Source organism: Nostoc sp. JL31 (assembly GCF_017114965.1).
Lineage (GTDB): Bacteria > Cyanobacteriota > Cyanobacteriia > Cyanobacteriales > Nostocaceae > Nostoc > Nostoc punctiforme_A.
Map to the genome: position 1 here is coordinate 1 of NZ_JABXKO010000051.1, position 57,671 is coordinate 57,671.

The 57,671-nt window shown below is 42.9% G+C and carries 54 protein-coding genes and 1 tRNA gene (1 of these 55 running past the window's edge); 28 read left to right on the forward strand and 27 right to left on the reverse strand.

The features are described from left to right. The first annotated feature begins 90 nt into the window (after positions 1-90). Entirely contained in the window at positions 91-660 is a 570-nt protein-coding gene (locus HWQ43_RS13015) for a Uma2 family endonuclease (protein WP_292733945.1), read from the forward strand. 601 nt (positions 661-1,261) lie between these two features. Beyond that, positions 1,262-2,851, forward strand: coding sequence for a glycoside hydrolase family 57 protein (locus HWQ43_RS13020; RefSeq protein WP_292733947.1), 1,590 nt, complete (start codon positions 1,262-1,264; stop codon positions 2,849-2,851). A gap of 60 nt (positions 2,852-2,911) precedes the next feature. Here the strand turns inward: HWQ43_RS13020 and HWQ43_RS13025 are convergent, their stop codons facing one another. From HWQ43_RS13025 to petC, 5 genes are all read right to left on the reverse strand, one after another. Next, on the reverse strand, positions 2,912-3,598 hold the full coding sequence (locus HWQ43_RS13025; RefSeq protein ID WP_292733950.1) for a Uma2 family endonuclease: 687 nt from the start codon (positions 3,596-3,598) through the stop codon (positions 2,912-2,914). Positions 3,599-3,614: 16 nt separating this feature from the next. After that, a complete protein-coding gene (locus HWQ43_RS13030; RefSeq protein WP_292733953.1) occupies positions 3,615-3,740 on the reverse strand; it encodes a hypothetical protein in 126 nt (41 codons plus the stop codon). A gap of 30 nt (positions 3,741-3,770) precedes the next feature. Further along, positions 3,771-4,838, reverse strand: a complete 1,068-nt coding sequence (locus HWQ43_RS13035; protein WP_292733956.1) for an SDR family oxidoreductase — start codon at positions 4,836-4,838, stop codon at positions 3,771-3,773. A 723-nt stretch (positions 4,839-5,561) separates the two neighbouring features. Continuing rightward, positions 5,562-6,563: a cytochrome f gene (petA, locus tag HWQ43_RS13040; protein WP_292734102.1), complete on the reverse strand. Its 1,002-nt coding sequence runs from the start codon at positions 6,561-6,563 to the stop codon at positions 5,562-5,564. 105 nt (positions 6,564-6,668) lie between these two features. Further along, positions 6,669-7,208 (reverse strand): cytochrome b6-f complex iron-sulfur subunit, encoded by a 540-nt coding sequence (gene petC / locus HWQ43_RS13045; protein WP_292733959.1) that lies wholly within the window; start codon positions 7,206-7,208, stop codon positions 6,669-6,671. 229 nt (positions 7,209-7,437) lie between these two features. Between petC and HWQ43_RS13050 the strand changes: the two genes are divergently transcribed. From HWQ43_RS13050 to HWQ43_RS13060, 3 genes are all read left to right on the forward strand, one after another. Then, positions 7,438-7,746, forward strand: a complete 309-nt coding sequence (locus HWQ43_RS13050) for a DUF3067 family protein (protein ID WP_099102870.1) — start codon at positions 7,438-7,440, stop codon at positions 7,744-7,746. A 136-nt stretch (positions 7,747-7,882) separates the two neighbouring features. Then, positions 7,883-8,449 carry a hypothetical protein gene (locus HWQ43_RS13055; RefSeq protein ID WP_292733963.1) on the forward strand — a complete coding sequence of 189 codons (567 nt, stop codon included), beginning with the start codon at positions 7,883-7,885 and terminating at the stop codon, positions 8,447-8,449. 373 nt (positions 8,450-8,822) lie between these two features. Further along, a complete protein-coding gene (locus tag HWQ43_RS13060; RefSeq protein ID WP_292733966.1) occupies positions 8,823-9,737 on the forward strand; it encodes a DUF1350 family protein in 915 nt (304 codons plus the stop codon). 3 nt (positions 9,738-9,740) lie between these two features. Here the strand turns inward: HWQ43_RS13060 and tatC are convergent, their stop codons facing one another. Continuing rightward, positions 9,741-10,535 carry a twin-arginine translocase subunit TatC gene (gene tatC, locus HWQ43_RS13065; protein ID WP_292733969.1) on the reverse strand — a complete coding sequence of 265 codons (795 nt, stop codon included), beginning with the start codon at positions 10,533-10,535 and terminating at the stop codon, positions 9,741-9,743. Positions 10,536-10,942: 407 nt separating this feature from the next. Between tatC and HWQ43_RS13070 the strand changes: the two genes are divergently transcribed. Both HWQ43_RS13070 and HWQ43_RS13075 read left to right on the forward strand, forming a co-directional pair. Continuing rightward, a complete protein-coding gene (locus tag HWQ43_RS13070) occupies positions 10,943-11,173 on the forward strand; it encodes a hypothetical protein (protein WP_180277597.1) in 231 nt (76 codons plus the stop codon). Positions 11,174-11,230: 57 nt separating this feature from the next. Next, the gene (locus tag HWQ43_RS13075) at positions 11,231-12,088 is read left to right on the forward strand and encodes an SDR family oxidoreductase (protein WP_292733975.1); all 858 of its coding nucleotides are present in this window, start codon (positions 11,231-11,233) and stop codon (positions 12,086-12,088) included. A gap of 19 nt (positions 12,089-12,107) precedes the next feature. On the opposite strand, the gene HWQ43_RS13080 is transcribed toward HWQ43_RS13075, so the two are convergent. Further along, positions 12,108-12,359: a hypothetical protein gene (locus tag HWQ43_RS13080; protein WP_292733979.1), complete on the reverse strand. Its 252-nt coding sequence runs from the start codon at positions 12,357-12,359 to the stop codon at positions 12,108-12,110. Between the two features lie 801 nt (positions 12,360-13,160). Here HWQ43_RS13080 and HWQ43_RS13085 point away from each other — a divergent pair. The 3 genes from HWQ43_RS13085 (at position 13,161) to HWQ43_RS13095 (ending at position 20,792) form a co-directional block, all read left to right on the forward strand. Continuing rightward, a complete protein-coding gene (locus tag HWQ43_RS13085; RefSeq protein WP_292733982.1) occupies positions 13,161-14,492 on the forward strand; it encodes a P-loop NTPase fold protein in 1,332 nt (443 codons plus the stop codon). Beyond that, positions 14,468-19,870: a hypothetical protein gene (locus tag HWQ43_RS13090; RefSeq protein WP_292733985.1), complete on the forward strand. Its 5,403-nt coding sequence runs from the start codon at positions 14,468-14,470 to the stop codon at positions 19,868-19,870. Before HWQ43_RS13085 ends, HWQ43_RS13090 begins: the two co-directional genes overlap by 25 nt. A 175-nt stretch (positions 19,871-20,045) precedes the next feature. Next, positions 20,046-20,792, forward strand: a complete 747-nt coding sequence (locus HWQ43_RS13095; RefSeq protein ID WP_292733988.1) for a Uma2 family endonuclease — start codon at positions 20,046-20,048, stop codon at positions 20,790-20,792. Positions 20,793-20,900: 108 nt separating this feature from the next. Here HWQ43_RS13095 and HWQ43_RS13100 read toward each other — a convergent pair whose 3' ends face one another. Together HWQ43_RS13100 and HWQ43_RS13105 are read right to left on the reverse strand one after the other, a co-directional pair. Beyond that, positions 20,901-21,101, reverse strand: a complete 201-nt coding sequence (locus tag HWQ43_RS13100) for a hypothetical protein (protein WP_292733990.1) — start codon at positions 21,099-21,101, stop codon at positions 20,901-20,903. Beyond that, a complete protein-coding gene (locus HWQ43_RS13105) occupies positions 21,095-21,430 on the reverse strand; it encodes a hypothetical protein (RefSeq protein WP_292733993.1) in 336 nt (111 codons plus the stop codon). The genes HWQ43_RS13100 and HWQ43_RS13105 overlap by 7 nt, the downstream gene beginning before the upstream one ends. Positions 21,431-21,609: 179 nt before the next feature. On the opposite strand from HWQ43_RS13105, the gene HWQ43_RS13110 reads away from it, so the two are divergent. Together HWQ43_RS13110 and HWQ43_RS13115 are read left to right on the forward strand one after the other, a co-directional pair. Beyond that, positions 21,610-22,542 (forward strand): hypothetical protein, encoded by a 933-nt coding sequence (locus tag HWQ43_RS13110; protein WP_292733996.1) that lies wholly within the window; start codon positions 21,610-21,612, stop codon positions 22,540-22,542. A gap of 72 nt (positions 22,543-22,614) precedes the next feature. Continuing rightward, complete coding sequence (locus tag HWQ43_RS13115; RefSeq protein WP_292733999.1) at positions 22,615-23,238, forward strand: Uma2 family endonuclease; 624 nt, start codon at positions 22,615-22,617, stop codon at positions 23,236-23,238. Here HWQ43_RS13115 and HWQ43_RS13120 read toward each other — a convergent pair. Further along, entirely contained in the window at positions 23,232-23,366 is a 135-nt protein-coding gene (locus tag HWQ43_RS13120) for a hypothetical protein (protein WP_292734002.1), read from the reverse strand. The genes HWQ43_RS13115 and HWQ43_RS13120 overlap by 7 nt on opposite strands. Positions 23,367-23,773: 407 nt before the next feature. Between HWQ43_RS13120 and HWQ43_RS13125 the strand changes: the two genes are divergently transcribed. The 4 genes from HWQ43_RS13125 to HWQ43_RS13140 all read left to right on the forward strand — a co-directional run bounded on the left by HWQ43_RS13125 (position 23,774) and on the right by HWQ43_RS13140 (position 27,208). Next, complete coding sequence (locus HWQ43_RS13125; protein ID WP_292734005.1) at positions 23,774-24,934, forward strand: KamA family radical SAM protein; 1,161 nt, start codon at positions 23,774-23,776, stop codon at positions 24,932-24,934. A 229-nt stretch (positions 24,935-25,163) separates the two neighbouring features. After that, a complete protein-coding gene (locus tag HWQ43_RS13130; RefSeq protein WP_292734008.1) occupies positions 25,164-25,550 on the forward strand; it encodes an SET domain-containing protein in 387 nt (128 codons plus the stop codon). A 186-nt stretch (positions 25,551-25,736) separates the two neighbouring features. Further along, entirely contained in the window at positions 25,737-26,777 is a 1,041-nt protein-coding gene (locus HWQ43_RS13135) for a D-alanine--D-alanine ligase (protein ID WP_292734011.1), read from the forward strand. A gap of 203 nt (positions 26,778-26,980) precedes the next feature. Then, positions 26,981-27,208 (forward strand): hypothetical protein, encoded by a 228-nt coding sequence (locus HWQ43_RS13140; protein WP_292734014.1) that lies wholly within the window; start codon positions 26,981-26,983, stop codon positions 27,206-27,208. 126 nt (positions 27,209-27,334) lie between these two features. On the opposite strand, the gene HWQ43_RS13145 is transcribed toward HWQ43_RS13140, so the two are convergent. Then, positions 27,335-27,775 carry a Crp/Fnr family transcriptional regulator gene (locus HWQ43_RS13145; protein ID WP_069074674.1) on the reverse strand — a complete coding sequence of 147 codons (441 nt, stop codon included), beginning with the start codon at positions 27,773-27,775 and terminating at the stop codon, positions 27,335-27,337. Between the two features lie 587 nt (positions 27,776-28,362). On the opposite strand from HWQ43_RS13145, the gene HWQ43_RS13150 reads away from it, so the two are divergent. Then, positions 28,363-29,037, forward strand: coding sequence for a cadmium resistance transporter (locus tag HWQ43_RS13150; RefSeq protein ID WP_292734020.1), 675 nt, complete (start codon positions 28,363-28,365; stop codon positions 29,035-29,037). Here the strand turns inward: HWQ43_RS13150 and HWQ43_RS13155 are convergent. Next, the gene (locus HWQ43_RS13155; RefSeq protein WP_292734023.1) at positions 29,012-29,158 is read right to left on the reverse strand and encodes a hypothetical protein; all 147 of its coding nucleotides are present in this window, start codon (positions 29,156-29,158) and stop codon (positions 29,012-29,014) included. The genes HWQ43_RS13150 and HWQ43_RS13155 overlap by 26 nt on opposite strands. Before the next feature lie 120 nt (positions 29,159-29,278). On the opposite strand from HWQ43_RS13155, the gene HWQ43_RS13160 reads away from it, so the two are divergent. Beyond that, complete coding sequence (locus HWQ43_RS13160) at positions 29,279-29,917, forward strand: pentapeptide repeat-containing protein (protein ID WP_292734026.1); 639 nt, start codon at positions 29,279-29,281, stop codon at positions 29,915-29,917. A 190-nt stretch (positions 29,918-30,107) separates the two neighbouring features. Here the strand turns inward: HWQ43_RS13160 and HWQ43_RS13165 are convergent, their stop codons facing one another. Beyond that, a complete protein-coding gene (locus HWQ43_RS13165; protein ID WP_292734028.1) occupies positions 30,108-31,793 on the reverse strand; it encodes a SulP family inorganic anion transporter in 1,686 nt (561 codons plus the stop codon). Between the two features lie 17 nt (positions 31,794-31,810). Continuing rightward, positions 31,811-32,068 carry a hypothetical protein gene (locus tag HWQ43_RS13170; RefSeq protein WP_292734031.1) on the reverse strand — a complete coding sequence of 86 codons (258 nt, stop codon included), beginning with the start codon at positions 32,066-32,068 and terminating at the stop codon, positions 31,811-31,813. Positions 32,069-32,972: 904 nt separating this feature from the next. On the opposite strand from HWQ43_RS13170, the gene HWQ43_RS13175 reads away from it, so the two are divergent. The 3 genes from HWQ43_RS13175 to HWQ43_RS13185 all read left to right on the forward strand — a co-directional run bounded on the left by HWQ43_RS13175 (position 32,973) and on the right by HWQ43_RS13185 (position 36,544). Further along, positions 32,973-34,424, forward strand: coding sequence for a glycoside hydrolase 100 family protein (locus HWQ43_RS13175; RefSeq protein WP_292734105.1), 1,452 nt, complete (start codon positions 32,973-32,975; stop codon positions 34,422-34,424). A gap of 140 nt (positions 34,425-34,564) precedes the next feature. Further along, the gene (gene rsmB / locus HWQ43_RS13180; RefSeq protein WP_292734034.1) at positions 34,565-36,064 is read left to right on the forward strand and encodes a 16S rRNA (cytosine(967)-C(5))-methyltransferase RsmB; all 1,500 of its coding nucleotides are present in this window, start codon (positions 34,565-34,567) and stop codon (positions 36,062-36,064) included. Positions 36,065-36,121: 57 nt separating this feature from the next. Further along, a complete protein-coding gene (locus tag HWQ43_RS13185; RefSeq protein ID WP_292734037.1) occupies positions 36,122-36,544 on the forward strand; it encodes a TerB family tellurite resistance protein in 423 nt (140 codons plus the stop codon). A gap of 157 nt (positions 36,545-36,701) precedes the next feature. Here HWQ43_RS13185 and HWQ43_RS13190 read toward each other — a convergent pair whose 3' ends face one another. Beyond that, positions 36,702-38,111 carry a cobyrinate a,c-diamide synthase gene (locus HWQ43_RS13190; protein WP_292734040.1) on the reverse strand — a complete coding sequence of 470 codons (1,410 nt, stop codon included), beginning with the start codon at positions 38,109-38,111 and terminating at the stop codon, positions 36,702-36,704. A 235-nt stretch (positions 38,112-38,346) separates the two neighbouring features. Between HWQ43_RS13190 and HWQ43_RS13195 the strand changes: the two genes are divergently transcribed. Further along, complete coding sequence (locus HWQ43_RS13195) at positions 38,347-38,982, forward strand: glutathione S-transferase (protein ID WP_292734043.1); 636 nt, start codon at positions 38,347-38,349, stop codon at positions 38,980-38,982. Between the two features lie 459 nt (positions 38,983-39,441). Here HWQ43_RS13195 and opcA read toward each other — a convergent pair whose 3' ends face one another. The 6 genes from opcA to HWQ43_RS13225 all read right to left on the reverse strand — a co-directional run bounded on the left by opcA (position 39,442) and on the right by HWQ43_RS13225 (position 45,884). Next, a complete protein-coding gene (gene opcA, locus HWQ43_RS13200; protein ID WP_292734046.1) occupies positions 39,442-40,818 on the reverse strand; it encodes a glucose-6-phosphate dehydrogenase assembly protein OpcA in 1,377 nt (458 codons plus the stop codon). A 169-nt stretch (positions 40,819-40,987) separates the two neighbouring features. Then, a complete protein-coding gene (zwf, locus tag HWQ43_RS13205; protein WP_292734107.1) occupies positions 40,988-42,517 on the reverse strand; it encodes a glucose-6-phosphate dehydrogenase in 1,530 nt (509 codons plus the stop codon). A 170-nt stretch (positions 42,518-42,687) separates the two neighbouring features. After that, on the reverse strand, positions 42,688-43,833 hold the full coding sequence (gene tal, locus HWQ43_RS13210) for a transaldolase (protein ID WP_292734048.1): 1,146 nt from the start codon (positions 43,831-43,833) through the stop codon (positions 42,688-42,690). A gap of 285 nt (positions 43,834-44,118) precedes the next feature. Beyond that, positions 44,119-45,168, reverse strand: coding sequence for a class 1 fructose-bisphosphatase (fbp, locus tag HWQ43_RS13215; protein WP_094347243.1), 1,050 nt, complete (start codon positions 45,166-45,168; stop codon positions 44,119-44,121). Between the two features lie 324 nt (positions 45,169-45,492). Then, positions 45,493-45,756, reverse strand: coding sequence for a hypothetical protein (locus HWQ43_RS13220; RefSeq protein ID WP_099102250.1), 264 nt, complete (start codon positions 45,754-45,756; stop codon positions 45,493-45,495). Then, on the reverse strand, positions 45,753-45,884 hold the full coding sequence (locus HWQ43_RS13225) for a hypothetical protein (RefSeq protein WP_292734055.1): 132 nt from the start codon (positions 45,882-45,884) through the stop codon (positions 45,753-45,755). The genes HWQ43_RS13220 and HWQ43_RS13225 overlap by 4 nt, the downstream gene beginning before the upstream one ends. 196 nt (positions 45,885-46,080) lie before the next feature. Here HWQ43_RS13225 and HWQ43_RS13230 point away from each other — a divergent pair, with 196 nt between their 5' ends. Together HWQ43_RS13230 and HWQ43_RS13240 are read left to right on the forward strand one after the other, a co-directional pair. Further along, complete coding sequence (locus HWQ43_RS13230; protein ID WP_292734058.1) at positions 46,081-46,566, forward strand: DUF1499 domain-containing protein; 486 nt, start codon at positions 46,081-46,083, stop codon at positions 46,564-46,566. Positions 46,567-46,905: 339 nt separating this feature from the next. Further along, a tRNA-Val gene (locus tag HWQ43_RS13240) sits at positions 46,906-46,977 on the forward strand. A gap of 41 nt (positions 46,978-47,018) precedes the next feature. On the opposite strand, the gene HWQ43_RS13245 is transcribed toward HWQ43_RS13240, so the two are convergent. Further along, positions 47,019-47,783, reverse strand: a complete 765-nt coding sequence (locus HWQ43_RS13245) for a methyltransferase domain-containing protein (protein WP_292734061.1) — start codon at positions 47,781-47,783, stop codon at positions 47,019-47,021. A gap of 108 nt (positions 47,784-47,891) precedes the next feature. Here HWQ43_RS13245 and hisC point away from each other — a divergent pair, with 108 nt between their 5' ends. After that, positions 47,892-48,941, forward strand: a complete 1,050-nt coding sequence (gene hisC, locus HWQ43_RS13250) for a histidinol-phosphate transaminase (RefSeq protein ID WP_292734063.1) — start codon at positions 47,892-47,894, stop codon at positions 48,939-48,941. A 14-nt stretch (positions 48,942-48,955) separates the two neighbouring features. Here hisC and HWQ43_RS13255 read toward each other — a convergent pair whose 3' ends face one another. Both HWQ43_RS13255 and sat read right to left on the reverse strand, forming a co-directional pair. After that, positions 48,956-51,124 (reverse strand): caspase family protein, encoded by a 2,169-nt coding sequence (locus HWQ43_RS13255; protein ID WP_292734066.1) that lies wholly within the window; start codon positions 51,122-51,124, stop codon positions 48,956-48,958. 189 nt (positions 51,125-51,313) lie between these two features. Continuing rightward, positions 51,314-52,492 (reverse strand): sulfate adenylyltransferase, encoded by a 1,179-nt coding sequence (gene sat, locus HWQ43_RS13260; RefSeq protein ID WP_292734069.1) that lies wholly within the window; start codon positions 52,490-52,492, stop codon positions 51,314-51,316. A gap of 217 nt (positions 52,493-52,709) precedes the next feature. On the opposite strand from sat, the gene HWQ43_RS13265 reads away from it, so the two are divergent. Then, a complete protein-coding gene (locus HWQ43_RS13265) occupies positions 52,710-53,495 on the forward strand; it encodes a tetratricopeptide repeat protein (protein ID WP_292734072.1) in 786 nt (261 codons plus the stop codon). A gap of 32 nt (positions 53,496-53,527) precedes the next feature. Here HWQ43_RS13265 and HWQ43_RS13270 read toward each other — a convergent pair whose 3' ends face one another. From HWQ43_RS13270 to mnmA, 3 genes are all read right to left on the reverse strand, one after another. Further along, complete coding sequence (locus HWQ43_RS13270; protein ID WP_366932820.1) at positions 53,528-53,929, reverse strand: hypothetical protein; 402 nt, start codon at positions 53,927-53,929, stop codon at positions 53,528-53,530. Continuing rightward, positions 53,919-54,263: a hypothetical protein gene (locus HWQ43_RS13275; protein ID WP_292734075.1), complete on the reverse strand. Its 345-nt coding sequence runs from the start codon at positions 54,261-54,263 to the stop codon at positions 53,919-53,921. The genes HWQ43_RS13270 and HWQ43_RS13275 overlap by 11 nt, the downstream gene beginning before the upstream one ends. A gap of 86 nt (positions 54,264-54,349) precedes the next feature. After that, positions 54,350-55,414, reverse strand: a complete 1,065-nt coding sequence (mnmA, locus tag HWQ43_RS13280) for a tRNA 2-thiouridine(34) synthase MnmA (RefSeq protein ID WP_292734077.1) — start codon at positions 55,412-55,414, stop codon at positions 54,350-54,352. 355 nt (positions 55,415-55,769) lie between these two features. Here mnmA and HWQ43_RS13285 point away from each other — a divergent pair, with 355 nt between their 5' ends. Both HWQ43_RS13285 and HWQ43_RS13290 read left to right on the forward strand, forming a co-directional pair. Beyond that, a complete protein-coding gene (locus HWQ43_RS13285) occupies positions 55,770-56,729 on the forward strand; it encodes a hypothetical protein (RefSeq protein WP_292734080.1) in 960 nt (319 codons plus the stop codon). A 148-nt stretch (positions 56,730-56,877) separates the two neighbouring features. After that, positions 56,878-57,671, forward strand: partial view of a cysteine synthase A gene (locus tag HWQ43_RS13290; protein ID WP_292734083.1) — the 5' portion only. The gene runs 181 nt beyond the window's last position; 794 of the gene's 975 nt are visible here — the first part of the coding sequence; it begins with the start codon at positions 56,878-56,880; its stop codon lies off the right edge, out of view.

Here is a 57,671-nt window from a genome sequence, read left to right on the forward strand (position 1 = left end):
GTGCCCCTTGTCGAAAATATTATCTTCTTTTTTAACACGCCCTGCGGAATGTGGGTTTTATCTCTAAACTAGGCATAGAAAAATAGTGCTATGAACCAAACAATATCTGATAAAGTCCGTTGGACAACCTCAGACTTAGAATTACTTGCAACTGACGAATGGAAGCGCTATGAGATTATTGACGGAGAGCTATTTGTGACTAGAGCGCCTCACTGGAAACATCAAGGCACTGCGGGCAATATATGCTTAGAATTACAAATTTGGTCTCGCTCTAGTGGGCTAGGGGAAACCCGTCAAACTCCCGGCATAATTTTTACAGATGCCGATAATGTCATACCCGATCTAGTTTGGATTAGTCATGAGCGTTTAGCACAACTGCTAGATGACGAAGGGCATTTGAGAGGAGCGCCAGAACTCATTGTGGAAGTGCTTTCTCCTGGGACAACTAACGAACGTCGAGATCGAGAAGCCAAGCTAAAACTATACTCATCCACAGGAGTCCAAGAATATTGGATTGCAAATTGGCAATTACAGCAGCTAGAAGTATATCGCCGAGAAGCTGCCCAATTAAAACTGATTGCAACCTTGTTGGCTGATGACGAAATCACATCACCATTGTTACCAGGTTTCGGCGTTCCAGTTCAGCGTTTTTTTGTATAATTCTGGCGTAGGCGTAGCCCGCTGTAGGCATCGCTCATCAAACTCAGCTGCACCAACAAACTAGGCAAAAGGCAGAGCCAGTACGAACCCAAGTTAGAAAGTAAAAAATACTGCCAGATTTCTCAGAACACTCAGTTATAAATGACGTTTTTTTAAACCAAAGTGAGTCTCCCACAGAAACGCACGTTAACCCAGAATATTGCCGGGAGAAGAAGCAAACCCGCAATTGAGTAAGTCGGCGATCAAAATTCAATGTATGTGAAGAAATATAAACTTGAAGTAGGGTGTGTTACGCCGTAGGCTAATGCACCTTGAATTGTTGAGGTTCGTTAGGTGAAAAATTAACAGAACGCATACAAGCCAAAGGTCTTGAACCGGAGTAAATATTTTCAGTGTAGGATTATACAATAAACAAATAGGCAGATTTTACAACTAGTTAACAACAAAAGGCGATGGAGGCACAACAATTGTTGTGTCCTCACAAGTACTGTAATTAACTCAATTGAAAACTATTCTTACGATCCCCATAAAGTCTTAAAATATTGTTAATTTCAGGCAAACCTCTCGACCTTCAACTTACAAGTATCACCCCAAAATCACTATGGCTATCGGCTACGTCGCGCTTGTACTCCACGCACATCTGCCCTTCGTTCGTCACCCAGAAAGTGACTACGTGCTGGAGGAAGAATGGCTCTATGAAGCCATCACAGAAACCTACATCCCCTTATTGAAAGTATTTGAAGGCTTAAAGCGAGACGGTATCGACTTTAAAATCACGATGAGTATGACACCCCCTTTAGTGTCGATGCTTCGCGATCCTCTGCTTCAAGAACGCTACGAAGCACACTTAGCTCAACTAGAAGAACTTATAGCACTAGAAGCAGAACATAATGTTAACAACGGGCATCTTCGTTATTTAGCCGAACATTACGCGACTGAATTTAGCGAAGCGCGTCAGCTATGGGAACGCTACGGCGGGGACTTGGTGACAGCTTTTAAGAAGTTCCAAGACAGTAACAACCTGGAAATCATCACTTGCGGCGCTACACACGGCTATTTACCGTTGATGAAAATGTATCCGCAAGCAGTGTGGGCGCAAATTCAGGTAGCCTGCGAACATTATGAGCAAACCTTTGGACAAGCACCCAGAGGCATTTGGTTGCCGGAATGTGCCTACTATGAAGGTTTAGACCGGATGCTAGCCGATGCTGGGTTACGCTATTTCCTCACTGATGGACATGGCATTCTTTACGCCCGTCCCCGGCCGCGTTTTGGCACTTATGCGCCAATTTATACAGAAACTGGTGTTGCTGTCTTTGGTCGAGATCATGAATCTTCCCAACAGGTATGGTCTTCTGAGGTGGGCTATCCTGGGGCGGCGGAATATCGAGAATTTTACAAAGATTTGGGCTGGGAAGCAGAATATGAGTACATCAAGCCCTACATTATGCCCAATGGTCAGCGGAAAAATACGGGCATTAAGTATCACAAAATTACGGGTCGTGGCTTAGGTTTATCAGATAAGGCGCTCTACGATCCTTATTGGGCTAAAGAAAAGGCAGCAGAACACGCTGATAACTTTATGTATAACAGAGAGCGGCAATCTGAGCATCTCTATGGTATAATGCAACGCCCACCAATTATCGTTTCGCCTTATGATGCAGAGTTATTTGGACATTGGTGGTATGAAGGTCCTTGGTTCATCGATTACCTATTCCGCAAATCGTGGTATGACCAAAAAACATATCAAATGACCCATTTAGCAGACTATTTGCGAGATCAGCCAACTCAGCAAGTGTGTCGTCCTTCGCAGTCTAGTTGGGGTTTCAAGGGTTTCCACGAATATTGGTTGAATGAAACAAATGCGTGGATTTATCCACATTTGCACAAAGCTGCTGAACGGATGATTGAAATTTCGCACTTAGAACCAGAGGATGAGTTGGGGGAAAAAGCATTAAACCAAGCAGCGCGGGAATTGTTATTAGCACAATCTTCCGACTGGGCATTTATTATGCGGACGGGAACGATGGTACCCTATGCAGTTAGACGGACGCGATCGCACCTAATGCGGTTTAATAAGCTCTATGAAGACATTAAAGTTGGCAAAATTGATAGTGGTTGGCTGGAAAAAGTCGAGTTAATGGATAATATCTTCCCCGAAATCAACTATCGCGTCTACCGTCCGCTATAGTCTCACACAAATTAATCAACAGCAGTAGTAAGGTGGGCAATGCCCACCTTATATTATTAGCTAAAGGCTATCTGGATCAATATTTAATTCTCGGAGTTTAGCAGCTAATCTTTGCGCTTTCTCTTCTGCGGCTTGTCGTGCAGTTGCTTCCTCTTCATGAGTTAGCAGTGTTTGGCCCGTAGCTGGATTGTAAAAGCGCAGTTTTCCCGCCTCTAAACGCAATTCTAGCCCCAAAACTTCACTGGATAGGGATACTGTACCACCTGGCAAGATATTGGTTGCCACTGGGAAATAATTTCCATCAACCAACTGTAAACCCTGAAGTTGGGGATTGAGATAATCGCCTGTGGGGTCATATTGAAAATATTCACGCACTCCCAGAAAGGCGTAAATTCCTTTCTTTGCACCTTGGTCTTTGCTGCGGGTGGTTTTTGAGGTAATCTCTAGAACAAAATTTGGGATTTGATTATTTTCTTCCCAGGTTTTGTAAGAGCGTCTGTCACGGTTTTCCACTCCAAACACCACAAATACATCTGGAGCGACAACCGATTCTGGATAACCTTTTTCGTAATAAATAAATAGATTACCAGCGACGTATACATCTGGGTGATTTTGAAAATAAATTTCCAGCACAGTGGTAGCGTATACGAGACATTTACGCTGTAAATCACCTTCAGCCATCGGCTTACCGTCCTCATCTGGGTACTCAATCGGGGTAACGGGGATGTACTCTACTGAGGCTGTCATGGTCAGATACCTCAACTCAACTAGGGCTAGATTCAATAATATCGCTCAAAATTCTATCGCCATGACTGGGAGGCTGAGAAATCACGAGAAATTCGAGATTGCGATCGCTGCTTAGTCCGAGTTCCTGTCGTTCGGCACCCATAAAACGCTACCAGTGCCATCCACCGAGGTTCTACGGAATCAACCGATCTGCGCGTAGTTGCTCGAACAGGTCAAAAAACGACTCGTCCGTTTTTTGGTATATGGAGAAGCCGAGTTTGCGACTCTTCGACATATCGGTCATAACCTCAATGGGACGCCCAAGATCGAGATCGGTGTGCCATGCAGACGATAGACGGCTCAGATCCGCCTCGGCGAGGTCATGCTGCTTTGCGATCTCGCGCCAGACAGCACCTTCATTCACCATTTCGGCTTCGAGCGGGTGGATTGTGCCGTCGAAGCCGATGGGATCGATGCCGAACCAGTCAGCCAGCCGCCCCCATAACCATATCCAGCGGAAGATGTCGCCATTGACGACGTTAAACGCCTCGTTATGGGCCACTTCGGTCTTCGCCGCCCAGACTAGGTGCTTCGCCAGCACCCGCGCGTCGGTCATGTCGGAGATGCCCTTCCACTGCGCTTCAGAACCTGGCCAACGGAACGGGCGCCCGGTTTCCTTGCAGATCGCGGCATACACGGCCAGTGTCGTGCCGAGGTTCATCAAATTGCCGACCGCCTTTCCAATGACAGTGTGAGGGCGATGAATGCTCCAGGTGAAACCGTCACGGGCGGCGGCGGCATAGACCTCATCTTCCTGAGCATAATAAAAATTTTCGACGTCGAGCCGGGGATGCTCTTCGCGCAATGGAGTTTCTGGCAGCGATCCGCCCCTGGCGTATGCATCGAATGGCCCAAGATAGTGCTTGAGTCCGGTGACGAGGGCGACGTGCTGCACTGAGTCCTTCGGTGACAGAACATCCAGTATATTGCGAACCATCGTGCCGTTGACCCTGATGTTCTCGGCCTCGGTCGCATTACGCATCCACGTCGTGATGAAGATGTGCGTCGGGGCGATGTCTGACAGCGCAGTTTTCAGGCTAGCTAGATCGAGCAGATCGGCAGCAACAGGGCGTAACCCTTCCACCCCTTTTTTAAGATTTCGGGCCAATCCATAGGTCGTCCATCCATTCGCGATCAGTTCTCTCGCAAGATTGCTGCCAATGATGCCGCTCGCGCCTACAACTAAGGCTGTTCCATCCATGTCGTTTCTCCAGTACGGAAATTTTCTATAGCAATCCTATTTGAGTTGTAAAAATTATCGAACCGCCTTCGCGCTTCGCGTCTCGTAAAGAACCCGCCTACTAGTACAGCGCGGCCTCTCGTAGAGAACAGCGCCAAGAGAAGAAGGAAAGAAGTTCACGAATCATTTAGGACGGCTATATGTTACATCCAGATTTGGATATTATTGTACAAAATTTTTCCATATAACTACTCTTTAAAGGGTAATTATAGGGAAAAATTCCATATAATCCTTGGTGTTATGCAGAATTTTCTTTTTATGTACAACATCCTGAGAGTATTAAACGGAAAAATTCTGGATAAAATTACTTGGGGAAGTCGCCCAAAAAAGCTGCTGGCTGGAATATATGCAGAATGTTAATTGACATACATCAGTATGTTTAAAACACTAGTACCGCAAGGCGGAAGTCAAAATTCAAAAAGCTTAGAATATAGCCTTTTGAACGATTTGAAATAGTTGCTTTATTTACGCCGTACTGTACTAGTACATTACTTATTAATAGATTTTATTTAAACACTTATTCTTCTAGAAGTTATTTTTGAAAAAGGTCTATTTTGTTTATATTTTTAAAGCATTTACGCTCAAATACTAGCAGTTAAGCCCCAATTTTCTAGGCTTTGTGTAACTAACATTAAAAAAGACAGGCAACAAGCCTGTCCTATAAGTAATGATTTAGCAAAGAATTTAGAAATTCATCTCGGCAGCTTGAACTTTTTCAACCTGCTTCTTCTTCAGCACAAGCATAACTTGAGCCAACATTACAAGAGCGATGAACGCAATCATCCATTTAACTCTAGAAGCGTCTTGCAATACGATTTCTGCATCTATTTGACCGAATCCACCGACGTTCGGGTTGCTGGTCAAAGCATCACCAGTCTTAACTGCTTGCCCTTCGGAAACAAGCAAGTCTGGCCCTAAAGGAATCGTATCAACGACAACATCACCAGATTCAGGTTGGATGTTGACTAGATATTTAACGTTACCGTCTCCATCTTCCTCTTTGGCAATCTTGGTAATTGTGCCAGTAGCAGAAGCGTTGTAAACAGCGTTATTGCTCTTTTCGCCTGTGGGATAAACTTGTCCGCGTCCCCGATTACCACCTACGTGAACTGAATATTTACCGAAGTGGATGTTTTTGTCGGTTGCGGGGTTGGGAGAAAGAACTGGGAAGACGATTTCCTGATACTGTTCGCCAGGTAAAGGACCGACGATGACGACGTTATCTTTGTCTTCGCTGTAGGGTTGGTAGAAAGTGTCGCCAACTTCTTCTTTAAGTTCTTCGGAAAGACGGTCTTCAGGAGCAATCTTAAAGCCTTCAGGTAGCATCAGTACAGCACCGACGTTCAAGCCAACCTTAGAACCATCAGCACCAACTTGCTGGGCGCTTAGATCGTAGGGGATTTTCACCACAGCTTTGAATACAGTGTCAGGTAGCACCGATTGGGGAACTTCCACTTCTGTAACCTTGGCGGCTAGGTGACAGTTGGCACAAACAATTCGCCCTGTTGGTTCGCGGGGGGTTTCGGGATAGGTTTGCTGTGCCCAAAAGGGATAGGCGGCAGCTGATTGGGGAAGGGCTAGATCGCTGGTGAAGTAAAATGTCACAGTGGCGATCGCTATGAGCAATGTTTTTACAATCGCTCTAGCACTGCGAGTTAACCTCGCTGTTAGGAAAACATTTCTCATCTCTATAAGGGCGACAATTGAATTAGTCATTAGTCATTGGTCATTAGTCATTAGTCATTAAGCCCTGAACGAAGGACGAATGACTAAGGACTAAGAACAAAATTATTAACCCCACCAAGGTGCATCACCTGTGCGGAAGTCGGTTTCAGTCCAAGGGGTCAAAACGATTTTGTCGTCGTTTACAGTGGTATGGGCCAAAGGTAAAGACAGGGGTGCTGGGCCCCGAACAACCTTACCAGTTTCGTCATACTGGGAACCATGACAAGGACACTTGAATTTGTTCTCAGCAACGTTCCAGGGGACGACACAACCTAAGTGGGTGCAGATGGCGTTAATGCCATAATCTTTGATCGCCTCTTTGCTGTCTACCACAATATAGGTAGGATCTCCCTTTAGTCCTTGGACTAGGTTGCGATCGCCTGCATTCCGGTTTTCGAGAAATTTAGTGACGCTAACATCGTTACCTAGCTCATCTTTTGCCGTTACACCGCCACCTGCGCCACCTGCTGCTGGTGGAATAAAGTACTTGACAACGGGATACAATGCACCCAGAGCTACTCCAGTCACAGTCCCAAAAGTGAGCAGATTCATGAACTGACGACGCCCCATATCGGGCACGTCTGCTGATTCAGAAAATTGAGCCATAATCTACGCGCTCTTTGTGTATTTTGTTAAGCATTTTGACAAAAGTACTAGTACTTGAGCAACTCTTGTCTAAGTCGAAATGCTAGCGCTCACAACGATGCCATAATTCTTTGTTCCAAGATATAAAAAGCATCTTTTCTGTTAGCATTACATTTCTTTATATCCTTATCATACTGGAGTCACGGAACTTAACATCATAACTAAATGTAAAATCTGATTGAGAAAAGCTATGACAGGACAGGAATTACGTCAGATATTGCTTGAGAAGTGGGGATATTCTTATGATGTCCAGTTTCGGCGGGCACAGGGAAAGATATTTTTGCAAGTAATGTGGAAATATCTGGAGCAAGCTTCTTTTCCCTTGAGCGAGCAGGAGTACCAAGAACATCTCGATAGCATTGCCAATTATCTTCATGCCTTGGGTGGATCAACACAGGTACAAACTTTTATTGCTCAAACACGCGATCGCCCCCGACTCGGCAAAGCTGTTAGCATCCCTCTAGACTTGGGCGAACGCTCTTCGGAATGGATATTGTGACCCGCTATTGTATTAACATTAATAAATTTATAAGTAATTACAGTATTTTTTATTCAAAAATACCATAAAGTCCTGTACAATCCTTTTTACCTATTGGTAAGGTAAGAAAAAATACACGTTTTCAAGGAAAAAACAAATGGCTTTTATCTCAACATTTGAAATTCTTCTTAAGCCTCAACTTCCAAAGAGCATTACAACTACAAGACCTGAACTTAGCCCACTAGCGAGAACAGTTCTCCAGGGCTATTTCCTTACGATTGCCAATGTCACTAATGAACTCGTATCTCTGGCCCTTGTAGTTACAACCAGAACGCCCGGACTAGAGCCTGACAAAATTCTCACTCGTCTAGATACCACTGGTATAAATGGCCCTGTAAGCAGTGATTTTGACTCTATTGACCCTAAAGGAGAGATAAAAAAGTCACGCTTTACATTTCCCCTCAATGCTAATGATACAGGCTTATTTATTCTGCAACCGGATGCTACTAATGAGAAACTTGTAAAAGAGGCGAATTTTGAGTTGCGGGGTTATGTCGAGATATCCATTAGTTTAGTATCAACTCCTAAAACAACTCAGTTGCTAATCACTCCTGAACATCGAGGTACGTTTTTTGGCACAGAGAAAGCCGAGCTAGGTGAGATTGCTTATGCCTTGCCTCTTGCTAATGGGAAAAGTCTATTTGAGTTAAGAAAAGATAGTTAACTCTATTTGATAAGTACTAACCTAATGATGAACTCTGGCATACGTTAAAAATTCGTAATTCGTAATTACGTTATGGATAAAAATTTAGAACCCACCTGCCCATAACGATACGACCTTTAGAATTTGAGAACTCTAACTCGACGCTCAAATACTTCCTAATTTTGCGCTATGGGTTTAATTACGAATTACGAATTAATTGTTGATTTTATCAGCATAACCAATCATTTCCGCAATGCTTTGATTAGCGCTCTTCTATGACCGAGATAATTTTAGATTTTAGATTTTGGATTTTAGATTAAAATCTAACATCGTGAATCTAAAAAAGGTTTCAAGCCTCTCCGTAAACGGAGAGGAAAAATAAAATTTTCAATATATGTTGCAAAAGACCGAACTAAAATTTAGAAAGCTATCTAACAGTCAGGTAGCACTACATCCAAATCCTAAAGGAGTCATCCAATTTATTGGTAGCTTTATTTTTGGTTCTTTTCCTGCGTGGGCATATAAATATCTACATCAATATCTATTTGCTCAAGGATATTCACTGATTTTATACCGATTTCCTCTAAATCCAATTCAATTCAATCATTGGGAGGTTTCTTTTACCTTGCTCAAAGAGCAATATCTTCTTAAGACTGAGATTATCAAAGCCTTAAAAGAAGAGAATCAACCTGATGATATAAATACATATTCAAATCCCGCCAATTACTTGTGGCTTGGTCATAGCCTCGGATGTAAATATATTATTCTTTTGGAAATTTCGAGCAATGAACCAAAAAGGCGAATTGAGATTCTTCGGAAATGCTTAGACAAAAAATATGCTGATGAAGCCATTAAACAGATAGCTTCAATAGAATCTGTGCAGGAAATATCTAAAGGAGCTATAGACCACTTATTACCGACAACAGAATCGGTTAATCAGTTTTTCATTAAGGATCAGTCTTCTATCTTACTCGCACCTGAAATCAGTAACACAGTTAGAATTCTGAGATCGGGCTGGAGAATATCTAATTCTCTAGCCAATCCAAATCAGAAACAAACTGAATGTTTGATTCGATCTAGCCAAGAACTCTTTAATTTAACGGGTGTCATTTCTTTTAACTTGGATGATATAGCTGAAGATGACGTAGCATTCATGGTAGAACAGATTAAACACAAAGGTTTTCAACCCTATTTATATAAGGAGCTAGAAGGGTGGCATTTTCAACCGCTCAGTATTCACATTGAGGATTTAGGTCAGTCCATAGTACATTTCTTTGATGAACTTAAATCTCGACGATCTAATCGCTAAATGTTATTTTCCTGTCAGCTTCACTAGTCCAACACCGCCGAAATAAAGCGCTAAAACTGCTCCTGCTAAGAGACTTTGAGTCAAGGGGTCAGTAGAAGGCGTCAGGACGGCTCCTAAAACCACTGATCCCATAATTACGTAACGCCAACCAGAAACCATCCGTTCTGACGAGACAATGTTCAAATTACCGAGCAACAGTTGAATAATGGGAATTTGAAATGCTAAACCAGTGCTGAATAACAATAGCAGCACAAATTCAAAATATTTATCAATTGACCAAAGTTGTTCGACTACATCTGCTCCGTAGCTAATGAAAAATTTCAATGCGGCGGGGATAAGAAGTAAATAGGCAAATACTAAACCCGCTCCAAACAGCACACTCGAACCCAAAACCACAGGCCCCAGTAAACGGCGTTCGCGGCGAGTCAGTCCTGGAACCACAAACTGGATAATCTGGTAAAGAATGAAAGGACTAGTAAGTACGAAGCCAGTGTAGGCGGCAACTTTCAGGGAGACAAAGAAATATTCTCCAGGTGCAAGTTGGAGAAATTTTACTCCTTGCGCTGGAACCTCAAGTAACTGGACAATTGGCTTAACGGCAAAGAAACAGCCAATAATCCCCACTGCTACGGCAATCAACGAATAGAAAATTCGTTGCCGCAACTCTTCTAGGTGGTCGAAAAGGGACATTTCGATTTCACCAGGCAACTCATCAAGAGGATCGGTGTCTGAGTTGCCATATCCTTCTGGGTCGATGTTGGGAACGTTTACAGTATCTACGTCTTGTGAAGGCGTCACGTCGCTTCGCTCCGAATTAAAAATTCAAAATTCAAAATTAACAATACCCTAAATTTATTTATGGGCTTGTATCATCAGTGTTTGTCGGTCATCGACCATTTCGGTGACTCAGCATTCTTCATTATTTTATCTGGGGAATGCAGCGACTAAGATATGTTTTTGGGTGCTGTGGGTTTTTTGTCCTGTTTTTTGGGTTTGCATCTGCATAAGTTAGTAGGAAGCCATCTTGTAGGCAATGCCTAACCTAAAAAAAGGTGGAACCGATAATTTAGAAATCACGTCTCTGCGGCTAGTAGCGCTGCATAAATTCACACAACATCAACATTTAATACTCAGTTTTAAAAATCCGGTTCGTCAAGGTGGCATCTATACATATCGTAATCGGAAATTGTTAGCTGAGGTTGGGTATGAACCGGATAATTTGCATTGTCCTCATGGCATTGCCTGTTTATTTATACAATGTTGAGCTAGGCAATACTTCTAGTAGTGACGTAACAATTGTTAAAAACCAGTTTCCCACAATAGCTACGCTAATTGCTTACAGTACAAATGCTCAGTTACGCATTTTGCCGTGGCAAATATCGGCTAGAGATGACCAAACTGAAGATTGCCTTCGTTTTGGCACTTGCAAAGATTGATACTAATTCGTAATTCGTAATTCGTAATTACGGCAGCCCCATCATCAAAGAAAATTAATGGTAGTAGAATATCAACGTACAGTAGTGGTTACAGGAGCCTCAACAGGAATTGGTCAAGCCACTGCTTTGCTTTTAGACCAGTTGGGCTTCTCTGTTTTTGCTGGAGTGCGTCAAGATATTGATGCTCAAACACTTAAACAGAAAGGATCGCCAAGGCTGATTCCAATTTTTTTAGATGTTACTGATGCTGAATCGATCGCATCTGCGGTTGAGATGGTAACAAATGCAGTTGGTGGTGCGGGGATTTTAGGTTTAGTGAATAATGCCGGAATTGCTGTCCCTGGGCCGTTAGAATTATTAGCGATCGCTGAATTTCAACACCAAATGCAGGTTAATGTCACCGGACAATTAGCAGTGACACAAGCATTTCTAGGTCTTTTACGCCAAAGTCGGGGTCGAATTATCAATATGGGTTCCATTGCTGGTAGGAGTCCAACGCCGTTTTTGGGCGCTTATAATGCTTCTAAATTTGCTTTGGAAGCACTCACTGATGTGATGCGAATGGAGTTACAACCTTGGGGAATCTCGGTTTCAATTATTGAACCTGGTTCTATTGCGACCCCAATCTGGGAAAAGTCTCTTAGTCAATCTGAAGTAGCACAATACGATTTACCACAATCGGCACAAAATCTTTACGGTCAAGCGATGAATATTGTCCGCAAGAAAATGCAGATTCTCGCATCTAAGGGAATTTCTGCGGATATTGTCGCTCAAGTTGTTGTCCATGCGCTGACTGCAAAAAAACCCAAGACGCGCTATCTTGTTGGACAAGATGCCAAAATTGGAGCGCTGATCAAGCATATTTTGCCCGATCAGCTACATGACAAGATAATTTTATACTCAATGGGGCTGTAGATTACTGGTTGTCAATACTTCAGAGGTTGTCACTCTGAATGCAAAGGCTGTCATTAACAAAATCATGATTTTCATTGACAAAATCATGATTTTCATTAACAAAATCATGGTTTTCATTGACAAAATCATGGTTCTCATTAACAAAATCATGATTTTCATCAACAAAATCATGATTTTCATTACACCTCTTGCATAAATCAAAAATAAGAAAGAACCCCACCCCGCCAAAGCTACGCTTTGTCTCCCCTCCCGAAGAGCCTACGGTGTACACACAAGTGGAATTACCCCCCTTAATCCCCCCTTATAAAGGGGGGAAACAATAAATTTTGTTCCCTCCCCAATACATACGGGGAGGGTTAGGGTGGGGTAAAACCTTGGTTAATCAGCTATTTCAGACTTGTGTGTACACCGTAGCTTTTATAAGGGGAGGTTAGGGTGGGGTAAAACTGACGCGAAAAAGCAGGTGAGTAAACTATTTCAGACTTGTGTATACACCGTAGCTTGCCAAAGGGAGAGAAGGACTTGTGTGTACACCGTAGCCCGAAGAGCGGGGAGGGGTTGGGGGTGGGGTATTAGGGACTTTTGCAAGAGGTCTATTGACAAAATCATGCTGATTTAAGAACGAGAAGCAAAATTTAGTTAAAAAGTAACTCTGAACTCCAGTTGACTTAACCAATGTTTTTGCTAAAAGCCCTATGCTACAAGGATTGTAGATTATTTTTTGTAAAATTAACGAAAGCTCGTTAATAAATCAAGCTGAGATGAGTTCAAGAGAGCGACAAAACTGTACTTAACAGTACCTTTTTTTGTGTTGGATATTTTTAATATTCATAAGAGTACCTTATTTAATATTAGATATTTTTGTTATTTGTACTTATAGTAGTATTTTTGCTTACTTTAACTAAAACATCACCATTAATATGTGCTATATCGAACATAGATATAATCAATTATCCTGAATGCTGCTAGTTTAGTTAGTAGTTTGATTAAAATAAGGCATAAATATACCTAAAATCAATATATTTATCTAGTAAATTTTTGCATCCCCATTCCTGAGTGAACTTGATTAGTTATGCTCCTAGATTTAGAAAGATTTTATCAAGCTTGCAATCCGAGCAGACCTCTAATTATAGGAAACCCTAGCGATCGCAGGTACTATATCGATTTTGCTGCGGTGCGGGGTGGCAAAATTATCGAAGCTTTGCAGCGGACGATCGCTAAAATATCGCCGGATATCCCAACCTGTCAACTATTTACCGGACATCTCGGCTGTGGAAAATCAACGGAGTTGTTGCGCCTGAAAGCTGAGTTAGAAGCGCAACAATTTCATGTTGTTTATTTTGAGTCTACCCATGTCTTAGAAATGGCTGATGTGGATGTGACTGATATTTTGTTAGCGATCGCTGGACAGGTGAGTGAAAGTCTAGAAGCGATGAAAATTAGGCTCAAGCCTCGCTATTTTACCAAGTTGTTTGGTGAAGTTGTGGATTTCTTGCAGACGCCAATTGACGTTGGCGTAGAAGCAGAGTTGTCTGTAGGGATTGCTAAAATTACAGCTAAAACAAAAGAAAGTCCCCAATTGCGGCGGCGGTTAAGAGATTATCTAGAACCACGAACCGCAAATATTTTACAGTCAATTAATCAAGAATTACTAGAACCTGCCACCAAGGAACTGAAAGCCAGGGGTAAAAAAGGACTGGTGGTGATTGTTGATAACTTGGATCGAGTCGCAATTCGACCTTTACCATCGGGGCGATCGCTGCCAGAATATTTATTTATTCAGCGTGGCGAACAGTTACGCAAACTGAATTGTCATGTAGTCTACACTATTCCCCTAGCCCTGACTTTCTCCAACGATAGCGCCGAACTTCAGCATCGTTTGGGCGGTGGAGTTGCCCCAAAAATGTTACCGATGATACCTGTGCGTTTACGCTCTGGCGAGATTTTTCCGCAAGGGCTATCAATGATGCGGCAAATGGTGCTAGCTAGAGGTTTTCCAGACATTTTACCTAGCGATCGGTTAGGCTTAATTACAGAGGTGTTTGATAGTTTAGAAACCTTAGATCGATTATGCCTAATGAGTGGTGGTCATGTACGCGACTTACTAGGTTTACTGTTTGACTGTCTGCGAGAACAAGATCCACCCTTTGAGCGGGAATGTGTCGAACTGGTAATTCAAAGACAGCGGGATTACCGAACCAACGCTATCGACCCCCATGAGTGGGAACTAATCTTTCAGGTGGTGCAACAGCAACGAGTTAGAGGTGATATAGAATACCACACCCTCTTGCGAAGTCTATTTGTATTTGAATACCGCGATCATCAGGGAGCTTGGTTTGCCGTCAACCCAGTTTTAGCAGAGACGGAAAAATTTAAATCATGGTTGAACGACACGCACAAGTAGATATCAGAGCAGCTAACGAGCGGGCTTTGCGGAGTTTGGGGAGAGCAATTACCCTTTCTAGCGGTCAATTTTCTCTGGTTTTGGTGTGCTGCAATTATCGAGTTTTGCAAGAACTTATGCTGCAACGACTCGAAGAAATCTCTTCAGGAGTACACCACATTCAAAAGGTAATTCTGCCGCATAATGCCAGAAGTCTTTACACAAGTATTCATTTACAACTGCTAACCGAAGCTAATCCGCCATCGGCGTTGATGATTTTAGGTTTAGAGTCAGTAGATGGACTCGACGATTTACTGAGTTCTATTAATCATATTCGGGATGAATTTCGCAAACGCCACCCATTTCCGATGATTGTATGGGTGAACGAGGAAATATTGCAAAAGGTAGTCCGTTTAGCACCAGATTTTGCTAGTTGGGCGGCGACACCGATTCGGTTTGAAATGACAACTCAATCACTGCTGGAATTTCTGCAACAGGAAACTGACTCTTTATTTGCTACGGTGTTACCAAACGATGCTGCACCTGACTTTTCACCTCATGTAGAAAAGTTAACGCGAAACCTAACCCCCCAACCCCCTTCCCTAATAGGGAAGGGGGAGAATTCAAAGCCTCTCTCCTTGCAGGAGAGAGGTTTGGAGAGAGGTTTTTCAGATCGAGTGAAAAGTCAGAATGCTGCACAACACCAACCTCTTCAAGTTGCAAAGCATTATTCCACTGTCGAGCAAGTCTGGGAACATAGTTATGAACTCCACTTTGCCATTAGAGAGTTGCACAATCGTGGTATTACCTTAGAGCCAGAACTACACGCTAGTTTAGAATTTGTTTTTGGTCTAGATAATTATATTAGCGATCGCATCAATACAGGTTTAAGCCATTTTCAGCAAAGCTTGCAAGTTTGGCAGCAGTTGGCTGAGGCAGAGGGAGCAGCACTTCGGCTACGCTCAGTGACCGAGGAGCAGGGGAGCAGCACTTCTCTACGAGACGCTGCGCGTAGCTTGCTTCCACGAAGTGGTACGGCTACGCTCAGTGACCGAGGAGCAGGGGAGCAGGGGAGCGGGGGAGATGAGGGGGTATTTTCTTCATCTTCGCCTCCTAATCGCCCATCTCCCCTACTGCTGCGACAGGGAATTTTGCTGTTTTATATTGGGCTGTGTTATTGCCGTTTTGCAGAGCAAAATCAAACAGAAAACCGCCGCCATTGGTATACAGCTAAATCTTATTTTCAGCAATGCTTGCATATCTTGCAGGTGGCTGGGCGTTTGGATATAGTTGCTGGATTTATTAATCAACTCGCTGAGGTTTTGCAATATCTGCAAGAGTGGGAAGAATTGCAGACAGTTGCTCAAAAGTCTCTAGAGTTACATCAAACTTATGGTAGTCAAATTCAATTAGCTTGTGACTACGGTTTTCTGGCGCAAGTGGCTGTGCAGCAGTCGCGGTGGGTACAGGCGAGTATCTTAGCGCACGTATCACTGTTGAAATTAGGTGAAGCGCAAAAGCAGAACGACCCTTATAACTGCTTATTTCCATTATTATTGGCGCAAATTTACTATTTAGTGTTGGCGAAAGCACAGCGAAATGTCGGTGAGCTAGAAGTCGCTCGTGAATACTTAGATAAGGCGACAAAAGAACTGCCAGCAGCCTTAGAAAGCAGTGCCCATCAATACGATGCCCATCGTTATATTCGCTTATTGCGGAGACTGCGATCGCTCTACTTTGAAGAAGGGCGATATTTAGAAGCCTATTACATTCGACAGAAACGGCGTTCTGTTGAGCAACAGTACGGTTTTCGGGCTTTTATTGGTGCAGGGCGCTTGCAACCCCAAAGACAGGCGACAAACCCAGCATTAATGTCACCTTCTGGAAGTAGTAGCATTGCTTTAGAAATTGCGGCTTCTGGGCGAGAGCGTGATATTAATAACTTAATTGGCAGAATTAGCCGCGCCGATCAAAAATTGACGGTGATTCATGGTCAATCAGGGGTGGGTAAGAGTTCCACCGTTACCGCGGGTTTAGTTCCAGCACTGCAAACTCGAGCCATTGGCGATCAAATAGCCGTGCCTGTGGTACTGCAAGTTTATACCGATTGGGCACGGGAATTAGGGAAATCTTTAAGTGAAGCGATGTCTAGTGACGCATCGCTGGCGATTTACGCTGATATTAAGCTAGAAGCAGCCATTGAATCGGAGGCTTTGCCTTACTCTGACACACCGTTTACCATCGGTAGCATTTTACAACAACTCCAAGAAAATGCCGATCGCCATTTGATCACAGTTTTAATTTTTGACCAATTTGAAGAATTTTTCTTTGGTTATAGCGATCGCAATCAAAAGCAAGAGTTTGATAAATTTATTAGCGATTGTCTCAATATACCCTTTGTCAAAGTCATCCTTTCCTTGCGAGAAGATTATTTACATCGTCTATTAGACTTTAAACATCTTTCGGCACTGGAAGCGATTAATAATAATATTCTCGACAAGCATATTCGTTATCAGTTAAATAATTTTTCGCCGGAATATGCGAAAGCAATTATCCGAAAATTGACGGAGCGATCGCAGTTTAATTTAGAACCCGCTTTAATTGATGCCTTAATCGAAGATTTATCCACAGAATTTGGAGAAGTCCGCCCTATTGAATTACAAGTTGTAGGAGCGCAAATTCAAGATGAACGCATTACTACACTAGAAGAATATCAGCCATATAGACCGAACAAACTCATCGAACGATATATTAAAGAACTGATTAAAGACTGCGGCCCAGAAAATGAACGAGCCGCGTTACTTGTCTTATACTTATTAACAGATGAAAGTAACAACCGACCTTTTAAAACTCGTGCTGAATTAGCGTCGCAGCTATCAGAATTAGAAGATGCTGACAAATTAGAGTTAGTCTTAGAAATTTTAGTTAGCTCCGGTTTAGTGGTTCTCTTTCCTGATGTACCAGAACGCTATCAACTGATTCACGATTATTTAGTAGACTTGATTCGCTACCTGCAACAACAAGAATCGAGCTTACAGGTACAACTAAATCAATTGCGCTACAAAGTAGAACAAAGTAAAGCTGAGATTGAGCGACTGAAGAGCGAACTTAGTCAAAATAAGCAGCGTTCCAAATTGGTAGCTCCCCATCCCCAACAGGGATTAGACTTATTAACAGAATTGCGAGAATTACACAAGCGGGAAGAATTAAGTCAGTTAGAAATTGAGCAATTACGAGCTGAACTTAAAGAAAAAGAGTTAACAGCTAAACTTGCAGAAAGTCAAAAGAAACAAAGACTTAGTGAAGCTCAATTAAATCGTTCGCTGAAAATTGCTCTAACCGCTTCCGTTCTCGCCATCTTGGGATTAAGTGTTTCCATCGTGACAGCAGTAGATAGCGAAATTAAAACCCTCAGTGCATCCAGTGAAGCCCTCTTTGCCTCGCAAAAAGGTATTGATGCCTTAAAAGAAAGTTTAAAGGCAGGGAGGAAATTACAACAAACAGTCTGGGTAGATTCCTATACAAGAGAGCAAGTACAGACGGCACTTTATCAAGCTGTTTCAGGGGTCAGAGAATATAACCGCTTGGACGGGCATATATCTGGTGTAAATAGTGCTACATTCAGCCCCGACCGCTCTTTAATTGCCTCAGCTAGTGCGGATACTACAATCAAACTCTGGCTTCCCGATGGTAGCTTAGTTAAAACCTTGTCGGGGCATGAAGATGTAGTTAATAGCGTCAGTTTCAGCCCAGATAGTCAAATCGTTGCTTCCGCCAGTCAAGACAAGACGTTAAAACTTTGGAGTCGAGAGGGTCAACTGCTTGCTACCTTATTAGGGCATCAGGGTGTGGTGAATAGTGTGAGTTTCAGCCCAGATGGTCAGGTTATTGCTTCAGCGAGTACAGACAAAACAGTGAAACTGTGGAGTCGCGATGGTAAGCTGCTCAAAACTTTGCAGGGACATAATGGTGCAGTATTAAGTGTCGCTTGGTCAGCCGATGGTCAAACCTTAGCTTCTGGGAGTGCTGATAAGACGGTGAAACTGTGGAGTCGCGATGGTAAGCTGCTCAAAACCTTGCAGGGACATGAGGATGCAGTGAAAAGTGTAGCTTGGTCGCCCGATGGGAAAATAATTGCTTCTGCCAGTTTAGACCAGACAATCAAGCTGTGGAATCTGGACGGGAAGCTACTGCGAACTTTATCGGGGCACAGTGCTGGAGTTACCAGCGTCAGTTTTAGCCGCGATGGTAACACGATCGCTTCCGCAAGTACTGATGAGACAATCAAACTTTGGAGTTCTGAAGGTGTGTTGCTGGGAACCCTGAAGGGACATAACAATTGGGTTAACAGCGTCAGCTTCAGCCCAGATGGTCGCACCCTTGCTTCCGCCAGTCGGGACAAAACTATTAAACTTTGGCATTGGGACGATGTGTTACTGCGAAAGCCCAAAGCCGATAATGATGACTGGGTAACTAGCATCAGTTTTAGCCCAGGCGATCGCACCTTAGCAGCAGCAAGCCGAGACAAAACTGTAAAACTTTTCAGTCGAGACGGTCAACTACTCCGTATATTAACGGGGCATCAGGGTCAAGTTTGGGGTGTAGCTTGGTCGCCCGATGGTCAAGTAATTGCCTCAGCTAGTAAAGATAAAACAGTAAAACTTTGGAGTAGTGACGGTCAACTGCTCAATACCTTACAGAGTCATAATGATACCGTCTTGAGTGTAGCTTGGTCGCCCGATGGTCAAGTAATTGCCTCAGCTAGTAAAGATAAAACAGTAAAACTTTGGAGTAGCAACGGTAAACTACTTAACACCTTACAGGGACATCAAGAAGCGGTGAATTGGGTAAGTTTTAGTCCTGATGGCAAGTTGTTAGCCTCAGCCAGCGATGATAAAACCGTCAAAATCTGGAGTTTAGATGGTAAATTACTATACACATTAACTGGTCATAGCCGTCGGGTAAATGGGGTTGCTTGGTCGCCTGATGGCCAAAGCATTGCCTCAGTTAGTATTGATAGTACAGTGAAGATTTGGAATCGAGACGGTAATTTGCTAGATAATCTCACGGGCGATGGCGATAGTTTTATCAGTGTCAGTTTTAGCCCCGATGGCAAGACTCTGGCAGCTAGCAGTGATGACAAGGTGAGGATTTGGAACCGAGAAGGAACGTTGCTGATAGCTTTGAAAGGCGATAAAGATGAGTTAACCAGCGTTAGTTTCAGCCATGACGGCAAGACTCTGGCTGCGGGTAGTGGCAATGGCACAGTAATTTTCCGAGATTTAGCAGATATCCAACTGGATAAATTACTGGCGCAGGGTTGCGATTTGCTACATGATTATTTGCAGACTAACCAGAAGGTAATTAAGAGCGATCGCGCTTTATGTTTTGGTAGGTGATGCACAAGAATTATAAAAGGCAATATCGAGCAATAATCACAGAAAATCCTAGCTGTAATGAGTCAATATTACAGTTTTAAAATAACTAACTATTGGACAGTAAACTACCCACCATCAACCCTTTTGTCGGAGCAGTGCTAAGATAAATAAGCCGATTAACTCGCGCCAAAGTTCAATGACTATTGCCAAACTATCTGAACTAGGCATTACTCATCTTCCCGACCATACTGAGTTACCAGAGTCGGATGGAACTTTTGTGAAAAATTTTCAAGAACACCCGCAAAGTATACTCCTAACTGACTCCGTTCAAGGTATATTACAGCAAATTCACCCAGATAAGCAGTATTGCATTGGTCAAGATTGTGGCATTTACTGGCGTTTGACCGAACCACCTGAACGCGGTGCCGAAGCACCCGATTGGTTTTACGTCCCGAATGTTGCACCTATGTTAAATGGTCAGTTTCGACGTTCGTATGTGTTGTGGCAAGAATATGTTGCTCCCCTAATTGTACTGGAATTTGCTTCTGGGGATGGTTCAGAAGAAAGAGATAATACTCCAATTACTGGTAAATTCTGGGTATACGAGCAAGCAATCCGCGTACCTTTTTATGGCATTTACGAATTTAGCAAAGCTGCGATTGAGGTTTATCACTTAGTTGATGGTAGGTATCAGCACCTCACTGCTAACGAACGTGGACACTATGAGATTTCCTTGATGGGCGTCGAATTGGGTATTTGGGAAGGACAGTATGGAAATACTACAGCGCCCTGGTTACGTTGGTGGGATGCACAGGGAAATTTATTACTAACTGGTGAGGAAAAATCGCAGTTATTAACATCCCAATTAGAACAAGAACAGCAAAAAGCCCAGCGTTTAGCAGAACGCTTGAGACAGCTTGGAATAAATGCTGATGAAGTTTAATATCTGATTAGGAATGGATTCAAGAGTGTTATAAGCAGTACTTAGCTTTATGGATACAACGCCAAAGGCGATCGCGCCTTGTGTTCTGGTAGACGATAGGATATTTAATTAACGGGTGAAGGTCATAATTTGGTCAGTGGTGAAGGTTTCCAGCAGCGCAACCCCGCATGGTGTCAATCCGGCTTGAGATTTTATGGGTAGGTTGTATTTTCTTGAGGTAGAGGCGATCGCATTTCCAGAATCTCTCCTTAATTTAGCAGATGAGGCGATACTCACTAACAAATATCGCTTACTTAAAGCAATTAGCACCCAAATTCTTCTCTAAGCCTGCGCCTTAAATCTCCAGAGATAGGTAGCCAGTTAATTTCTTGGCAGATATTGTTACGAGTTTCCCCATTTTGTAAGCGCTGTCTATAGATGGCTATTAACAAAGCCTCTAGACCAAACTTAGATAACATATCAGCTGCCAAGCCTATTATTCCCAGCAGAACTATACCACCTATCATCCCTCCTGGCCCCAACATTGCTAAAGCTGCTGTAATAGCAGCAGCACCAGTAAGACCTGTAGTAGCCATCGTAATTATAAGTACAATTGCAGGCAAACCTATTCCAGCTGCTTTTCTTACAAATTCATCCATATCCTCTAATCAATACTGATATAACAGACTCATTGGGTTTCAAGTTTAGTGTTCCCCAAAATTTGTACGGCTCAACATCAAATAACAATTGTTTTATAGCGCAGTGATTTGAGGTTGGTTATGGGGAAATATTATAACAGTACAATTTCTAGCAGTTATAACTGTAATTATTCATCAGTATGCTTGTATTCTTTATCCACGGTGTCAACACTCAGAATTCTAGATATGCCGACGTACTCATAAAAAAAATCCACAAAAAACTAGCAATCCCTGTAAACTTTTACTCAAGTTTTTGGGGTAACTTATTCAACAATAAGAAACAGCAAACTATTGGATGTATTGAGAAGGATTTTTCTAGATTTTGTGAACATCATAAAGAATATAAAGGTTGGTATGATGATATTTACAGATACAAAAAACGAAGAAATGAGATAATCAGTAATTTTTTAGGTGATTTTTTAATCTATCAAAATCCTGATCGTGGTAAAGCAATACGTAAAGCTATCGTTGAACAACTGAGTCAGTTCTTAAATGACCACTCAAATCAACAAGAAATTCATTTGATTGCTCATTCTCTAGGTAGTTTAATTCTGTGGGATCTCATTTTTTCAGATACTTTAGACAATGATGATCCAGCTTTTATTTTTCGTGAGAAACTAAATCTGTTAAATTTAGCTAGCATTACGACACTGGGTTCTCCTCTCTTATTCCTTAAGCAAATGCTAGATATTGATTTCTCGGTTATCAATTATTATTTTAAAAATTCTAATAAAGAAGAAAGTGCTGGATTGCAGAAGTTGAGATGGGTAAATATAATTCATTCCTCTGACTTAATTGCCTATCCTCTCAAAGCTGCTATAGAAGATGAAATTAGTTCAGATTTATTATTCTGCGATCAGTATGTGTGGCAGTATGCAAACGGGATGGAGAAAGCATTAATAAATATGGGTCAATCAGATATGGCAATGGTTGTTGGAGCAGAAGATGCTCATTCTTCCTACTTTTGCGATAATCTGGATGGTGATATCACATCAGAAATTATTGCATATAATTTGTTAGGAAAGACACAAAAACTTTTAGAAAGGTATGTGCATCCAAGACTTATGGGATGATTAAAGCCATAGACAAAGCTGTACATCTTGGTAGCATTGAGTGAAGTACCCGTCAGCAAGAGAGCGAGGGCGATGTACGCAACCGTCACACAACCACTGACTTTTGAAGAATTTCTTGCCTGGGACGATGGTTCAGGCAGAGAGTTTGAGCTATTGGATGGGATTCCCGTGCCATTATCAGAACCAAATGCAAATCATGAGGATTTAATCGAGCGACTGTGTGCCTACTTAGAAAATCACTGCCAAGAAAATGACCTGCCTTACGTGTCGCGCCAGTCCAAGCAGGTTCGGCTAAAAACAGCACCAGAAGAAAAGGAAAAAAGCCGGAAAGCAGATATTGTCATATTTGCAAGAGTTGAATGGCAGAGGATGAAAACTAGCTCTAGTTCTGCTGCTGCATATATTCCACCACCCGGAATCATTGAGGTCGTTAGCAACAACTGGAAGGACGACTATCTGACAAAACTTGCTGAATATGAGGACTTGGGCGTTATCGAGTACATCATTGTGGACTATGCTGCTTTTGGTGGCATTCGGTTCATTGGCTCTCCCAAGCAGCCAACCATTACAATCTACCAACTTGAAGGTGCAGAGTATTTACCCCCAAAGGTGTTTCGAGGGGAGGATCGAATTGATTCTAGATTGTTTCCAAACATTTCCTTAACGGCTGAACAGATTTTTGCAATGAGTCACTGATTAACCCGACGATTTTTAGCTACCACTAACCAAGTGCTTTCTGTCTCAGCTAATGTCGGAGCCGTCAGTTGAACTTCTGGCGGCTCCACATTTTCTATTATTGGAATTGCTAGAGGATTTTCTGACATCACTCAAATTCACACAATACTTTGAGCAGATGCAGCGTGCGATCGCACCCCAAAAAATCATTACATAATTAAATATGCGACATTTGTTTATGTATTAATACGGGACAACCAAACGGAAAGTCTGACCGTCTCAAGTTAACAAAGGCACTGTAAGAGCGATCGCTATTATCACAGCACAAGTATATTACTAAACTTGAAATAGTTTTTTATTTTACCTAAAAACATAAGTAAACATACTAATACACTGTAACTGAAATTTGCTTACCCTTAACAAGGGGTTTGAGTAGGGCAATTTATGAATTGCTCCTACTTACTTGTATGCTTAATTGAGATGGTAGCTGGATTTGCGTCGCACTCTACTAGGCTTTGATTGGTTTATTATTCTTAGTTTAATTTAGTTCTAAATCATGATCAAAAAGACTACTCTAGATCCTTTAGTAACTGATATTCGGTGTGAAGAAATTTGTCAGATTTTGGGAGAGACTTACAATCAAGAACGCTGGAACGATTGGCGCTGGCAAATGCGGCATCGGTTGACTAAGCTGGAACACTTTCAGAAGTTATTAAGGCTTAGTGCTACCGAAGAACAGGGACTTTTAATTGCACCAGAGAAGTTTGCTGTAGCCGTAACCCCATACTTTGCATCACTACTTGATCCAGAAGATCCGCTTTGTCCACTACGGTTACAAGTGATACCACGGGAAGAAGAACTAATAGTTAGTCCAGCAGACATGGTAGATCCATGCGGTGAGGATGGTGACACTCCAGTACCAGGACTTGTACACCGCTACCCTGACCGAGTGTTGCTGCTTGCCCTAGATAGTTGCGCCGCTTATTGTCGTTACTGCACCCGCTCTCGTTTGGTGAGCCAAGGTGAGATGTATCCAGTAACACGGCGGTTGGATGCGATCGCAGCTTATCTGGAGGAACACACTGAGATCCGTGATGTGCTAATTTCCGGTGGCGATCCTCTCTTGATGGCTGATGAACCTTTAGACAATTTGCTTAGGCGGCTGCGTGCCATTAAGCATATTGAATTTATCCGAATTGGTTCTCGTGTGCCGAGTTTTTTACCGCAGCGAATTACACCGGAACTGGTTGCCTTACTTCGTAAACATCGTGTGTGGCTATCTTTGCACTTTTGTCATGTGCAGGAACTGACCCCAGAAGTGGCACAAGCTTGCGATCGCCTCGCTGATGGCGGCATTCCTCTAGGCAGTCAAACTGTGCTGTTAAAAGGTGTGAATGATTCGGAAAAAGCCCTGAAGAATCTGTTTCACGGTCTTCTCAAGCTGCGTGTGCGACCTTATTATCTTTATCAATGCGATCCAGTTGTTGGTACTGCACATCTGCGAACGAGTGTGCAAACTGGGCTTGATTTAATTTCTAAATTACGTGGTCATACTACTGGCTACGCTGTACCAACCTATGTAATTGATGCCCCTGGCGGTGGTGGCAAAGTCCCAATTCAAGCCGAGACTCTAGTTGCTTATGAGAAGGGCACAGCTACAGTGCAAAATTGGGCAGGTAATACGTATACATATATAGATCCAGTTGAACAGGGGTAATATCGTGTCCGGCTAAAGACTGATCATTATAGACCGCAGTTCTTGCTGGGGAAAGAGGCTTTTGGGATTTTTGCACAGATGCGGTAATCATAAGTGATTAACCGGACTTGATATAACACTATATATTTGTACACGAGTTGATCGCCATCATCTAAAAGAGCCGATTGAAATGTTTCTATTGAGTTCTTGGCAAACCAAAAAACTAAGTAATAGCAGGAGATTAGTTGGAATGTTGATTGTTGGTAATACAAACCTAAAAGGTCGAGGTATCTTCGCACAGAAGCGCTTTTTGAAAGGAGAACTCGTTGAGAGAGTGCCAGTTGTTGTTATACCCGCAGCACAGGTTGAATTCCTAGATAAAACAATTTTGGGCAACTATTACTACGATTGGGAAGATAAAGCGGCAGCGATCGCTCTAGGTTTATCTTCCTTGATCAACCATTCCTACAATCCCAATACTTATTATGTGAAAAAATTCGCTGACCGAGAGTTGGATCTGATTGCCTACCGAGATATAGAAGTGGGAGAAGAAATTACTGCTAACTACAACGGTTCTCCTGATGATAAATCTCCTATATGGTTTGAGGTTGTTGATGAGATATTTTCACTTAATTAAGGATTTATAGCACTTCTCGAATGGAAGCAATACATTTTGACCTCTCTCCAAGCCTCTCTCTTAAAAGGAGAGAGACTTTGATGCTCACTCCCCAACCTAGCTCTTAAGGGGCTGGGGGTTAGGTCTGTATTTCACGCAATTGAGAATCGCTATAGTAATCGGAATTCCTTAATTAAGACACCTAATTTGTACATTAAAGCTAACAGAGAAAGCTTTCTCGCTGGGAATTATCGGGCTATGGGGTTATTTATTGGTCTGTGTTATGACCTGAAGGCAGACTACCTTAAGGCTGGTTTCAGTGCCTCTGAGGTGATGGAGTTTGATGATGAAGAAACTATCATCGGGCTAGAAACAGCACTATTGCAGTTAGGTCATCAGGTTGAACGTGTTGGTAATGGTAGAGAACTTGTTCGGCGTTTAACAAAAGGCGATCGCTGGGATCTGGTTTTCAATATTGCTGAGGGTTTAAAGGGTCGCTCTCGTGAAGCTCAAGTTCCGGCAGTCTGCGAATTATTCACTCAACCTTACACCTTTTCCGATCCGCTTACCTGTGCCCTGACGTTAGACAAAGCGCTTGCTAAGAGAGTAGTGCGCGATCGCGGTTTGCCGACAGCTCCCTTTGAGGTCGTGAATACTACCGCAGAAGCAGCATCTGTCTCGCTGCCAATGCCACTTTTCCTTAAGCCTATGGCGGAAGGCAGTTCTAAAGGCGTAACTGGGCGTTCTCTTGTCAAAGAACGCGAGGAGCTAGTAAATGCTTATCAAGCGTTACACGAACTTTTTCAGCAACCAATACTCGTGGAAACCTTTCTTCCTGGTAGAGAAGTAACAGTAGGCATTATTGGCAATGGTAGCAACTCACGGGTAGTAGGTGTGATGGAAGTAATTTTTACAGGACAAGTAGAAGCTTTTGCCTACACCACCCTCAACAAAGATGAGTATTTGGAACGGGTATCTTATCGTTTGCTCATAGATCCTGAACCACTGGCAGCACAGGCAAGGCAACTAGCGCTGGATGCTTACCATACTCTTGGTTGCCGTGATGCTGCCCGCGTGGATCTGCGCTGCGATGTTAGTGGTGTATTACAGTTTATGGAGCTTAACCCATTGCCAGGGCTACATCATGTCCGCTCAGACTTGCCAATTATGGGACGTTTAGGTGGTATGACATACACAGAAATCATTGCTCAAATAGTCGAGTCTGCATGGCAAAGATATAAATGCTGAACAAGAGGCAGGGCGCAGGCTGACGGGTGGAGGTACTTTACAACTAGGTGCAATAAACCTACACATATCAGCTACTTCCCCCGCCCCTCTGCCCTTTTTTATGCAATATGAAGTTGCTCAAACTAAACTACAGAGGGATGTTAAGTGATACGCTCATCTTATAGTGTGTTAAATAGTGTCACCTAACTGTGGAGAATATACTCATGAATTTATTATTTATGCAAACAGCAGCACCAGCTATAGATGCTGCCCCTCATTTTCCAGTTGCTTTTACCTTGGTGTATGTCGTTGGTTTTATTGCTGCTGTCACCATTGGGTCAATAGCTTGGTACAATTCGAAACGCCCCGCAGGTTGGGAAAGCAAAGAACGTCCTGATTTTGTGCCTAAAGTTGATAAAGAAGAAACTCCAGGTCTGGGCGACCCTAAGTAATAATCAGTGATGAGTGCTGAGTTTAATAATCAAACTTACAGCAGTTTTGATTTATTTTGAACCACATTTTACATTATCCAGAAACTTTGTAGAGACGTAGCAGTACTACGTCTCTACAATTGTCTATTAACTCCGCAAAGAAGTTACATTCATATCGTCGTTCAATCTGCGAATCAGACGGGATAACTCACGAATAATATTCACCGCAATTTCGGGAGTTTCTTCGATCGCATCATACAGTTGCTCTTGCGTCAGTTCTAAAAATTCACAAGGTTCGAGAGTCGTTGCGGTGGCGGAGCGAGGTTGAGTATCAAAGACTGCCATCTCACCAAAATATTTTCCCTGTTCCACCTCTGCCAACTGTTTATTCCCTATGTGAACTTTAACTCGACCAGACACGACGATATAGAGCGATCGCCCTTCTTCTCCCTGTCGAAAGATGGTGTAATTAGCTGGGAATGACAATTCGTTCATCACTGAAGTGAGCCGCACAATAAAATCATCCCGCAATTCCTTAAAAATCGGGACTCGCCGGACAAATAATAAACGGTCAACACTGGTTAGCATAATTACAAGTTAAAAATCCAACATTACTGAACATCTCAAAACTGAAGTCAGAGGGCGATTAGTCATATTACCGATGTTGAATGCTAGCCGTCAAGGATATCTGAGGCTTTACTATCTGACAAGGGTTCTCTTCAATAAGAGCGATTGCATAGAAGTTTCTCAAACAATAGCTCAGTATTCAATACTACTCGCTTTGTGCATTTTGAACTCAGAATTTGGTTTAGGGGAAAGGTTAAAGGTTTTTTCTTTCCCTTTTCCCCTGGTCAGTGTCAATGGGTACAAAGCCCAAAACATCTAGTAAAATTGTCAATCACTTTTATTTATCATTTTAAAAAACAAGAGTATTTGCTCTTATTTGGCTTAAAGCCATAATATTGACTTCATGAGCTCCCAAGGTACCTTGCTGAGAAAAAAATCACCAATTTAATTGGAGGCAACGCCTCTAAAAATTGGGTAATTGGCTGATAAATAACGAATATCGATCGGTTGTCGTTAAAAAACAGTCACAAAATCTCCTAAACTGCCCTCACATTGAGATAGCAGAGAGGACTAAGACAAACAGCATTGAATTACTGTGAGCAACAATTATGGCTTGGCTAATTAGTACATTATTGATTGGAATCTCTGTCGCTTTTGCAACCACCTTTGACGACAACTTATATTTGACAGCTTTCTTCGGGAAAGTCAATCGTAACTTTCGTCCTAAGCATATTGTTATCGGTGAATTTCTGGGATTTACTACCTTAGTATGCGCCAGTCTGCCTGGTTTCTTCGGCGGTCTGCTCATTCCCAGTAGCTGGATTGGTTTACTAGGTTTACTTCCCATCACCATTGGTATCAGTAATCTCATCAGTCGACAAGAGGAAGAAGAGACGGTGCAAGCTGTGTCAGTTGACTTAAACTCTCCTGTCAAATCTGGACGCCAGAAGAAATCACTATTCGCAATCATCCGCGATCCTCAAACTTACCGCGTTTCTGCTGTCACCATTGCCAATGGAGGAAACAACATTGGAATTTATGTACCGTTGTTTGCCAGTAGCAATCTTCCAAGTTTGGGCGTAATTGTCTGTGTTTGCTATTGCAGTATTGGGATGTGGTGCTTACTCTCTTACAACCTGACTCGTAATCCTCTGATGACTCCCGTTCTAACTCGCTATGGTCGAAAAATCTTCCCCTTTATCTTAATTTACTTGGGACTCTCTATCTTAATTAAAAGTGAAACATATCGACTTTTACCTAGTCTGGCAATGCTTGGGAACTAAGTATGAGGCGATCGCCCCCTCCAGTGGACGCTCCACGCGATCGCAATTCTTGAATGGAAGCAAAAAAAATCAGCGATCGTTTCCCATCGAAAAAGATTTTGTAATCACTTGAATTTATCAATATGAATAACAATAATATTTGCTCTTATCAATCCAGTTATCTAAAGTGAGAATAAAGCACATTATCGATGGCTCTTATAAAAGCAAGCCCACTAATAGGAATCAGATTATGAAGGAAATAATGAATCAATCAAACTCTAAAAAATTAACTCAGTGGCTCGCAAAAGCAGTGTTTCTGGTATTTGTCGCGGGATTTACTCTGCTTATCCAGCCTAGCGCTAGAGCGCAAACACTAACACCATCTATACCTACAGAATCCGAACTAGCTCCAGTAATATCTCCAGTTGAATCGCCAATGGAGCCTGTGATAGCACCAGTAATATCTCCGGTTGTATCGCCAATAGTGTCTGTAGCAGACAACGTTAGACGTTTATTACAAACCAATGAATGTGTTGGTTGTAACCTAACTGGGGCATTGTTAAAGGACACAAACCTGCAAGCGGCAAACTTGGAGGGTGCTAACTTACAAAATGCAGACTTAGAAAGGGCTAACTTACAGCAAACAAACTTACAAGGGGCTAACTTTCAAGGAGCAGATTTAGGCAAAGTAAACCTTTTGGGAGCGAATCTGACGGGAGCGAACCTTTTCGATGCAGATTTAGAGAAAGCCAATCTCCTGGGAGCAAACCTGCAAACCGCTAACCTACAGAACGCAGACTTGGAAAATACAAATCTGACAAATGCAAACATCCAGGGAGCTAACCTGATGGGCGTTGATTTGGAAGATGCAATCAGACCGGAAGGATTCGCTATTCAGTAACACCTGTTGTAGGGGCGCAAGGCCTTGCGCCCCTATCGCGTGGTCTATTTACTAAAGTTCTTTGTGCAAATTTAATCAAAAACATCAAAAGCCTGTATTCATTGCTGAATCAGGCTTTAGTTTTTAGTATACTTTGCGACTTTTAAGAAATCCTCTTCGGTTCTTTGGGTATTGAATTGGCCAAATATTGTTAGTCAGTTAATTCCATCAATTCTTTTGTTTTCAAATCAGCTGCTATCGGTTGAGAACATGCAATCTGAGGAGAGATAGAGCAAATTGCCTCTGTAGTTGTTTCAAAACAATTTGATAACCCAATTGTTTTTAACAATCCTGTACGTTCTAGTAGTTGTTGGACTTCGGGTTGTAAACCTGTGAGAATTAAGCGGCAATTGTGCCGTTCCAAGTCATGATAAATATCTTCTAAGGCTACTAATCCAGTTGTGTCCATATTTGGCACAAACCGCAACCGCAAAATTAAATATTTCACTTCCGGTTCATCGCGGAGGAAGGTAGCAAATCGTTCAGCAGCACCAAAAAATACGGGGCCATCTACCCGATAAACGGCAATTTCCTTACCTAATTCCAGAGGAGTACCAGGGGGAAATACTTCAGTTTCAGGTATTTTAACTAGGCTTAAATCGCTCATCCGTTTGATGAACAAGGCTCCGGCTGCAATCAATCCCACTTCAACAGCGAGAACTAAGTCAAACAAGATTGTCACTAGCCAGGTGAGAATCATCACAGCAAAGTCGGAGTAGGTAGCACGCATTAATAAACCAATGGCTTCCCACTCAATCATCCGCAGACTAACCACCATCAAAATCCCAGCAAGTGCTGCTAAAGGAATCTGCGCTGCTAGGGGTGCTAAAGTTAAAACGATGATGGCTAAAGCAAGACCGTGAATTACCCCAGATAGTCGGGTTTTGCCGCCAGAACGGACATTTACAGCAGTTCGAGCGATCGCACCAGTGGCAGGGATACCACCAAAAAATGGCACAATCATATTAGCCAAGCCTTGACCAATTAATTCGCGATCGCTATTATGTTTTTCGCTGACAGTCATGCCATCAGCCACCACCGCCGATAGCAACGATTCAATACTTCCCAGTGCAGCTAAAGCTAAAGCCGGGTTAATTAGTTCTCGAATCACACTAAAATCATTCCAGTGGGGAATACCTTGAGGCATCGGTAAAGATTGAGGAATCGTGCCAATTGTTGGTACATTGAAATGGAAAGCAGAAGCGATCGCAGTTGCTAACACCAGTCCCACTAAAGAACCTGGTATTGTCGTATTGATTCTGGGCCATAAAACATTAGTTGCAATCACCACAACTGCTAAGGCAACTGCTGCCCAATTTAGAGCTTCCACATGAGTTAGACTTTGCCACAGTCCCGGCAAAAAATGTTCGCTACGTGGTAATTTTAAACCAAAGAAATTATTTAACTGACCACAAAAAATAATGACGGCAATACCATTAGTAAAACCTGCCGTCACCGGATAGGGAATAAACTTTACTAACTGTCCAAGTTTGGCAACCCCCAAGGCAATCTGGATAATCCCAGCCATCACCCCAGCAATCCAAACTTTCTCAATGCCGTACTTGGCGACAATTCCCACCAAAACCACAGCCATTGCACCTGTTGGCCCTGTAATCTGTACTGAGGAACCACCAAAAATTGCGGCGACAATTCCCGCCACAATCGCGGTGTAAAGTCCCGCCTTTGGTTCCACACCACTGGCTACCGCAAAGGCTAAAGCCAAAGGCAATGCTACCACTGCTGCTGTTAGTCCTCCCGTAAAATCGCCACGCAGTCCACCAAACAAGCGACTCAGGCGCAAAAGTAGAGGTTCTTTGAGGATATCAGATGTTGCCATATCGTCATTTTCAACTCTTATACACAATTTGTTGAAGCACACACAAATGTTATTCCATCTTTTCTGTAGATTTCATCAGGGTTGTTGATAATTCCCCGATTGCGTATGGGTTTTGGTTCAAGTTCGCCTATTTGCTGATTAATAAAAGCGCAGGACTGCTTGACATAATGGACATGATGTGAGTTTAAAGGTTGGCGATCGCTACAGAGTTTTTTAGCAGAGCTACGGCTGGTAGGTTTAAAGCTCTGCGTGTTTTGGCAGATAAGCTCGAACATGGGGAAGTAAGGTACGGTAGCAGCTAGCGTCAGTCCAGCCTAAAAATTTGATGTTTTTAAGCAAATCAGCATCTTTTTAGTATTAACTTTATAATTTACATTAGTACAAATTTGGTAAATACTAATGTTGCAATCGATTGAAGGAGTGTACAAGAACGGTAATATACAACTTTCAGAATTACCATCTGATGTATCAGAAAGCCGTGTAATTGTAACTTTTTCATAACCCAAACAAGCTCCAATACAAAAGCAGATAATGCGGTTTGGTATGTTTTTTGGGCATAAACAATCAACAGAATAGGCGGTATTTCAACTCAGCACTCTTGATTATTTTTGACGCACTCCGATAAACATCCCATATCATCTGTCAGCAGGGTAAGATATTTAACCCTTGAGAAGTATTGACATATTAAAATTTTCTAGCCTTCATCTTGCATATTCAGAAAAAACGTTATAAATTATTAGATAATAGGGGAAAATCTGACTTCTTAGTGTCAAAAACTAATCCTGCTCAAGTAAATATACTGCAACCAGTTTTAATTTCACACAGATCCTAAACACCACTGAAGATATGTTTTTATTTGGTAAAGCAAAGATTCTGGACAGACAACGGAACAATAAATAATCTAAAAATATATCTTAGGTGACTGTTTTTAGCAATCATGTTACTACTTATGGTGGAGAACAATAACTATAATTCACCAAAATAGTAATAGATTACAAGCAATGAACTAACAATAAATTTGCATAAATGTTAGCAATTTATCCCTTGTTAGTTGATTATTTGTTTGCCTAATTATGTTTGCTATTCAAAGAATCGTTTTTGTTATGCTGAGAATAGCAAAAATAATAAATGAACACACATCTACCACAAATTCACAATCCTTATGGAGTTATTCTGTCAATGCACCTAAATGAATTGGAAACTACTGAGAATTTAAAAGAAGTGGAAGAAGCATGGCTAGCACTAGAAAAATCAATTCTCTATTATCAAGGTCGCCCTGTTGGGACAGTAGCCGCTTATGATGCCTCTGTAGAGGCGCTCAATTACGATCAGTGCTTTGTTCGGGATTTTGTTTCTTCTGCTCTAATTTTTCTGATTAAAGGTAGAACCGATATTGTTCGTAATTTCTTAGAAGAAACCTTAAAGTTGCAGCCTAAAGAAAAGGCATTAGATGCCTATAAGCCAGGACGAGGATTAATCCCAGCTAGCTTTAAAGTTGTATCAGACAATGGAAAAGAATATTTAGAAGCAGACTTTGGTGAACATGCGATCGCTAGAGTTACACCTGTAGATTCTTGCTTATGGTGGATTATTTTGTTGCGCGCTTATATAGTCGCCACAAAAGATTTTTATCTCGCCTATCAACCTGAATTCCAAAATGGAATCAGGTTAATCATGGAAATCTGCTTGGCGAATCGTTTTGATATGTACCCAACGCTATTGGTTCCAGATGGCGCTTGTATGATTGACCGTCGTATGGGCATTTATGGGCATCCTTTAGAATTGCAAGTCCTCTTTTACACGGCATTGCGTGCATCTCGTGAACTGCTAATTTGTAAAGGTAATTCTGATATTGTTGAAGCCATTGATAACCGCTTGCCTCTTTTATGCGCTCATATTCGCCAGCATTATTGGATAGATATTAATCGTCTGAATGCAATTTATCGCTTCAAAAGTGAAGAATATGGTAAGGGTGCTGTTAATCTGTTCAACATATATGTAGATTCTGTTCCCTATTATGAATTAGATAAGTGGTTGCCAAAAAAAGGTGGTTATTTAGCAGGTAATGTCGGTCCATCGCAGCTAGATACTCGCTTCTTTTCACTCGGAAACTTAATGGCAATCATTTCAGACTTAGCCACCGAAGAACAGTCACAGGCGATTATGACTCTCATTGAGGATCGATGGGATGATTTGGTGGGAGATATGCCAATGAAAATTTGTTTCCCAGCTTTGGAACATGAAGAATACAGAATTGTGACTGGATGCGACCCCAAAAATATACCTTGGTCGTATCATAATGCTGGTAGTTGGCCTGTTTTAATGTGGATGTTGGCGGCGGCTGCTGTAAAAACTAATAGAACAAATCTCGCACAAAAGGCGATTGAAGTTGCCCAAGGACGCCTTAGTACAGATGAATGGCCAGAGTATTACGATGGGAAAAAAGGGCGACTGATTGGGAAACAAGCTAGGAAATATCAAACTTGGACAATTACTGGGTTCTTATTAGCAAAAGAACTGATGGCAGATCCCAGTTCTTTACCATTAATCAGCTTTGGAAAATTACCAGCAGAACAGGTTTCTAGAGCGTGTGAGTTTGAAATTGCCAGTGTAGACCCCTATATGACTTGATAGGAAAGTTGGGAGTTATTCAATTTTGGATTTTAGATTTTAGATTTTTACTTCAATCCGAAATCTAAAATTCAAAATCTAAAATTGGCAGAGTTGGGAGTTAGAATACAAAAGCCTCCTGACTCCTGAATCGTGTTTTCATGACAAACCCCCGTCAATTAGCTTTTATCGCCCTGCGAGATGTTCATAAAGGGGCTTATGCTGATGTTGCCCTAGATAGAGTACTACAAAAAGTTAATTTGCCTGATAACGATCGCCGCTTAGTGACAGAATTGGTTTATGGGAGCGTCAGAAGGCAACGCACCCTCGATACTCTCATCGATCAACTCGCTAAAAAGAAATCTCATCAACAACCACAAGACCTGCGTACCATCTTACATCTAGGCTTTTATCAACTGCGTTATCAAGAGCGTATTCCCGCCTCAGCTGCTGTTAATACCACAGTCCAACTCGCTAAAGAAAACGGTTTTTCTGGACTCACGGGTTTTGTTAACGGTCTATTACGACAATACATCCGCCTTGCAGAGAAGATAAAGGGCGATCCGTTACAACTTCCAGAAAATCCAGTAGAATTTTCTGACTTTTCACCGGATCTGGAAAACCTCTCTCCAAACCTCTCCCCTAAAAGGGGAGAGGCTTTGAATTCTCCCCCTTCCCTAGTAGGGAAGGGGGCTGGGGGGTTAGGTTTCGCGTTAACTTTTAAAAGTCAGGTGGAACGCTTGGGCATTTTACACAGTTTTCCTGACTGGATTATTCAAGTTTGGTTAGAACAATTGGGTTTAGCCGATACAGAAAAACTGTGTGAATGGATGAACCAACCACCAACAATCGACTTACGCATCAATCTACTTCGCACTTCCATCGAGGAAGTTGAGGCGGCTTTGCAATCTGTCGGTATTTTGGTGAGCCGGATTCCTCATTTACCCCAAGCTTTACGATTTATTGGTAATACTGGGTCAATTCAAAAACTACCGGGTTTTAAAGAAGGTTGGTGGACTGTACAAGATGCTAGCGCTCAATTAGTTGGTCATTTGCTCGACCCTCAACCAGGTGAGGTGGTAATTGATGCCTGTGCTGCACCAGGGGGGAAAACAACCCACATTGCTGAGTTAATGGCAGATAAAGGGAAAATTTGGGCTTGCGATCGCACTCCTTCTCGTCTTCGCAAACTCCAAGAAAATTCTCAACGGCTAAATTTACAATCTATTCAAATTTACACTGGCGACAGTCGCCACTTCAATCAATTTCAAAACACCGCAGACCGAGTATTACTCGATGCTCCATGTTCTGGTTTGGGAACCATGCACCGTCATGCTGATGCGCGTTGGCGACAGACACCAGAATCCGTCCAAGAACTTTCGGTGCTGCAACTAGAATTGTTGACACATACATCAACTTTTGTCAAACCTGGTGGTGTACTAGTTTATGCTACCTGTACATTGCATCCAGCAGAAAATGAAGAAGTAATTTCGGCATTTTTAGCTGAGTCACCTGATTGGCAAATTGAGTCTCCCATTGGCATTGAGTTACCTGATTCTACCGAGAGGACACCTCAAGGTTGGTTTAAACTTTGGCCCCATCGACAGGATATGGATGGTTTTTTTATGGTGCGCTTAAGAAAAACCAATAATTCCGAATGAATACTGTTTGGGATTGTACGATTTGGTGGAGGCCTGAATCTACCAGAGGAGGCAGCAATGGTTTCCCCTTCCAATGTAAAAAACTTAGTTAAAATCCTGATTGGAGCCGCCTGGATGGATGGCAGAATCCAGCCAGAAGAACGGCAATATCTCCGCGAAATAGCTCAAGCAAAAGGTTTAGCTAATGATCCAGAAATTAAGCCTTGGCTGTACGAATTAGTTCCTGTGCAGCCAAAAGAATGCTACGACTGGGTGCGGGAGTATCTAGGCGATCGCCCCAGTCTTGAAGATTGCGAAAATCTGATTGAAGCCATCAGTGGTTTAATTTATAGTGATGGTGAAGTTGCTGTCGAAGAAGCTAGACTCCTGACTCAATTGCAGGATATGGCAAAGCAGAATGACTCAACTCAACCAGCTCATACTGCGCTTCTCAAACAAATTCAAAAGCTTTACCGCCGTTGGGTTGAAGTGCAAAACTAACATGGGGTTATAAGTTTCTCCAAGAGAAGGCGGTGAATTCTTTCACTGCCTTTTTGTGTATCTTTGTCCCGATACTCCGCGATAAACCAAATAAATCAAGACGCGATAAATCGCGTCTCTACATGAGGGTTTTGGGGTTATCTATACTGATCTTGGCTTAAATCCACGTTCCTGAAGATGCTACTTTTAGACATTCTTTAAGAAACTGCTGGGGAATTTCTCTACTTTCTCCCCAATGCTGATGAACATAAGAAGCATGAATATTTGCAGGTAAACCCCATCCTTCACATCCCATATTTTCTTCACAATCGTAGCGAGAAGTTTCAAATAGGGGCTGAGTGGGAGTTAAGGTTAAATGGGAACGATGAAACTCATGTCCGTAAACAGTTGTATTTGCTTTAACTAACAAATTATCTTGCAAAGCTACTGCACGACGATAGCCCAAAGTTAAACGTCCACCCATCACAGCAGATGTTGGTAGCACTCCCGCCATTGACCAAGATTTACCTTCAAAATCGATAATTTGGTCACACAGATACATCAATCCTCCGCATTCGGCAACCGTAGGCATTCCTTTAAGTATTGCCGTTTTCACTGCATGACGAACGCTAGTATTTTCTGCGAGTTGCTGGGCAAAAACTTCCGGGAAACCACCGCCAAAATACATTCCCTGGATATCTTTTGGTATACCAGCATCTTCTAAGGGACTCCAGAAAACCAATTCTGCACCAAGTTGTTGCAGCAAATCGAGATTATCTTGGTAGTAAAAATTAAAAGCCCGATCGCGGGCTACTGCAATTCTAACTGGGGATAAGGGAGATAAGGAGGCTGAAGCGGAGAGAGAAAGAGGTTCTGATTTTAACAAAGGTAATAAGCGTTGCCAATCGAAGCAAGTATCTCCTAAATCGGCGAGGCGATCGATTAAAGCGTTGAGTTCAGGAAGTTCGGCTGTGGGTACTAAACCCAGGTGGCGATCGGGAATTGTGATGTTATCTTGACGGCGCATTACGCCGAGAATAGGTAACTGTAAGGGTTCTAGGGAATCTTTGAGGAGAGAGAGATGGCGATCGCTTCCCACACGATTTAATACCACCCCAGCTATTTTAATTCGGGGATCAAAAGATCGATAGCCGTGAGCGATCGCAGCTACAGAACCAGATAAACGACTGCAATCGATCACCACCACCACAGGCAAATCTAACAGCCGCGCAATGTGTGCCGTACTCGCAAAATCAGTTAATTTTTGCTTTTCTTGCCCATGCCCCATGCCCAATTCCCCATGCCCAATTCCATCAAACAACCCCATTACCCCTTCCACTAGGGAGTATTCACTCAGTTGACTATGACGGGTAAAACATTGCTGAACGTAGGCTTCAGAAGTCAATACTGGGTCTAAATTGCGACAAGCACGACCAGTTACGTGTTGATGAAACATCGGATCGATGTAGTCTGGCCCCACCTTAAAAGATTGCACCAAGCGATCGCGACGGCGTAAAGATGCTAAAAGGGTGAGCGTGACTGTTGTCTTACCCACCCCACTACGTTCCCCGGCAATGACTAAAGCCATAAATGAAACAAATTAGGTTTTTATGTAGCAACTATTTCGATTATTGGCTGTGCGTCCATCGTCGCTTTTTGCAAAAGCAGATACACGGGTTTATCAAACCAACTAACTCAAACTTATACCAATTAGAAACAAGAAAACCAGCCAATTAGGGGAGTTAGGCTGAAAAAGTCTAATAGTATAGTTGGAAATTAGCTGAAAGTCAGATAGCAATAAGCTACCAAAAAAGGAACGTTTTATGATAACTGTGCATCATCTTAACAACTCGCGATCGCAGCGTGTGCTGTGGCTGCTTGAAGAATTAGGTATCGAATACGAGATTAAATTCTATGAACGCGATCCCAAGACGATGATGGCACCTGAGTCGCTGCGCCAAGTCCATCCCCTCGGCAAGTCACCAGTAATCACAGATGCAGACTTGACAATCGCTGAGTCGGGTGCAATTATCGAATACTTAGTTGATCGCTATGGTAATGGTCGGCTAGTCCCGGCATCCGGTACGCCAGAGCATCTGCGCTATAAGTATTGGCTGCATTACGCCGAAGGTTCGGCAATGCCACCACTGGTAATGCGGCTGGTATTGAACAATTTCGGGGCAGGCGACAGCAGTGTAGTTAGCGGATTCGTCGCGCCCCAAATCAAACTTCACTTTGACTACATAGAAGACGAACTCCGTAAAAATACGTGGTTTGCAGGCAATGAATTTACCGCCGCCGATATCCAAATGAGCTTTCCTCTGGAAGTAGTCGCTGCACTCCCCGAAGAGGTCAAAAACCGACCAAAGCTCAAAGAATTTGTCGAGCGCATTCATGGACGACCTGCTTACAAAACCGCTCTTGAGCGTGGAGGCAAATACGACATATCCTTTCAATAGACTTCTGGGATGAATCGAAACCTCACCCTAAATTCTTCTCTTAAGCAAGGCTACGGTGTACACAAAAGTCTTCTAAAGCTGTCCACGTCTTGACCTGTAATGCTAATACATCGACCTGCTATGTTAATGCATCGACCTGCTATGCCAATGCATCGACCTGTTATGCCAATGCATCGACCTGCTATGCCAATGCATCGACCTGCTATGCCAATGCATCGACTTGCTATGTTAATGCAATACGGTTCGGTTAAAGTTTTTTGATGAAAATTATTGATCCCCAAAGACGCGATAAATCGCCGTATATACAAAGGATTGATTCTTGTAGAGACGGCGATTCATCGCGTCTCTTGCCTCCAAGGAAAATAGAAAAACCCTCCAGATGATTGAAATATCCAAAAATCTGAAGAGTTTGTGTTTGATTTCGGCAATTTTGGTAACTTTTATTGTTTCCAGGCGCAACTAACTATTTGTTGTCAACTTGAAAATATTCGCTGTAATCCCTAGACTTTCTTCAAAAAGTGACTCACGACCCCAGCGTTGTACCTGCTGACTCAGCAAAGCTTCCGCCTTTTGTTCTGAAAGTGAAGTCACCTGTTGAAATAGACCAGCAGATTGAGCGCCGCCGTGGGTTTCCATCCGCATACAACCACCAGTTTCCGAGCAAATTACTGTACCACAGTCTGCCTTCGGATTGGTCGAACTGAGGCGCAAAGCAATCAAGTCGCCAGCAATATCACCCACATCAGCAAGGGGAACGCCCGCTAATTCGGTTTCTATTTCCCGTTGGTCTTGGGCAATAAAGTTAATGCGAGTGATGTCATAATCTCCGGTTTCCTTTTTATAGGAAATAGGCTGCCATTCTAGACGACTTGCCAACCAACCTAAAAACAGTAATGCTTGTGCGGGGTTGCCTTTTTCGTAATCAATAGTTACTCGGTCAACTTCCCGAAGGGCAGCCCGACGATGAGGTGAGTCGTAAGCTTCAGCTGTCAATTCCTCCCATGCTGAGAGGCGACGCCAGTTGAGGTCAGCCAGGGGAACCCCACTGTCCACCAATTCTTGGAGGCGGAGTAAGTCACTTTCTGGCTCGTTAAAGCGGCAAGAATCTACAATCACATTATTGCAGACGGCTGCCAACCGCTTGAATAGACTGTTATTGGGGTCTGGTGTTGCTTTCCACCAGAGAAACTTTGGTAAGCCACCAATCAACAATGCTGGAATCATACCACCGATGCGTTCTAAGGCAGCAGCAGTACCGCTGATAGTGATGTATTCGCAGCAAATTAGTGTGCTTGACGATTGCTTTTGGATCGGGCAATAGGCAGAAACTTGAGCTTTCACCCCTTGATCTTCGCCAGTAATGGGAAATAGCGCGATGATCCGGCAAGGGTTGCGGAGGGCGATTTCATCAGCAATTCTAGGGCTTGGGGCATTTAAGCTAGGAAGTTCAATAGAAGCATTGTCTCCCGCAGCGCTGTTTCCTTGACGTTTGATGAATTCTTCTCTCAAGATAGCCAGGGTTTCAGGTGTTGCTGTTCCAGTATCTGGTAGTGCATGTTTTCTCTGCACTTGCCGCAAGGCAGCTACCATCTGAGGCCCTAAAATCCCGTCAAGCGGGCCGTTGTAAAATCCCAAAGTAGCCAAAAGATACTGGGTTTCTTCGGGTTCGTAAACCACTAAGGTAAATGTTGTGGCGCGAGTGGCAGCAGGAAGCCCACCGTCCTCGCCAGTAATGCCGTAACTTTGCCAAATTTGATTAAGTTCCGCTTCTATTTCGTTAAGCGAAATATCTTTTGGCGTCTGAAGTGAATAAATTGTAGAAGCTTGGGGAGCCATAGTAGTTTTAAGTTGTCAGCTTTGTTTGGTGAATCAGTTAGGAGTTAAAAGTTAGAAGTTAGGAGTTAAAAGTTAGGAGTTAGGAGTTAAAAGTTAGAATAACTGAAATTATTAACTCAAAAACTCATAATTTATTACTCCTAACTATTAACTCATCACTTCTAACTTTCTAAAGTCTGCGCCAGCGACGGCCATCCTGGTTAATTAAGAATTCTGCTTCTGTTGGTTCCCAGGTTCCAGCTTCATATTGGGGAATAGTATTGGCGTCGGCGGGTGCATCCCAAACGGAAAGGGCTGGCGTTACTACCTGCCAAGCGGCTTCTACTTCATCCGCGCGGGTGAACAATGTTTGATCGCCCATCATACAATCAAGGAATAAGCGATCGTAGGCATCAGATGTGGCTTGGATGCCAAAGGAACCATAACTAAAGTCCATGTCAACGGAACGAGTACGGAATTCTGCCCCCGGCATTTTCACATCAAAACGCAGGGAAATACCTTCATTCGGCTGAATCCGCATTGTCAAAATATTGGCGTTTGTCTGTTGGGCAGCAGATTGGAACATCCGAGATGGAACTTCGCGGAAGTGAATGGCAATCTCGCTGACTTTTTTCGGCATCCGCTTCCCGGTACGCAAGTAGAAAGGAACACCTTTCCACCGCCAGTTATCTACCAAAAACTTCATGGCGACATAGGTCGGTGTGGTGGAGTTGGGAGCAACGCCTGGTTCTGTCCGATACCCTGGCACTGCTTGACCTTTCATCCAGCCAGCACTATACTGACCGCGTACTGCTGACCGCGACAGATTGTGAACATCAGCTAAACGAGTAGCTTGGAGTACCTTCACTTTTTCTGTGCGGATGCTGTCGGCATCCATTGCGTTGGGTGCTTCCATTGCCGTTAGACAGTAAAGTTGCATTAAATGGTTTTGCAACATATCCCGTAGTGCGCCGGCGCTTTCATAGTAACCAGCCCGGTCTTCCACTCCCACGGTTTCTGCCACGGTAATTTGCACGTGGTCAACAAATTGACGATTCCACAACGGTTCAAAAATCGCATTGGCAAAGCGAAACACCAGCAAATTTTGGACTGTTTCTTTACCCAAGTAGTGGTCAATGCGGTATACTTGGTTTTCTTTACAAAATTTTTGTACCACTTGGTTGAGACTCTGGGCAGAAGCCAAGTCTCGACCAAAGGGTTTTTCAACTACTAGACGATGTTTGTAGGCATCTTCTAGCATCCCGGCGCTTCCTAACTGCTTAATCGCTTCAGGAAAGAATGAGGGGGCAACCGAGAGGTAGAACATGCGATTACCTCGCGTGCCCCGTTTTTCGTCTAATTCGCTCAATAAGTTTTTCAGTTTCTGGTAGCCTTCGGGGTTGTCTATATCCCCAGGACTGTAAAACAGACCTTGAGAGAAGTCTTGCCAGAGTTCCCCTAAATCGACATCAGGATGGGCTTCTTCCATGCCCTTTTGCATTTGTTCGCGGAAGTACTCATGGCTCCATTCTCGACGTGCCACACCGACAATTGTCGTTTCTGGGGGAATACGCCGTTCTCGCCGCAATTTGTAAAGTGCTGGCACTAGTTTGCGCCAGGTGAGATCGCCAGAAGCGCCAAAAATGACTATAATCTGGGGTTCGGGCATCCCTTGTTGTTGCAGACCAACGCGCAAGGGATTTTCTAGCAGACTAACCATAACAATTTTGGATTTTGGGTTTTGGATTTTGAGATTGGGCATTGGGCATGGGGCATTGGGCATTGGGCATGGGGCATGGGGCATGGGGCATGGGTTATTTTCCTTGTCCCCTTGTTCTCCTCGTCCCCTTGTCCCTCTTCCCTTGTCCCCTTGTCCCCAATACCCAGTCCCTACACTGGTGACAATACCTTGATCTTGCCTTCTAAAGAGTTCATCAAGGACTGGAAGGGCTGGATAAACTTGTCAATACCATCGACTAACAGTTCATCCATTACGTTATCGAGATCGATGTTGATGTCGGGATCTTTGAGGTTTTCGATCAGCGTGTAAGCTTTGTCTACATCAGTTTCTAAGCGATCGCTTACGTTACAATGATCGGCACAAGCTTTAATCGTCGCTGGTGGTACGGTGTTGACGGTATCATGGCCAATCAACTCTTCGATATACATCACATCTCTGTAGTTGGGGTCTTTGGTGCTGGTGCTAGCCCAAAGTAGCCGTTGTACTGTAGCCCCTTTTGCTGCCAACTCTTGCCAACGCTCGCTTCTAATGATTTTCTTGTATTCTTGATACGCAATCTTAGCGTTAGCGATCGCTACTTTCCCTTTCACAGCTCTTAGCTTTGCTTCCACGGAAATATCATCAACGCCTTTTTTCAACTTAGCATCAATCTTGCCGTCAATGTTGCTATCGATCCGGCTGAGGAAGAAGCTAGCGACTGAAGCAATTTTACTGATGTCCTTACCTTCAGCCAGCCGTTTTTCTAAGCCCCGAATATAAGCCATTGCTGTGTTTATATAGCTTTCTACAGAAAACAGCAGCGTAATATTAACATTCATCCCTTCGGCTATTACCTGTTCCACTGCTGGCAAACCAGGTTCTGTACCAGGAATTTTAATCATCAGATTTTCCCGACCAATTTCTTGGAAATAGCGGCGGGCTTCGGCTATTGTTGCTTCGGTATCATGGGCAATGGTTGGCGGTACTTCAATACTCACATAACCATCTAGTCTATTCGAGGCTTCATAAACAGGGCGTAAAATATCACACGCATTACGGATATCTGCAAAAACTAGGGATTCGTAAATTTTGTCTATGGGTAGGCCAGCCCGAACTCCGGCTTCGATATCGGCATCATAAATAACGTTACCAGCGATCGCTTTTTCAAAGATAGCTGGGTTAGAAGTAATCCCAGATATACCTTGATTTTCAACCATGTCTTTGAGTTCACCTGATTGAATAATGTCACGGGTCAAATTATCCATCCAGATACTTTGACCGTATTGGTTAATTTCTAGTAGATGATTGGTAGACATAGCTAGTTTATTTCACTCCTGTATAGTGATGTTTCTAAGTAAATTTGGCAAAACGCATCAAATATTGATGGTTACTTTTGAATTGTGGCGTTGCCAATCACTTATTGCATCGGCCAGCTGAGATAATCCTTAATTGATCTTCAAAAAGCCCTATTTTGCATTCCCAATCTTAAATCACCATGATTAACGTTTAATTAATGGCAGATGAGAGTACAGCACTGAGGACATAATTCACTCTTATAAAACGTCTAAAACCCTTACGTAACAGTAATTACGAATTGTCTTCTAGTGTCCGTTTTGAATAAAAGACTCCACCTTGGCGACATCCTCTTTGCTGCCAATAATTAAAGGCGTGCGCTGATGCAGTTTTTTTGGCACCACATCCAAGATATTTACCAGTCCTGTAGTAGCACGGCCACCTGCTTGCTCAATTAAAAAGGCGAGAGGAGCAGTTTCATAAAGCAAGCGTAATTTTCCTTCAGGGTTTTGAATTGTGCCTGGGTAGAGAAACACGCCGCCTTGAACCAAAATTCTATGGATGTCGCTCACCATTGCGCCGCTATAACGAGCGCTGTAGCCTTCTGTGCGATGAACGTAGCGAATGTATTCTCGAATCGATTCTTCCCACTGCCAAAAGTTACCCTCATTCACGCTGTAAACAGAACCGTGGTTAGGAATGCGAATATTTTCTTCTGTAAGAATAAACTCTCCTAAGCTGGGATCGAGAACAAAGGAATGAACCCCCTTACCTATAGTATAAACCAGCATTGTGCAAGGCCCATACAGGATGTATCCGGCAGCGAGTTGCTTACGTCCGTTGGTGAGCAGGTCAGTTGCCTTACCATCGCTATCAGTTCCTTCTTGTTGGCGAATGGCGAAAATGGAACCCAAGCTGAGATTATTATCAGTATTGGATGAGCCATCAATTGGGTCATACAGTAGGGTATAGCGCCCAATGGGGCAATTTTCCGGGATGTAGTAAGGATTTTCCATTTCCTCAGACGCGAGGCGACAGACTAAGCCGCTTTGCTTAAACACTGAGATAAATACATCATTGGCATAGACATCCATCTTTTTGACGGATTCGCCTTGGACATTAACTTCGCCAGTAAATCCAAGAACACCTTCCATTAAACCAGCGCGACTCATGCGACGAGCAACCAGTTTCCCGGCTAGGGCGATGCGATTCATCAGCGCACTCAAATCCTGTGCATCTGGCGAAAAACTCTGAAGTTGTTGGAGGACGTGACGGGATAAGGTTGTACAGTCACGATCTAAGGCTCTGTCTGTAGCATCGTAGGCAGATAAGTCTAAAGATTCTGGCGCTTTAGTCATTTTTATGTTCTCCGCAGCCACTAGCTGTTAATTGGGTTTTAGTCATCTATAGCAACTTATAGTTGCTGCTTCTATCTTAGAAAGGTAATTTGATAACTTAGATGCGACTTTAGATAAACTAAAGAAATGAATCTTCAGTTACCCCTGCACCCAGAACCTAGCTACTTCGACTTAACATGACTTTCTGAAGCGCGTGGGTATGGCTACACATCCTATCAACAAACTAAAATCCCCACATTTGCGGCAGGGACTATAGCCTTATTCTGAAACATTAATACGAAACTACTATCAGATTTGCCCAAGGCAAGCAATCTGCCTAGTTAACTAAGATACTTTTGGTTGCTGCCAGATAATGAGTTTCAATTCAGAGCAGTAGTAAGCCTCATCACTGATTTGGTGTTCGTGGTCAGCTATCCAATCATAAATTTGTGTTGCTTTTGCTAATGCCACTTTTTCTGAACGATAAAGCTGAGGAGTAGGGCAGTAGGCTTGACCATTGATGTGTATAGCTGCAATCTGCCAATAATCGCTCTCTGGTACAACTTCTAAAAACCCGTTACTGTAAGGCTGGATTATTCCTATATTCATCTACAACCATCAAACTTTCTAACATTGGCCACAACAAAGCCGATACCAGCCAATTCTTCCGAGTCAAAGCTGGAATCACCAGGGAATGCAGTCGCAACCCCTGCTAATGATTTTGGGTTCGTAGTCAATGGAAATCTGAATTATTGGTCACTTTTTTGGCTTGATTCCGTTATTGGCAGGAATAATGGCACAAGGGACTGGTCGGCGCGGCTACATTGGGATTGTCCAAACTCAGAGTCTGGCTGGATAGATGATAATCTGTAGAGCGAACCAGCAATTCGCAGTACTCACCCGAAATAACCGAACAAAAGGAGTAAATTTATTATGTCCCGTTTGCTAACAGCGTTCCGGCAGCGATTCTTGCGGAGTATTTTTGCAATACTCTTAACTTTGATTAGTAGTTTAATACTTCCTGGGGCTACTTGGGCTGCTTCTAGCTTGGGAATTGATAATGGTCATCTGAGTTCTTGTCCGGCTTCAGACAACTGTGTTGTCAGCCAAAACGCAGATGAAAAACACGCTATCGACCCGATTGCTTATCATGTAGACCGTAATGCAGCTAGAGAAATCTTACTAAAAGTTATCAGTGTTGTTCCCCGTACAGAAATTGTAGAACAAACAGATAATTACATCCACGCTCTTTCTAAAAGCCGCATCTTCCAATTTGTTGATGATGTAGAATTTTATTTACCTCCTAATGAGTCAGTAATTCATCTGCGCTCGGCTTCGCGCGTGGGAGAATCTGATCTTGGTGTCAACCGCAGACGAGCCGAGCAAATTCGTCTGGCTCTACGCGATTTAAATATTTGATTTTGGCGCTACTTGTTCTGATTTAACTGATTGAGGTGCGATCGCAATACCATTTAAAAATTTATACTTAGTGAACAAATGTCAGACTATCTGCAATGATTGTGCTTTCCATGCCTTAGTAGAAGAAGCGATAACGTGCATTCACCCTGACGAAGTTGAGGTTAATTGTTCTACCGTTATTTTCTGCAATTCATTTGAGCCAGCACTCATAATTGACAGTCCTTGTGTGACATACGGCAATGATGAAGAATAACTTCAATTGCGTAGGCGCAACAACTAAGCCTTTGACATTTCAACTTACGTTGCTATTTAGTAAATTATGGTAATATAAAAGCTCTTGGGCGATTAGCACAGGGGTAGCGCACATCCTTCACACGGATGGGGTCACTGGTTCAAATCCAGTATCGCCCACTTATACACAGAAAAGTTTTCAGCTAATTAGCTTCGGTTTCTTAAATACGCCCCCACATTAAGATGCGCTTGTAGGGGAAAAAGAACGGGCGCTCATCCTCTAGCAACTCGAATAACTTCTGCTGATAGCGTTCCACAAATCGCTCATAGGTTTGAGCATTTAGTTGGGACTCATAAGCTGTTAGCAATGTCCCACGATACCAATCTATCACGGCTTCTCGTGAGGGCAACACATGTCCATAAATTTGAAGCTTGACTTCCTGCTTGACAAATCCCAACTTATAAAAGATTCTGGCGTATGTTTCTGGGGGAAGTACCTCTAAACGCCGCACATATCCTCTTAATTCTTGACTGAATTCCTGTGCAGTTTCAACTGCTATCTGATGCACTGGCTCACTATCCATCGCTGGTATTTGTACAGCGAGCTGTCCACCAGGCCGCAGTTTTGCCCGCAATTTCTCAAATAAAACCTCATGTCCCGTCAACCACTGCAATGCCGCATTAGAAAAAACCACATCAAACTCCCCATCTCCTGGGTTTTCCTCAATCCGTCTTTGCTCAAACCGTAGTCCATTGCCTTCAAACTGACGCGCCTTTTCCAGCATTTTCTCAGAAGCATCTATCCCTAAAGTCTCCTCTGCTGCTAAGGTTTCATGCAGATATTTCGTTAATTTTCCGGTTCCACACCCTAAATCAATAACTCGTAAGTTTTCTTGCCGATGTACCATGTCTACCAAGTCGTAGAATGGACGGCTTCTTTCAGCTTGAAATCGTTCGTATAGTTCTGGATTCCATTTATCTGGCATATTTTTATAATTCGTAATTCGTAATTTATAAAGTGGTATGGCATTCGACTCCGCTCACCAGCCGCTCAGTAACTATCGTAGACATCGCACCCAATTTACCATGTCCCTATGACCAACTACTTTCGCTCTAATGTTGATGCAATGGCTAGCTATATTCCCGGTGAGCAGCCTCAACGCGGTACACAAATTATTAAACTTAACAGCAATGAGAACCCCTATCCTCCTTCGCCTGCGGCATTAGCTGTGCTACGGAATATTGATGGTGAGTGGTTGCGGCGGTATCCAGAACCTTTCGGGGGGGAGTTCCGGCAAGCTGCAAGTAAAGTTTTAGGAATTCCTAGTGATTGGATAATTGTCGGAAATGGCAGTGACGAATTGTTGAGTGTGGTAATTCGAGCCTGTGCTGAACCTGGGAAAAAGGTAGTTTATCCGATGCCTACTTACGTGCTATATCGCACCTTAACAGAAATGCAAGCGGCGGAAATTATTGAGATTCCCTACAGCAAAGACTACAGTTTACCAAAGGACGAATTAGTTGCTGCCAATGGGGCGGTAACATTTATTGCGTCGCCCAATAGTCCATCAGGGCATGTGGTGGCAACAAATGATTTGCGAAAATTAGCCAGCCAGTTATCTGGAGTTTTAGTGATTGATGAAGCATACATAGATTTTACCGAAGAGAATGCATTGGCTTTGGTTAAGGAATACGAAAACGTCATTGTGCTTCGGACACTATCTAAGGGGTACTCGTTGGCAGGATTACGGTTGGGCTTTGGGGTGGCGAATCCTAAACTTTTGCAGGGATTGTTTAAGGTTAAAGATAGCTATAACATCGATGCGATCGCTTGTGCAATTGGTGCAGCTGCTATCACTGACCAAGCTTATAAAAATGCTTGTGTAGCCAAGATTAAAGCATCACGGACTAAGTTAGCAACAGACTTGAAACAATTAGGTTTTCATGTCTGGGATTCCCAAGCTAACTTTTTGCTGGCACAGCCAAAAAAAGGAAACGCAGAATACCTTTATCAAAAACTCAAGGAACAGGGAATTTTAATCCGCTATTTCAAGCAGCCTGGACTAGATGATAAATTACGTATCACTGTTGGGACAGATGAGCAAAATCAGGCTTTAGTAGAAGCACTAACTACAAACCTTTAATGATTCACACTGACTTACAACACTTGAAAACTAAAGCTAAGACTTGCCCAATTATTCACATCCAAGCTATGTGAATCGGCTGTTGTGCCGTTCATCTCCGTTTTGAGGGCACTAGCGTTATGTAAGTCTTGTAGCAAGGCTTGTACAACGTCTAAGGAATTCAACAATGGGCCAATTGGCCCTTCTTCGGCTGTGGAATACTTGGCAGTGTTTAAGGCGGCGAGAGTTCCGTTAAAGGGGGCTGTACTAAAAATCAGTTGGTGTTCGCACTCAGAAGCTGGCCCCGAAATCACCCATTCCGAGGCAGTATTAGTTTGGGGTAGGGTGAGGGTTTCACCTGGCGCGATGACGACTTCTTTAAGCAAGGGTTTGGTGTCTGCCGCCTTTGGTTCTTGGGGGGTTTCCCAAGAGTAGAAGGCGATCGCTGTATGATTATTATTTAATCCCAGCAAGATTAAATATACTGGGCGATCGCTCTGGTTTTCTACCCGATATTGCATTCGACTACCGATAGGGACAATCGGAGTGGGGAGTGATTTTTTTTTCGAAGTTTCAGGTTTTAAAGTTCGTATTGTTTCACGCTGCATCACTACCTGTGGTGATATACCACTAATTATTTCTAAAGTAACCTTGAGAGCCAAGCGGGAAGAACCTTGATTTTCTGTAAGTCGCCATAACTTGGCTGCAAGCAGAGTTGATAATTTTGGTGCTAACCTTTGCACTGTTAATTTCACTGCTTCTCCTACTTCTCCAGTGGTATTGAGAATTACCTCGCCACCAAGAGAAAATAGACCATAACGACTGGGAATTTCCTGTAGTTTGGCAAATAAATAATCAGCTGGTTTTTCTCCTGCGACTACGGTGGAGACATGGGGAAAGGCAGCGAACGCACTTGTGGCGTCTACCCGCTCAATTCTTTCCAATCCAGTATCCAAAGCAATTATTAAATGGATATTTCGGGTTAAAACTCGGACTGCTTCTTGGACAAGTTGCCCGACTTGTAGGGAATTTGCACCTTCAATTTGGAAAATTTGCGCTTTTGCTGTTAATCCAGTCCGCGATCGCAATACTAATTCTTCTGTTGTTGTTGCTAAGGTAAATCGAGAATTAACTCCGTAGTATAGCAGCACTTGTGGCGGTAATCCTGCTAACCATAGCTGGACTGTTTTGCCGTCTTCTTCAATCGCTGTCACCGCGCCTTCTGCACCAATGATACTGTCTGGCAAACCTAACCCCCCAGCCCCCTTCCCTACAAGGGAAGGGGGAGAATTCAAAGCCTCTCTCCTAAGAGGAGAGAGGTTTGGAGAGAGGTTTTCCAGATTCCTTGGTTGCTGTTTACTTCCCAATTTGGATAGAGAATTTTCCATATAGGAGAGTGCGACTTGAATTCTGGTAGTTGGGGTGAATTCCCACAAATACTGCGTCAAGGCGTAGGTAAATAACCCGGCACTAAAACCAGAAAAGAGTTCTTCCCTCGCCGACTGTTTGGAATTTGAGGTAGCTGCTAAGACAATCGGTGTGCTGGGTAACTTTTGAGTTTTGAGTTGTTGGAGAAAGTCGAGTTCTTCTGCTGCTAGCTTTGCCTCTACTGATTCCTGAAGGGCACGAACTTTTAATCCTAATACTGGGGTTGGCACATAATAGCTAGTATCTAATACTGCTGTGACTCGATCTGTAGGGAGCGATCGCAATAATAGCAGTACAGTTTCTTCTAATATATAGTTGACTATTTTTTCATCTTGTGATTTGGAACTGGCATTAGCTGGCACCAGAGCATTTTGCATTGTCTCTGCTGATGTATCCAATTTTACGCGACTGCCATAACCGCTAAAGTGAAAGACGACCACATCACCAAGTTTAGCTTGCTTACCTAGATGATCCAAAAAAGCCGCCTCAATGAATTCTCTACTAGCTTGTTCCTCAGTTAAGGTTAAAATATCTGACCCTTGGAAACCAAAGCGATGAATCAAAAGTTCTCTTTGTAGTTCCACATCCGTCAGACAACCACTGAGGGCTGGAATTTTTGGGTATTGGTTAATACCTATCAACAATGCCAACTTGCGCGGACTGGGTTGTGCCAAAGCCTGGTAATAGCGATTTCCCAAAGACAACCACTCAGCTTCAGTTATCCCCAATACCGCGAGTATTGAGCCAATTCTCTCTAAAAACGCGCGACGTTTCATAATTAGCTATCAGCCCTCAGCTATCAGTTAGCAGCTTACAGGGCTGAACTCTGTATTGTAAAGTTACAAAAACGTGGGAGCGGAGGGGCAGGGAGCAGGGGGTAGGGGGAAAATTCTTCCTAACTCCTAACTCCTAACTCCTAACTCTTCACTCAGCACTCAGCACTTAGAACTGTTTTGCCCCATGTCCTAAGCTGGTACTTCTATCCGCATTGCCCGTGCTAACTCTGCTGCTACCTCTGGACGAGAAAATTCTGGTGGAGGTAACTCACCGCGCCGTAGCATTTCCCTAACTTTTGTCCCTGATAGGTGAATGCGTTCTTCTGGCCTGCTGGGACTGGTTTTAGATGTTGCCATCTGCTTAGTGCGCGTGCAGTAAAAAGCGTGTTCAAATTTCATCGGCACAATGCCTAATTCACTTGGTTCAAATTCATCAAAGATATATTGAGCGTCGTAAGTGCCGTAATAGTCACCGACACCAGCATGATCCCGTCCAACGATAAAGTGAGTACAGCCGTAGTTTTTGCGGACTAAAGCATGGAATATAGCTTCACGAGGCCCAGCATAACGCATTGCGGCTGGATTGATTGCTAAACTTACTCTGTCTAAGGGGTAGTAATGTTCCAGCAAAATTTCATAACAGCGCATCCGCACGTCAGCGGCGATATCATCTTCTTTAGTCGCCCCGACTAATGGGTGCAAAAATAAACCATCAACGATTTCTAAAGCGCACTTTTGAATATATTCATGGGCGCGGTGGATGGGGTTGCGAGTTTGAAAGCCGACGATGGTTTTCCAACCCTTGTCTTTAAATAGTTGCCGTGAGGCGGCTGGATCGATTTGATAAGTGGGAAACTGGGGATGAGGTTCGCGTTGCAACAACCAAATATCACCCCCCAGATGTACAGTACCTTGGTTATAGAGTACCTGCACGCCGGGATGTTTTACATCATCAGTGCGATAGACTTTGATTGCTTCGCGGGTTTTGTCGTAGTGATATTTTTGCGTGAGTTGCAAAACTCCGATAAATTCGCCTCTGGAGTTATCCAGACGGATTAAGCTGCCTTCTAGCAACGGGGAAGCCACTTCTTCGCTTACCGATAGTGTAATCGGGATTGACCACACAAGACCGTTAGCTAATCGCATTTCTGTCACAGTGCGATCGTAGTCTTCTTGGTTCATAAAACCCGTCAGCGGACTAAAAGCACCGATCGCAATCATTTCTAGATCCGAAACGGCGCGATCGTCAAGTTGCACTCGCGGCAAAAAGTCAGCTTTTGAGAGAAACTCTGCTCTTTGTTCTGGTGTGGCGATACGGTTAACCAACTGTCCACCGTGGGGGGCTATGGCATCTGGATTTTGACTCAACGTAATCCCCTCTTTGTATTAACTGTTATTGTTTCAGATTATGTACTAACTTATCAAAATGCTGGTACGTAGAGAAAAAATAGTTGGAAAAATAGTGTCATTTCAACCTACCACAATATTTACCTGACATAAGAACTGCTTTCAGTTTCCTGCAACTCCAGACTAATAATTGGGAAAAATAAGTTTGAAATCAAGAACTAACCTTTGGAGGTTGCAAGTGCTATCTTACTTACGTGTGCTAGGTTCAGCTTTACTTAGACCATTAAGAGCAATCCATCGATTCGTTAAATTTTTAATAAAACAAGAATATCAAGCAGACGGAGTAAGACATTTAAATCAGGGACTTGACTTATATAACCAAGGACTTTATCATGATGCATTAAAACAGTTCAGTCAAGCTTTATCTTATTTTCAAAGAATTAAAGATTTAAAAAATGAAGGTACTACTTTTAGTAATATTGGGGGTGCCTATCGTAGTATTGGACAATATTCAAATGCTTTAGATAACTATCAAAAAGCGCTTTCTCTTCATCTTGAAGTCATGGATCGCAAAATGGAAGGAAAAACACTCTGTGGTATTGGGGCAGTGTATTCCTTATTAGGACAATATTCAGAAGCGCTACAGTACTATAATCACTCCTTAATAATTAGTAGAGAAGTAGGCCATCTATCTAATGAAGGTGCTACTCTCAGTAATACTGGTTTAATTTATGAAAGGCTTGGAAAGCCTCAAAAAGCTTTAGAAAAATATCAAGAGGCACTAAAAATTTACAGGAGTCAAAATCATCGAAATGGTGAAGCATCTGTTCTTAACAATATAGGACAAATTTACAATGAATTAAGCCAGTATACAAAAGCATTAGAGCTACATCATCAAAGTCTTAATATCCAGATAGAAAATAATCATTTATCAGGTCAAGCTTATTCGCTGAATAATATAGGATGTATTTATCGTCAGATGGGACAATACACAAAAGCGCTAGAACACTATAAAAAAGCTTAAATTGGAGATAAAAAGCGATCGCTATTCTAGTGCTACAGTTTTTGAAGCTGCAAATACTCCAACAGTAGTAACCGCAAGTAATCTAACGTTCTAATATAACTCTTTATCTGTTCATAATTGCCATTACTGCCAAAATAAAAACTCGCAATCTGAGGTATATTTAAAACTCGCATAGCTTGTAATTGCTCAATTGTCTGGGCTTGATTGACAATTTGACCTGTGCTTTGAATTTGACTTGCATACCCTCTGAGATTTACTGTTAAAAGTTCAAGTTCTTCTAAAAGTGAAAACTCTTCATCTTCTGTTGGAAACTGAATAGAAATTTCTTGTCGTTCGCCGCGTGTATTTTGATAAGTATTAGTCAACTGTGCTAATAATTGAATAATATTTTTCTTAATCAATTCTTGCTGATTTAAAATTGCTTTAGTCATCATTGACTCCATAAGTAACTATCTTTTCAGTACCATATTGGTCAAGTCTGACAATCAGATATTCATTGCCTTTACGGTATACAGCTGAACTATCTCTACGATATCCAGTTTTCGGAACTCTAATCGCTCCTTTTTTATTAAAGTTATGAGCTTTGCGTAGATACTTTAATGGGTCAATTCCTTTTCTATTAGCATGGTCTAAAATACTTTGGGCAACACTGGTATAGGTAGCAGCATCCCACTCACTTATGTACTGTTGAATCTCTGCCGCCTCTGCCGAGGTATAGCTTTTTAATAACTCTATCAAAAACTCGTCAGAGATAGGTTCTTTCGACATATATCCATTGAAAACTAAAACCACCCTTCCTCGTTTGTCAGGACAGGGTGGTTTTAGTTTATGCCAAAACAGGGTAAGAGTTATTATTAACTAAACTGCTCAATAATTCCGCCACCTAATACTTTTTCCCCGTCGTACCAAACCGCCGCTTGTCCAGGGGTGATGCTGATTTGGGGTTCATCAAACACCAAACGCACACGGGAGTTTTCCAACGGAATCACCGTCACTGGTGTAGCCGTTGAACGATAGCGAATTTGCACTTCGGCATGAATTGGAGTAGATGGTTCAGCAATGGAAACCCAGTTTACCCGATTTACAGTGCATTCTGGCTGAGTTACCTTAGTGCGATCAGTGCGATCGCCTACTACTACTTTATTATTTTCCGCATCTAATTCAATCACATACAACGGTTCGGCAGCAGCAATTCCTAAGCCTTTGCGCTGGCCAATGGTGTAGTGATGGACACCATCATGCTGTCCCAAAATTTTACCCGTCGCATCGACAATATCGCCTGTTTTGGGAGCTAAATATTTATCCAAAAATGCTCGCATGGAACCGTTACTTTCCACTAAGCATAAGTCTTGACTTTCTGGCTTATCAGCAGTTTTCAGTCCGTATTCAGTCGCAATCCGGCGCGTGTCAGTTTTTTCTAGTTCGCCCAAAGGAAATATAGTTGCTGCAAGTAAATCTTGAGACAAATCATAGAGAAAGTATGACTGGTCTTTGTTGCGGTCAACAGCCCTTAATAATTGGTAACGTCCAGTTGCTTCGTCATAGCTAATTCGGGCATAATGACCAGTGGCAATGCGATCGCATCCCAATTCTTCACGAGCATACTGCACCATTGGCCCAAACTTCACCGTTTTATTGCACTGGGAGCAAGGCAAAGGTGTAATCCCAGCACTGTAACCAGTCACCAGGTAATCGACAATATGCGTCTGAAAGAGATCCCGAATATCCACAACCTGATGGGGAACGCCCAGTTGTTCACAGAGTTCAGCCGCGTCGATCATACCTTCAGAGCAACATTGACCTTTGCCTTTCATTAGCCAAAGAGTCAAACCAATCACTTCATAGCCCTGATGGTGCAGGATAGCTGCGGCGGTGGAACTGTCAACGCCACCAGAAAGACCAACGACGACTTTTTTCATACAAAGCACGACAAGATAGCTGCGTGGTTGTCCAATTGTAGCACATACTGTTCAAAGCCTTGCTACTAAAGCGCTTCAGTTTTAAAGTCGCTGAATTAGCGTCGTCCTAGCCCATCCTAGATATTGCTATTCACTCTTTCATCTAAGATTAATTACAGATGTATTTATTGCCACGCAGATGAGCTAACTTTACGTTAACGCTATATAGTTGCTACAACGGTGAACTAATTAGTTTCTGGTGGAAATTACCTAAAAATACTGTGACTACTTTCTAACTATTATGTCGAGAGGAATATCAAGTCAATTTATCCCATTTCCGATGCTGCGCGGAAGTTTTGAGGGTTGGAAGCCCACTATGAGACTTCTATTTTTGTTAGTGGGAGGATGGTTAGTACTGATTCCCGACTTTACGCCAGCACAAGCACAAATTTCCAACAGCAACGTGCTACTGGCTCAAGAAACTGGCGAGATTTTACCGCCACTGCCAATTCCCTTTGGTCAACAGCCATCACCGCAGTTACAACCAATTCAAGCAGAGAACTTCAATCAATCGGAAGTGAACTTTCAGCCTATCCAACCATTACCGAACAATCAATTGGAGCAGAATTTTCAGCCTGCTCAACCATTACCGAACAATCAATTGGAGCAGAATTTTCAGCCTGCTCAACCATTACCGAACAATCAATTGGAGCAGAATTTTCAGCCTGCTCAACCATTACCGAACAATCGATTTGAGCAAAATTTTCAGCCCTCTCAACGTTCACAGTTTAGTCAATATAACCAGAACTTTGAGCGCTATTTAGTTTACGTTGATGGTAGTGATTTCCAGACACTACAAGCCATACGTCAGATTGAACCCAGTGCTTACATTCGCCAGATCCAGGGCCGAACTGTAATTCAGTCAGGAGTTTTTAACAGAGTAACCAACGCCCAACAACGGGTGAATGAGCTACAGTCACGAGGCATATATAACGCCCGAATTATCAGCTTTGGTAACGGACAGGAAATAAATGCAGACAATGGCAACTATAGAGACGATCGCAATAATATAAATGCTAATAGGCAAGCCTCTAGATATTATGTCGCCATTCCCACCACTTCCGAACAGTTACCTGCGATCGCAGCACAAGTTAGGCAGAATCTAAACGGATTGACACAAGATTTAGCACGATCTGGCGGAGTCCTCGAAAGGACGCAACCACGGGGACCACACGTAGCAGTCGGGCCTTTCTCCAATCGATTCCAAGCTGAGGAATGGAACAGGTATATGCGAAAGCTCGGATACAGTAATGCCAGAGTTTACTACGGAAAGTGAATAAATGGGGAGTTAGGAGTGAGATAGGAAGTACATCAACGGCAAGCCCTCCAATGTCAGTATCATAGAATTTTAGGCAAATCAGTTGTAAATCATGCTACAGCTATAAGCCAAAATTTTTATAGAGACTCACACAACTACAGTCAAAATGGATATAAAGAATGGCTTCGTTGGCGCTGTTGGCAATACCCCTTTAATTCGCTTAAACAGTTTTAGCGAAGAAACAGGGTGTGAAATCCTTGCGAAAGCAGAATTTCTCAATCCTGGGGGTTCCGTCAAAGATCGCGCCGCACTTTACATCATCGAAGATGCAGAAAAGAAAGGTCTACTTAAACCTGGTGGTACTGTTGTAGAAGGAACCGCTGGTAATACTGGCATTGGACTTGCACATATTTGCAACGCCAAAGGCTACAAATGCCTAATTATTATTCCCGATACTCAGTCACAAGAAAAGATAGACGCACTGACAGCATTAGGAGCAGAAGTTCGTCCCGTCCCCGCCGTACCCTACAAAGACCCCAACAACTACGTCAAGCTATCTGGTAGAGTAGCTGCTGAGTTGGAAAATGCTATTTGGGCAAATCAGTTTGATAATTTAGCCAACCGCCTCGCGCACTACGAAACCACAGGGCCGGAAATTTGGACGCAGACAGATGGTAAAATAGATGCATGGACAACTGCAACTGGTACTGGTGGTACTTATGCTGGTGTAGCATTGTACTTAAAAGAACAAAATCCAGCAATTAAATGTGTTGTAGCCGATCCGCTGGGTAGTGGACTTTATAGCTATGTCAAAACTGGCGAAATCAAGATAGAAGGAAATTCCATCACTGAAGGCATTGGTAACGGTCGTGTCACAGCCAATATGGAAGGCGCACCTGCTGATGATGCCATCCAAATCGATGACCAAGAAGCTTTGCGAGTAGTTTACCAACTACTGAG

Bases quoted from the DNA above. Each gene is read 5' to 3' on its own strand.
- HWQ43_RS13015 (WP_292733945.1), top strand. From the start codon at position 91: ATGAACCAAACAATATCTGATAAAGTCCGTTGGACAACCTCAGACTTA.
- HWQ43_RS13020 (WP_292733947.1), top strand. From the start codon at position 1,262: ATGGCTATCGGCTACGTCGCGCTTGTACTCCACGCACATCTGCCCTTC.
- HWQ43_RS13025 (WP_292733950.1), bottom strand. From the start codon at position 3,598: ATGACAGCCTCAGTAGAGTACATCCCCGTTACCCCGATTGAGTACCCA.
- HWQ43_RS13030 (WP_292733953.1), bottom strand. From the start codon at position 3,740: ATGGGTGCCGAACGACAGGAACTCGGACTAAGCAGCGATCGCAATCTC.
- HWQ43_RS13035 (WP_292733956.1), bottom strand. From the start codon at position 4,838: ATGGATGGAACAGCCTTAGTTGTAGGCGCGAGCGGCATCATTGGCAGC.
- petA (WP_292734102.1), bottom strand. From the start codon at position 6,563: ATGAGAAATGTTTTCCTAACAGCGAGGTTAACTCGCAGTGCTAGAGCG.
- petC (WP_292733959.1), bottom strand. From the start codon at position 7,208: ATGGCTCAATTTTCTGAATCAGCAGACGTGCCCGATATGGGGCGTCGT.
- HWQ43_RS13050 (WP_099102870.1), top strand. From the start codon at position 7,438: ATGACAGGACAGGAATTACGTCAGATATTGCTTGAGAAGTGGGGATAT.
- HWQ43_RS13055 (WP_292733963.1), top strand. From the start codon at position 7,883: ATGGCTTTTATCTCAACATTTGAAATTCTTCTTAAGCCTCAACTTCCA.
- HWQ43_RS13060 (WP_292733966.1), top strand. From the start codon at position 8,823: ATGTTGCAAAAGACCGAACTAAAATTTAGAAAGCTATCTAACAGTCAG.
- HWQ43_RS13070 (WP_180277597.1), top strand. From the start codon at position 10,943: ATGAACCGGATAATTTGCATTGTCCTCATGGCATTGCCTGTTTATTTA.
- HWQ43_RS13075 (WP_292733975.1), top strand. From the start codon at position 11,231: ATGGTAGTAGAATATCAACGTACAGTAGTGGTTACAGGAGCCTCAACA.
- HWQ43_RS13085 (WP_292733982.1), top strand. From the start codon at position 13,161: ATGCTCCTAGATTTAGAAAGATTTTATCAAGCTTGCAATCCGAGCAGA.
- HWQ43_RS13090 (WP_292733985.1), top strand. From the start codon at position 14,468: ATGGTTGAACGACACGCACAAGTAGATATCAGAGCAGCTAACGAGCGG.
- HWQ43_RS13095 (WP_292733988.1), top strand. From the start codon at position 20,046: ATGACTATTGCCAAACTATCTGAACTAGGCATTACTCATCTTCCCGAC.
- HWQ43_RS13105 (WP_292733993.1), bottom strand. From the start codon at position 21,430: ATGGATGAATTTGTAAGAAAAGCAGCTGGAATAGGTTTGCCTGCAATT.
- HWQ43_RS13110 (WP_292733996.1), top strand. From the start codon at position 21,610: ATGCTTGTATTCTTTATCCACGGTGTCAACACTCAGAATTCTAGATAT.
- HWQ43_RS13115 (WP_292733999.1), top strand. From the start codon at position 22,615: ATGTACGCAACCGTCACACAACCACTGACTTTTGAAGAATTTCTTGCC.
- HWQ43_RS13120 (WP_292734002.1), bottom strand. From the start codon at position 23,366: ATGTCAGAAAATCCTCTAGCAATTCCAATAATAGAAAATGTGGAGCCG.
- HWQ43_RS13125 (WP_292734005.1), top strand. From the start codon at position 23,774: ATGATCAAAAAGACTACTCTAGATCCTTTAGTAACTGATATTCGGTGT.
- HWQ43_RS13130 (WP_292734008.1), top strand. From the start codon at position 25,164: ATGTTGATTGTTGGTAATACAAACCTAAAAGGTCGAGGTATCTTCGCA.
- HWQ43_RS13140 (WP_292734014.1), top strand. From the start codon at position 26,981: ATGAATTTATTATTTATGCAAACAGCAGCACCAGCTATAGATGCTGCC.
- HWQ43_RS13145 (WP_069074674.1), bottom strand. From the start codon at position 27,775: ATGCTAACCAGTGTTGACCGTTTATTATTTGTCCGGCGAGTCCCGATT.
- HWQ43_RS13150 (WP_292734020.1), top strand. From the start codon at position 28,363: ATGGCTTGGCTAATTAGTACATTATTGATTGGAATCTCTGTCGCTTTT.
- HWQ43_RS13160 (WP_292734026.1), top strand. From the start codon at position 29,279: ATGAATCAATCAAACTCTAAAAAATTAACTCAGTGGCTCGCAAAAGCA.
- HWQ43_RS13165 (WP_292734028.1), bottom strand. From the start codon at position 31,793: ATGGCAACATCTGATATCCTCAAAGAACCTCTACTTTTGCGCCTGAGT.
- HWQ43_RS13170 (WP_292734031.1), bottom strand. From the start codon at position 32,068: ATGTTCGAGCTTATCTGCCAAAACACGCAGAGCTTTAAACCTACCAGC.
- HWQ43_RS13175 (WP_292734105.1), top strand. From the start codon at position 32,973: ATGCACCTAAATGAATTGGAAACTACTGAGAATTTAAAAGAAGTGGAA.
- rsmB (WP_292734034.1), top strand. From the start codon at position 34,565: ATGACAAACCCCCGTCAATTAGCTTTTATCGCCCTGCGAGATGTTCAT.
- HWQ43_RS13185 (WP_292734037.1), top strand. From the start codon at position 36,122: ATGGTTTCCCCTTCCAATGTAAAAAACTTAGTTAAAATCCTGATTGGA.
- HWQ43_RS13190 (WP_292734040.1), bottom strand. From the start codon at position 38,111: ATGGCTTTAGTCATTGCCGGGGAACGTAGTGGGGTGGGTAAGACAACA.
- HWQ43_RS13195 (WP_292734043.1), top strand. From the start codon at position 38,347: ATGATAACTGTGCATCATCTTAACAACTCGCGATCGCAGCGTGTGCTG.
- opcA (WP_292734046.1), bottom strand. From the start codon at position 40,818: ATGGCTCCCCAAGCTTCTACAATTTATTCACTTCAGACGCCAAAAGAT.
- zwf (WP_292734107.1), bottom strand. From the start codon at position 42,517: ATGGTTAGTCTGCTAGAAAATCCCTTGCGCGTTGGTCTGCAACAACAA.
- tal (WP_292734048.1), bottom strand. From the start codon at position 43,833: ATGTCTACCAATCATCTACTAGAAATTAACCAATACGGTCAAAGTATC.
- fbp (WP_094347243.1), bottom strand. From the start codon at position 45,168: ATGACTAAAGCGCCAGAATCTTTAGACTTATCTGCCTACGATGCTACA.
- HWQ43_RS13220 (WP_099102250.1), bottom strand. From the start codon at position 45,756: ATGAATATAGGAATAATCCAGCCTTACAGTAACGGGTTTTTAGAAGTT.
- HWQ43_RS13230 (WP_292734058.1), top strand. From the start codon at position 46,081: ATGTCCCGTTTGCTAACAGCGTTCCGGCAGCGATTCTTGCGGAGTATT.
- HWQ43_RS13245 (WP_292734061.1), bottom strand. From the start codon at position 47,783: ATGCCAGATAAATGGAATCCAGAACTATACGAACGATTTCAAGCTGAA.
- hisC (WP_292734063.1), top strand. From the start codon at position 47,892: ATGACCAACTACTTTCGCTCTAATGTTGATGCAATGGCTAGCTATATT.
- HWQ43_RS13255 (WP_292734066.1), bottom strand. From the start codon at position 51,124: ATGAAACGTCGCGCGTTTTTAGAGAGAATTGGCTCAATACTCGCGGTA.
- HWQ43_RS13270 (WP_366932820.1), bottom strand. From the start codon at position 53,929: ATGATGACTAAAGCAATTTTAAATCAGCAAGAATTGATTAAGAAAAAT.
- HWQ43_RS13275 (WP_292734075.1), bottom strand. From the start codon at position 54,263: ATGTCGAAAGAACCTATCTCTGACGAGTTTTTGATAGAGTTATTAAAA.
- mnmA (WP_292734077.1), bottom strand. From the start codon at position 55,414: ATGAAAAAAGTCGTCGTTGGTCTTTCTGGTGGCGTTGACAGTTCCACC.
- HWQ43_RS13285 (WP_292734080.1), top strand. From the start codon at position 55,770: ATGAGACTTCTATTTTTGTTAGTGGGAGGATGGTTAGTACTGATTCCC.